This window comes from Psychromicrobium lacuslunae, assembly GCF_000950575.1.
GTDB lineage: Bacteria > Actinomycetota > Actinomycetes > Actinomycetales > Micrococcaceae > Renibacterium > Renibacterium lacuslunae.
In genome coordinates this window covers 401,898-457,823 of record NZ_CP011005.1, presented here as the reverse complement: position 1 = coordinate 457,823, position 55,926 = coordinate 401,898, and the positions used below count along the sequence as shown (strand labels likewise).

57 protein-coding genes (2 of these 57 running past the window's edge) are annotated in these 55,926 nt (G+C 60.7%); 21 read left to right on the top strand and 36 right to left on the bottom strand.

The window, feature by feature from the left end; genetic code table 11:
- The 3 genes from UM93_RS02135 to UM93_RS02125 all read left to right on the top strand — a co-directional run.
- Positions 1-277: the 3' portion of a methylated-DNA--[protein]-cysteine S-methyltransferase gene (locus tag UM93_RS02135; protein ID WP_045073382.1), read on the top strand. The gene continues 266 nt to the left of window position 1, outside the view; 277 of the gene's 543 nt are visible here — the last part of the coding sequence; the start codon falls outside the window, past its left edge; its stop codon occupies positions 275-277.
- Between the two features lie 9 nt (positions 278-286).
- Positions 287-745: a DUF4442 domain-containing protein gene (locus UM93_RS02130; RefSeq protein WP_199921799.1), complete on the top strand. Its 459-nt coding sequence runs from the start codon at positions 287-289 to the stop codon at positions 743-745.
- A gap of 63 nt (positions 746-808) precedes the next feature.
- A complete protein-coding gene (locus UM93_RS02125; protein WP_052663528.1) occupies positions 809-4,045 on the top strand; it encodes an AfsR/SARP family transcriptional regulator in 3,237 nt (1,078 codons plus the stop codon).
- On the opposite strand, the gene UM93_RS02120 is transcribed toward UM93_RS02125, so the two are convergent.
- From UM93_RS02120 to UM93_RS02105, 4 genes are all read right to left on the bottom strand, one after another.
- A complete protein-coding gene (locus tag UM93_RS02120; RefSeq protein WP_045073381.1) occupies positions 4,027-4,851 on the bottom strand; it encodes an ABC transporter permease in 825 nt (274 codons plus the stop codon). The two genes, UM93_RS02125 and UM93_RS02120, sit on opposite strands and share 19 nt — an antisense overlap.
- Positions 4,848-5,873: a daunorubicin resistance protein DrrA family ABC transporter ATP-binding protein gene (locus tag UM93_RS02115; protein WP_045073379.1), complete on the bottom strand. Its 1,026-nt coding sequence runs from the start codon at positions 5,871-5,873 to the stop codon at positions 4,848-4,850. The genes UM93_RS02120 and UM93_RS02115 overlap by 4 nt, the downstream gene beginning before the upstream one ends.
- Before the next feature lie 100 nt (positions 5,874-5,973).
- Entirely contained in the window at positions 5,974-6,732 is a 759-nt protein-coding gene (locus tag UM93_RS02110; RefSeq protein WP_045073377.1) for a maleylpyruvate isomerase family mycothiol-dependent enzyme, read from the bottom strand.
- A gap of 167 nt (positions 6,733-6,899) precedes the next feature.
- Positions 6,900-7,580, bottom strand: coding sequence for a winged helix-turn-helix transcriptional regulator (locus UM93_RS02105; RefSeq protein ID WP_045073375.1), 681 nt, complete (start codon positions 7,578-7,580; stop codon positions 6,900-6,902).
- Positions 7,581-7,654: 74 nt separating this feature from the next.
- Here UM93_RS02105 and UM93_RS02100 point away from each other — a divergent pair, with 74 nt between their 5' ends.
- From UM93_RS02100 to UM93_RS02090, 3 genes are all read left to right on the top strand, one after another.
- Entirely contained in the window at positions 7,655-8,041 is a 387-nt protein-coding gene (locus tag UM93_RS02100; protein ID WP_045073374.1) for a nuclear transport factor 2-like protein, read from the top strand.
- Complete coding sequence (locus tag UM93_RS02095) at positions 8,038-8,418, top strand: TfoX/Sxy family protein (RefSeq protein WP_045073372.1); 381 nt, start codon at positions 8,038-8,040, stop codon at positions 8,416-8,418. The genes UM93_RS02100 and UM93_RS02095 overlap by 4 nt, the downstream gene beginning before the upstream one ends.
- Positions 8,419-8,564: 146 nt before the next feature.
- A complete protein-coding gene (locus UM93_RS02090) occupies positions 8,565-8,975 on the top strand; it encodes a hypothetical protein (RefSeq protein ID WP_045073370.1) in 411 nt (136 codons plus the stop codon).
- A 164-nt stretch (positions 8,976-9,139) separates the two neighbouring features.
- On the opposite strand, the gene argH is transcribed toward UM93_RS02090, so the two are convergent.
- The 8 genes from argH to argC are packed head-to-tail and all read right to left on the bottom strand — an operon-like array spanning position 9,140 to position 17,780.
- Positions 9,140-10,558: an argininosuccinate lyase gene (argH, locus tag UM93_RS02085; protein WP_045073368.1), complete on the bottom strand. Its 1,419-nt coding sequence runs from the start codon at positions 10,556-10,558 to the stop codon at positions 9,140-9,142.
- The gene (locus UM93_RS02080) at positions 10,555-11,772 is read right to left on the bottom strand and encodes an argininosuccinate synthase (protein ID WP_045073366.1); all 1,218 of its coding nucleotides are present in this window, start codon (positions 11,770-11,772) and stop codon (positions 10,555-10,557) included. Before UM93_RS02080 ends, argH begins: the two co-directional genes overlap by 4 nt.
- A 36-nt stretch (positions 11,773-11,808) precedes the next feature.
- A complete protein-coding gene (locus UM93_RS02075; protein WP_045073363.1) occupies positions 11,809-12,366 on the bottom strand; it encodes an arginine repressor in 558 nt (185 codons plus the stop codon).
- Positions 12,363-13,298 carry an ornithine carbamoyltransferase gene (gene argF, locus UM93_RS02070; RefSeq protein WP_045073361.1) on the bottom strand — a complete coding sequence of 312 codons (936 nt, stop codon included), beginning with the start codon at positions 13,296-13,298 and terminating at the stop codon, positions 12,363-12,365. The genes UM93_RS02075 and argF overlap by 4 nt, the downstream gene beginning before the upstream one ends.
- Positions 13,295-14,623, bottom strand: coding sequence for an acetylornithine transaminase (locus UM93_RS02065; RefSeq protein ID WP_045073359.1), 1,329 nt, complete (start codon positions 14,621-14,623; stop codon positions 13,295-13,297). The genes argF and UM93_RS02065 overlap by 4 nt, the downstream gene beginning before the upstream one ends.
- The gene (gene argB / locus UM93_RS02060) at positions 14,620-15,516 is read right to left on the bottom strand and encodes an acetylglutamate kinase (RefSeq protein WP_045073356.1); all 897 of its coding nucleotides are present in this window, start codon (positions 15,514-15,516) and stop codon (positions 14,620-14,622) included. Before argB ends, UM93_RS02065 begins: the two co-directional genes overlap by 4 nt.
- A 45-nt stretch (positions 15,517-15,561) precedes the next feature.
- Positions 15,562-16,737, bottom strand: a complete 1,176-nt coding sequence (argJ, locus tag UM93_RS02055; protein WP_045073354.1) for a bifunctional glutamate N-acetyltransferase/amino-acid acetyltransferase ArgJ — start codon at positions 16,735-16,737, stop codon at positions 15,562-15,564.
- Positions 16,734-17,780 (bottom strand): N-acetyl-gamma-glutamyl-phosphate reductase, encoded by a 1,047-nt coding sequence (gene argC, locus UM93_RS02050; protein WP_045073352.1) that lies wholly within the window; start codon positions 17,778-17,780, stop codon positions 16,734-16,736. Before argC ends, argJ begins: the two co-directional genes overlap by 4 nt.
- A 51-nt stretch (positions 17,781-17,831) precedes the next feature.
- Between argC and UM93_RS16965 the strand changes: the two genes are divergently transcribed.
- From UM93_RS16965 to UM93_RS02030, 4 genes are read left to right on the top strand one after another with little or no spacing between them, the layout of a single operon-like run.
- The gene (locus tag UM93_RS16965; protein WP_052663527.1) at positions 17,832-18,329 is read left to right on the top strand and encodes an SRPBCC family protein; all 498 of its coding nucleotides are present in this window, start codon (positions 17,832-17,834) and stop codon (positions 18,327-18,329) included.
- Between the two features lie 43 nt (positions 18,330-18,372).
- Positions 18,373-19,353, top strand: coding sequence for a quinone oxidoreductase family protein (locus UM93_RS02040; protein WP_045073350.1), 981 nt, complete (start codon positions 18,373-18,375; stop codon positions 19,351-19,353).
- Between the two features lie 10 nt (positions 19,354-19,363).
- Positions 19,364-23,377, top strand: a complete 4,014-nt coding sequence (locus tag UM93_RS02035) for a Pls/PosA family non-ribosomal peptide synthetase (protein WP_082056979.1) — start codon at positions 19,364-19,366, stop codon at positions 23,375-23,377.
- On the top strand, positions 23,377-24,753 hold the full coding sequence (locus UM93_RS02030) for a M1 family metallopeptidase (protein WP_045073348.1): 1,377 nt from the start codon (positions 23,377-23,379) through the stop codon (positions 24,751-24,753). The genes UM93_RS02035 and UM93_RS02030 overlap by 1 nt, the downstream gene beginning before the upstream one ends.
- A gap of 14 nt (positions 24,754-24,767) precedes the next feature.
- On the opposite strand, the gene UM93_RS02025 is transcribed toward UM93_RS02030, so the two are convergent.
- Positions 24,768-25,427: a 4'-phosphopantetheinyl transferase family protein gene (locus UM93_RS02025; protein WP_052663525.1), complete on the bottom strand. Its 660-nt coding sequence runs from the start codon at positions 25,425-25,427 to the stop codon at positions 24,768-24,770.
- Between the two features lie 117 nt (positions 25,428-25,544).
- On the opposite strand from UM93_RS02025, the gene ppk2 reads away from it, so the two are divergent.
- Positions 25,545-26,435: a polyphosphate kinase 2 gene (ppk2, locus tag UM93_RS02020; RefSeq protein WP_045076716.1), complete on the top strand. Its 891-nt coding sequence runs from the start codon at positions 25,545-25,547 to the stop codon at positions 26,433-26,435.
- Positions 26,436-26,573: 138 nt separating this feature from the next.
- Here the strand turns inward: ppk2 and pheT are convergent, their stop codons facing one another.
- Both pheT and pheS read right to left on the bottom strand, forming a co-directional pair.
- A complete protein-coding gene (pheT, locus tag UM93_RS02015; RefSeq protein ID WP_045073346.1) occupies positions 26,574-29,084 on the bottom strand; it encodes a phenylalanine--tRNA ligase subunit beta in 2,511 nt (836 codons plus the stop codon).
- Complete coding sequence (gene pheS, locus UM93_RS02010) at positions 29,084-30,151, bottom strand: phenylalanine--tRNA ligase subunit alpha (protein WP_045073344.1); 1,068 nt, start codon at positions 30,149-30,151, stop codon at positions 29,084-29,086. Before pheS ends, pheT begins: the two co-directional genes overlap by 1 nt.
- A gap of 87 nt (positions 30,152-30,238) precedes the next feature.
- Here pheS and UM93_RS02005 point away from each other — a divergent pair, with 87 nt between their 5' ends.
- Together UM93_RS02005 and UM93_RS02000 are read left to right on the top strand one after the other, a co-directional pair.
- On the top strand, positions 30,239-30,715 hold the full coding sequence (locus UM93_RS02005) for an eCIS core domain-containing protein (protein ID WP_082056977.1): 477 nt from the start codon (positions 30,239-30,241) through the stop codon (positions 30,713-30,715).
- Positions 30,688-31,323 (top strand): SIMPL domain-containing protein, encoded by a 636-nt coding sequence (locus tag UM93_RS02000; protein ID WP_045073342.1) that lies wholly within the window; start codon positions 30,688-30,690, stop codon positions 31,321-31,323. Before UM93_RS02005 ends, UM93_RS02000 begins: the two co-directional genes overlap by 28 nt.
- Positions 31,324-31,394: 71 nt before the next feature.
- Here UM93_RS02000 and UM93_RS01995 read toward each other — a convergent pair whose 3' ends face one another.
- Positions 31,395-32,882: a long-chain-fatty-acid--CoA ligase gene (locus UM93_RS01995; protein ID WP_045073341.1), complete on the bottom strand. Its 1,488-nt coding sequence runs from the start codon at positions 32,880-32,882 to the stop codon at positions 31,395-31,397.
- A gap of 225 nt (positions 32,883-33,107) precedes the next feature.
- Between UM93_RS01995 and UM93_RS01990 the strand changes: the two genes are divergently transcribed.
- On the top strand, positions 33,108-34,265 hold the full coding sequence (locus tag UM93_RS01990; protein WP_157874071.1) for an Rv2578c family radical SAM protein: 1,158 nt from the start codon (positions 33,108-33,110) through the stop codon (positions 34,263-34,265).
- Between the two features lie 64 nt (positions 34,266-34,329).
- On the opposite strand, the gene UM93_RS01985 is transcribed toward UM93_RS01990, so the two are convergent.
- Positions 34,330-34,518, bottom strand: coding sequence for a DUF5302 domain-containing protein (locus UM93_RS01985; RefSeq protein ID WP_045073340.1), 189 nt, complete (start codon positions 34,516-34,518; stop codon positions 34,330-34,332).
- 105 nt (positions 34,519-34,623) lie between these two features.
- Here UM93_RS01985 and UM93_RS01980 point away from each other — a divergent pair, with 105 nt between their 5' ends.
- The gene (locus UM93_RS01980; protein ID WP_045073339.1) at positions 34,624-35,016 is read left to right on the top strand and encodes a VOC family protein; all 393 of its coding nucleotides are present in this window, start codon (positions 34,624-34,626) and stop codon (positions 35,014-35,016) included.
- Positions 35,017-35,085: 69 nt separating this feature from the next.
- On the opposite strand, the gene UM93_RS01975 is transcribed toward UM93_RS01980, so the two are convergent.
- Complete coding sequence (locus UM93_RS01975) at positions 35,086-35,520, bottom strand: (deoxy)nucleoside triphosphate pyrophosphohydrolase (protein WP_045073338.1); 435 nt, start codon at positions 35,518-35,520, stop codon at positions 35,086-35,088.
- Positions 35,521-35,581: 61 nt separating this feature from the next.
- Here UM93_RS01975 and UM93_RS01970 point away from each other — a divergent pair, with 61 nt between their 5' ends.
- Positions 35,582-36,775: an MFS transporter gene (locus UM93_RS01970; RefSeq protein ID WP_045073336.1), complete on the top strand. Its 1,194-nt coding sequence runs from the start codon at positions 35,582-35,584 to the stop codon at positions 36,773-36,775.
- Here UM93_RS01970 and UM93_RS01965 read toward each other — a convergent pair.
- Positions 36,756-37,703 (bottom strand): cation diffusion facilitator family transporter, encoded by a 948-nt coding sequence (locus UM93_RS01965; RefSeq protein ID WP_045073335.1) that lies wholly within the window; start codon positions 37,701-37,703, stop codon positions 36,756-36,758. The genes UM93_RS01970 and UM93_RS01965 overlap by 20 nt on opposite strands.
- 223 nt (positions 37,704-37,926) lie before the next feature.
- Between UM93_RS01965 and UM93_RS01960 the strand changes: the two genes are divergently transcribed.
- Positions 37,927-38,193: a GlsB/YeaQ/YmgE family stress response membrane protein gene (locus tag UM93_RS01960; RefSeq protein ID WP_045073333.1), complete on the top strand. Its 267-nt coding sequence runs from the start codon at positions 37,927-37,929 to the stop codon at positions 38,191-38,193.
- Between the two features lie 132 nt (positions 38,194-38,325).
- Here UM93_RS01960 and UM93_RS01955 read toward each other — a convergent pair whose 3' ends face one another.
- The 4 genes from UM93_RS01955 to infC form a co-directional block, all read right to left on the bottom strand.
- Positions 38,326-39,213, bottom strand: a complete 888-nt coding sequence (locus UM93_RS01955) for a TrmH family RNA methyltransferase (RefSeq protein ID WP_045073331.1) — start codon at positions 39,211-39,213, stop codon at positions 38,326-38,328.
- Positions 39,214-39,270: 57 nt separating this feature from the next.
- The gene (rplT, locus tag UM93_RS01950) at positions 39,271-39,654 is read right to left on the bottom strand and encodes a 50S ribosomal protein L20 (protein WP_045073330.1); all 384 of its coding nucleotides are present in this window, start codon (positions 39,652-39,654) and stop codon (positions 39,271-39,273) included.
- Positions 39,655-39,750: 96 nt separating this feature from the next.
- Complete coding sequence (gene rpmI / locus UM93_RS01945; RefSeq protein ID WP_045073329.1) at positions 39,751-39,945, bottom strand: 50S ribosomal protein L35; 195 nt, start codon at positions 39,943-39,945, stop codon at positions 39,751-39,753.
- Between the two features lie 76 nt (positions 39,946-40,021).
- A complete protein-coding gene (gene infC, locus UM93_RS01940) occupies positions 40,022-41,047 on the bottom strand; it encodes a translation initiation factor IF-3 (protein WP_045073328.1) in 1,026 nt (341 codons plus the stop codon).
- A 314-nt stretch (positions 41,048-41,361) separates the two neighbouring features.
- Here infC and UM93_RS01935 point away from each other — a divergent pair, with 314 nt between their 5' ends.
- Entirely contained in the window at positions 41,362-41,727 is a 366-nt protein-coding gene (locus UM93_RS01935) for a DUF1844 domain-containing protein (protein ID WP_045073327.1), read from the top strand.
- A gap of 7 nt (positions 41,728-41,734) precedes the next feature.
- Here UM93_RS01935 and UM93_RS01930 read toward each other — a convergent pair whose 3' ends face one another.
- Positions 41,735-42,445, bottom strand: coding sequence for a TetR/AcrR family transcriptional regulator (locus UM93_RS01930; RefSeq protein WP_045073325.1), 711 nt, complete (start codon positions 42,443-42,445; stop codon positions 41,735-41,737).
- A gap of 131 nt (positions 42,446-42,576) precedes the next feature.
- Here UM93_RS01930 and UM93_RS01925 point away from each other — a divergent pair, with 131 nt between their 5' ends.
- Positions 42,577-43,497, top strand: a complete 921-nt coding sequence (locus tag UM93_RS01925) for an NAD-dependent epimerase/dehydratase family protein (RefSeq protein ID WP_045076713.1) — start codon at positions 42,577-42,579, stop codon at positions 43,495-43,497.
- Between the two features lie 12 nt (positions 43,498-43,509).
- Here the strand turns inward: UM93_RS01925 and UM93_RS01920 are convergent, their stop codons facing one another.
- The 8 genes from UM93_RS01920 to UM93_RS01890 all read right to left on the bottom strand — a co-directional run bounded on the left by UM93_RS01920 (position 43,510) and on the right by UM93_RS01890 (position 49,706).
- Positions 43,510-44,793, bottom strand: coding sequence for an MFS transporter (locus UM93_RS01920; protein WP_045073324.1), 1,284 nt, complete (start codon positions 44,791-44,793; stop codon positions 43,510-43,512).
- Positions 44,790-45,716 carry an SseB family protein gene (locus UM93_RS01915; protein WP_045073322.1) on the bottom strand — a complete coding sequence of 309 codons (927 nt, stop codon included), beginning with the start codon at positions 45,714-45,716 and terminating at the stop codon, positions 44,790-44,792. The genes UM93_RS01920 and UM93_RS01915 overlap by 4 nt, the downstream gene beginning before the upstream one ends.
- The gene (gene priA, locus UM93_RS01910) at positions 45,713-46,450 is read right to left on the bottom strand and encodes a bifunctional 1-(5-phosphoribosyl)-5-((5-phosphoribosylamino)methylideneamino)imidazole-4-carboxamide isomerase/phosphoribosylanthranilate isomerase PriA (RefSeq protein ID WP_045073321.1); all 738 of its coding nucleotides are present in this window, start codon (positions 46,448-46,450) and stop codon (positions 45,713-45,715) included. The genes UM93_RS01915 and priA overlap by 4 nt, the downstream gene beginning before the upstream one ends.
- 49 nt (positions 46,451-46,499) lie before the next feature.
- The gene (locus UM93_RS17815) at positions 46,500-46,652 is read right to left on the bottom strand and encodes a hypothetical protein (protein ID WP_199921798.1); all 153 of its coding nucleotides are present in this window, start codon (positions 46,650-46,652) and stop codon (positions 46,500-46,502) included.
- Complete coding sequence (gene hisH / locus UM93_RS01905; RefSeq protein WP_199921797.1) at positions 46,652-47,329, bottom strand: imidazole glycerol phosphate synthase subunit HisH; 678 nt, start codon at positions 47,327-47,329, stop codon at positions 46,652-46,654. Before hisH ends, UM93_RS17815 begins: the two co-directional genes overlap by 1 nt.
- Positions 47,326-47,943, bottom strand: a complete 618-nt coding sequence (gene hisB / locus UM93_RS01900; RefSeq protein WP_045073317.1) for an imidazoleglycerol-phosphate dehydratase HisB — start codon at positions 47,941-47,943, stop codon at positions 47,326-47,328. Before hisB ends, hisH begins: the two co-directional genes overlap by 4 nt.
- 71 nt (positions 47,944-48,014) lie before the next feature.
- Positions 48,015-49,139 carry a histidinol-phosphate transaminase gene (locus UM93_RS01895; protein ID WP_045073315.1) on the bottom strand — a complete coding sequence of 375 codons (1,125 nt, stop codon included), beginning with the start codon at positions 49,137-49,139 and terminating at the stop codon, positions 48,015-48,017.
- Positions 49,140-49,322: 183 nt separating this feature from the next.
- Positions 49,323-49,706 carry a LysM peptidoglycan-binding domain-containing protein gene (locus UM93_RS01890; protein ID WP_234399359.1) on the bottom strand — a complete coding sequence of 128 codons (384 nt, stop codon included), beginning with the start codon at positions 49,704-49,706 and terminating at the stop codon, positions 49,323-49,325.
- Between the two features lie 339 nt (positions 49,707-50,045).
- On the opposite strand from UM93_RS01890, the gene lexA reads away from it, so the two are divergent.
- The gene (gene lexA / locus UM93_RS01885) at positions 50,046-50,774 is read left to right on the top strand and encodes a transcriptional repressor LexA (RefSeq protein WP_045076711.1); all 729 of its coding nucleotides are present in this window, start codon (positions 50,046-50,048) and stop codon (positions 50,772-50,774) included.
- A gap of 38 nt (positions 50,775-50,812) precedes the next feature.
- Here lexA and UM93_RS01880 read toward each other — a convergent pair whose 3' ends face one another.
- From UM93_RS01880 to UM93_RS01865, 4 genes are all read right to left on the bottom strand, one after another.
- Positions 50,813-52,858 (bottom strand): ATP-dependent DNA helicase, encoded by a 2,046-nt coding sequence (locus UM93_RS01880; RefSeq protein WP_045073313.1) that lies wholly within the window; start codon positions 52,856-52,858, stop codon positions 50,813-50,815.
- Entirely contained in the window at positions 52,855-54,417 is a 1,563-nt protein-coding gene (hflX, locus tag UM93_RS01875) for a GTPase HflX (protein WP_045076710.1), read from the bottom strand. The genes UM93_RS01880 and hflX overlap by 4 nt, the downstream gene beginning before the upstream one ends.
- A 101-nt stretch (positions 54,418-54,518) precedes the next feature.
- On the bottom strand, positions 54,519-55,103 hold the full coding sequence (locus tag UM93_RS01870) for a GNAT family N-acetyltransferase (protein ID WP_045073312.1): 585 nt from the start codon (positions 55,101-55,103) through the stop codon (positions 54,519-54,521).
- A 167-nt stretch (positions 55,104-55,270) separates the two neighbouring features.
- Positions 55,271-55,756, bottom strand: coding sequence for a GNAT family N-acetyltransferase (locus UM93_RS01865; RefSeq protein ID WP_045073311.1), 486 nt, complete (start codon positions 55,754-55,756; stop codon positions 55,271-55,273).
- Between the two features lie 29 nt (positions 55,757-55,785).
- Here UM93_RS01865 and UM93_RS01860 point away from each other — a divergent pair, with 29 nt between their 5' ends.
- On the top strand, positions 55,786-55,926 hold the start of the coding sequence (locus UM93_RS01860) for a class I SAM-dependent methyltransferase (protein ID WP_045073309.1). The gene runs 477 nt beyond the window's last position; only the first 141 of its 618 coding nucleotides appear in the window; its start codon is at positions 55,786-55,788; its stop codon lies beyond the right edge, outside the window.

Genomic DNA, 55,926 nt, shown 5'->3' with positions numbered 1-55,926 from the left:
CGGGCCGTTCAGAACTCACGCCTGGCAGACGCTGAGGAGTATCAGAGCTGGCCAGCCGGTGACTTACAGCGAGTACGCCAACTTAGCCGGAAATCCTCGGGCAGTGCGCGCGGCGGCAAGCGCCTGCGCCTTCAACGCCGCCGCTCTCTTCGTGCCCTGCCATCGAGTACTCAGATTGGACGGCAGCCTCGGCGGTTTCCGCTGGGGCCTCAAGATCAAACGAAGCCTGCTGGATAGAGAGTCGCCCAACTCGCTACTCGCGAGTAACTTAGCCTAGACTGGGGGCATGCGAATGCTCCAAGCCAAGGCGTCAATGGTTCGCCGTGCGCTCAATATCTGGCCTCCTTTACGCGGGGCCGGCATCACGGTCAAGGAAATCAGCGCCGATTATGACTACGCCCGGGTGCAGATGCGCGCGCTGCCGTGGAATAAGAATGTGGTCGGTGTGCATTTTGGCGGTTCGCTGTTTGCGATGACCGATCCGTTCTGGATGTTGCTCGTGATGAAGCATCTTGGAAAGGATCATGTGGTCTGGGATAAAGCAGCCGAGATCGACTTCCGCAAGCCGGGGCGTGGCACCGTGAGCGTCGAGTTTCGGCTCGACCCAGAACGTGTTCGCCAACTCCGGGCAGCTGCCTCCGACGGCGGAAAGGTGCTGGAGTGGTTCAGCGCCGATATTCTCGACGCTGACGGAGAGGTGGTTGCCACCGTGCGCAAACAGCTCTACCTGCGCAAGAAAGCATAGGACACCTGACTAAAACTACGCGGCGAGCAACCCCAAGCCGCGCCAAGCGGTAGCATCGGAGGAATGAGCCCCGACCACTCCGCACCGCCACGTCTGCGGCTCCTCGGTCCGGTGGAACTTCTCGATCCAGAGGGCGGGCAGACCTCCCCTCCGGGCCCGCGGGCCCGCAGTTTAATGATCGCGGCCGCGCTTGCCGATGGACACGCGGTTAGCCCGGAGCGGCTGATCGACGATATCTGGGGTGCTGATGCCCCCAGCGGAGCCAAAACAGCTTTACACACGCTGATTTCGCGTACCCGCTCCTTGAATAATGAGATTCTGCAATCAACCCCCGGCGGTTACCGGTTGAACGCGAGCGCCGAGCAGGTCGATCTCTGGAGAGCTGAGCAATTACTCCGCGAGGCGGCCAGCAATCTGGACGCTGACCCGAGCTCAGCGATCACCCATTGCCAGCAAGCACTTGAGCTGTGGCAAGGCGAACCCGGGCTTGATGCTGCGATCTCCCCCGCCCGCGACATACTTCTACAGCGCGCTAACCAGCTCCAGACGGAACTCAGTCGAACTCATGCACTGGCCCTGGTTTACGCGCAGCATTGGCAAGCTGCCGTGGAGCTTCTGTCGACTCTACTGCTCACTGACCCCCTCGACGAGCAGCTCAATTTGGCGCTTATTCGCAGCTATCGCGCGCTCGGACGGACTCCAGAGGCGCTGGCTCGGCTGGAGACATTCCGCCGCGCCCTGAAGAACACCCTGGGCAGTTCGCTAAGCGAGCAGGCGGTTGCCTTGCAGCAGGAGCTATTACAAGCAGAAAAGCAGCCAGCACTGCGCGCCGCAACCACCATCGGACTCCGCGCCCCGGTCAATCGATTACTGGGCCGCGAAGCAGATCTAGCAGCCCTTGACGGATTACTCTCCAGCTCTCGGGTGGTCAGCATTCTTGGCCCCGGCGGGCTGGGGAAAACCCGCCTTGCCACCGAACTCGCCCAGCGGGCGGCCGGTTCTGGTACGCCCGCCGTCGCCATGCTTGAGTTGGCCAGCGTCCGCAATGGCGCGGATATCTGGCTGGCCTTGGGGTCGCTACTGGGGATCGCTGAGTTGCGGCAAAAACCGGGGATCGCGGTCATTGGCCTTGAGCAGCGCATCGTGGAACAACTGCATGACCGCCGCACCTTACTGGTGATGGATAACTGCGAACATCTGGTCGAAGCAGCTGCTCTGGTGATTGCTGAGCTAATCCGCGCGGTGCCGTCGCTGACCATCCTGTGTACCAGCAGATCCCCGCTGAACATCGCTGGCGAATTCGTCTACCTCTTGCAGCCTCTTGCCATCACTATCGGCGCGGACCAGCAACTACCTGCGGCCATCGAGCTCTTCCTGGAGCGAGCCCGAGCCGCCCGGCCCTCGGCTCCACTCGACCTTGAAACGGTCACCGAATTGTGCGACCGTCTCGATGGGCTGCCGCTTGCCATTGAGCTGGCCGCCGCACGGATCCGAACCATGAGCGTGGCCGAAATCTTGGACCGGATTAGCCAACGATTCACCCTGCTGCGCAGTAGCGACCGCAGCATCGAAGAACGTCACCGCACTCTGCACGCCGTGATCGACTGGAGTTGGAGCCTGCTCAGCGCGCAAGAGCAAGCTAGCCTTCGAAGACTTTGCAGCTTCCCCAACGGTTTTTCCCGTGAAGCCGCCATCGCGGTGGCCGGTGCGGATCGTGAACAGCCCGACGACGTCGAAGCTGATCTAGAAGCGCTACTCAACCAGTCCTTGCTGCGCGGCCAGGAACATCCGCTCACTGGCCAACTGCGCTACCGGATGCTCGAAACAGTTCGTGAATTCGGCAACCTTGAACAACTCAAAGCCAATGAGCAGGACTGGGTAGCCGAACTGATGCTGGATTGGGCTCGCGAGCTATGCCAGGAACGATTTGCTGAGGCCTACGGTCCGGGGCAGATCCAGACGATCAGGGCGCTGGCGGTTGAACAAGACAATTTAATTTACCTGCTGCGCCGGGCAATGACGGCAAAGAATAGTTCGGTGGTGCTATGGATTTTCGCGCTGCTAGGAAATTACTGGTCAATTCGCTCAGCGCACCAAGACGTGATCAGCTTCGCTCCGGCCGTGATGGAGGCACTCCGCGGCCAGACCATCGCTGATCAGGATGTGCCGGCCGCGGTGATGTGTTTCACGCTGGTCTCGGCAACCCTGGGTACCGTGGACATCCGATTGAGCGCTCGCGCCCGGGCAACGCTCCGACGCCTCCTCAAACGCCCGGTGCTGCTCGATGAGCACTTACGCACGGTGGCTGGACTCTGGCTGAACATCGGCTCGACCGAGCGGTTATTGGCCACCATCGAGACGGCCAAAAGCAGCACGAATCCGATGACCCGGGCCACTGGGGCGATGATCGAAGCCTTCATGATGGAGAACTCCGGCCAATCCGGCGAGGCGATCGCCAGCGCATTGCGGGCCTATCGACTCGGCTCTGAAATTGCTGACACCTGGACAATGGGCACGATGGCCGCTTCGCTCTCCCAGATTTATGCGCAACGTGCCAACCACGAGCAATCGCTTTTGTGGGGGCAGCGTGCTCTACAACATATGGTTGAACTCGATGCGGTACCTGATTTGCGTCAAATGCACGCCATGATCGCGGCAAATCAGCTCGCCACCGGGGACCTGGCGGCGGCGGTCGGAACTCTCAATGGCGCGCTCGCGGAACTGCCCGAAGAAGAGGACGATATTACCGCCAGCGGAATTCTGGCCGCGCTCCGAGCCGAAGTGGAGCTGAGTGCCGGGAACGCCGAGCTCGGCCTGGCCGGTTATCGGCTGATGGCCGAAGATCCGCAACAGTACCGGAATCAACGTGGCCCCTATGGCTCGATTTTGGTTGCCGCTGCGGTTTGTGCTTTTCTCTTACACGATCCACTCACCGGGGCCCCGCTAGATCGGTGGGTACAACGGGTCCGTGTGCATTGCATTGCCTTACGCCGGCTGATTGGCGATACTTTTCTCGACCGGCCGGTGGTGGGAACCGCAGCGCTGACCGTGGGATCTTGGGGTGTGCAGACCGCACCGCCGGGCAGCGAACGCTCGGAACTTGGCCTCCGGTTATTGCTGCTTTCCGATGGACGGCAGGACCTCCCGTCACTACTGCGGGAACGGCATTTGGCAGCAGCAAAGCGGCGCCTCGGTGCTACCACCGTCGACGCCGCCCTGGCTTCCCAGCCGACACCCGGCAGTGATGCTGCGCTGGCTGAAATCTGGCTTTTACTCTCCAATCAGGCTTTCCGCATATAGGCCCGTACAGTCAGCGGAGCGAACACCACCACGATCACCGCGGCGCCCACCAGAGCCCAGAGCGCGTTTGATGTGAAGGCGCCATCGTTACACAAGTCCCTGATCGCACTGATCAGGAAGGAAAGTGGGTTCACGTTCACGAAAGCTTCAAGGAAATCAGGCATCGTCTCCGGCTTGACATAGCCGTTGGAGAGAAAGGTCAACGGGAACAGCACCAGGAAGGAAATCCCCTGCACGCTCGCCGCACTCCGGGCAATTACACCGAAGAAGGCGAAGATCCAGCTCACCGCCCAGGAACAGATGATCACCAATAGTGCCGCGAGCAGTACATTGCCGATCCCGCCAGCAGCGTGGTAACCCATGATCCAACCGGTCAGGAAGGTCAGCGTAGTGGCAATCCCGTAGCGCAGCGTATCGGCCAATAAGGCACCGGCGAGTGGCGCGATTCTGGCGATCGGCAAGGATTTAAATCGGTCAAAAACACCCTTGTCCATGTCTTCCCGAAGCTGCACACCGGTTACCACCGAGGTGGTGATTACCGATTGCACCAAGATGCCGGGCAGCATATAGGGCAGGTACTGCTCAATGCTGCCCGCGATAGCGCCGCCGAAAATCGCGGTGAACATCACGGTGAACAGGATGGGCTGAACTGTAACGTCGATCAGCTGTTCCGGAGTGCGTTTGATTTTGAGTAAGCCTCGCCAGGCCATGGTCAACGAGTTGCGGACGGTTTGGCCAATGCTGACATGGTTTTTCAAGCTTGCGGTGCCGGGGTCGAGTACCCCGGAAAGAGTCGTGGCGCTCATTTCTGTGCCTCCTGGATAACGTCGATACCTGCCAATTCACTGGCGTCGTCGGGAATACTGCTGGTCTCCTCGCCCTCACTGGCGGGGTGCCCGGTGATGGTCATGAAGACCTCATCGAGGCTGGGTTTCTGCACCGAGATCTCGGCGACCCGAATCGAGGCTTCACGCAAGCTGAGCAGCAGATCGGTGACCAGATCCGGGCTTTGCATCGGGGCGGTCAGTCGGCCCTGCTCCGGTGATTCACTCGGCTTCACGCCGAGAGTCTGTTCGATGATGAGCTTCGCCTCGGGCAGTTGAGAAGCGTCGGTCAGGCTGAGCAGCAGAGCCGAGTTCCCGACCGAGGCTTTCAGCTGATCAGCTGTTCCTTCGGCCACCACCTTGCCCCTATCGATCACTGCGATCCGGTCGGCGAGCTGATCCGCCTCATCGAGATACTGGGTGGTCAGCAGCACGGTGGATCCCGAACTGACCAAACGCCTGATGGTCTCCCACATCTGCGCCCGGGTCCGTGGGTCGAGGCCCGTGGTGGGTTCGTCGAGGAAGATCAACGGCGGCTGGGCGATCAAACTGGCCGCCAAGTCGAGGCGTCTGCGCATGCCACCCGAGAAATTTTTCAACGGGCGCTTCGCGGCCTCGGTCAGGCCAAACTCTTCGAGCAGTTCGGCGCTTTTCAGCTTGGCCGCCCGGCCGTTGAGACCCAATAATTTAGAGAACAACCTCAGGTTTTCGGTGGCGCTGAGGTTTTCATCGACCGAGGCATATTGCCCGGTCACGCCAATCAACTGACGGACCACCTGAGCTTCGCGCCGCACGTCATGGCCGAAAATCTTGGCCTCACCGGCGTCGGCTTTGAGCAGGGTGGCCAACATACTGATGGTGGTGGTCTTACCGGCTCCGTTCGGACCGAGGACCCCATAGACGGTGCCGGCTTGTACTGCGAGATCGACGCCGTCGACGGCTCGATTCTCACCAAAGACTTTGACCAGGCCGTGTGCCTCGATCGCTAAGTCTTGAGCATTCATGTGCTGCTCCTCCCACTGGACTGCGCGGCTCTCACCGCTGTTGTCCTTGATACTTCCAGTGGGCGCTTACCGAATGCTTACGGTGCGCTTACCTGTGCTTTCAATGCTGCAATGGCGCTACAGACGGCGAGGGCCAAGGGAGCAATGCTGGCAGCTCGACGGCGTCGGCGGCGGCCCAGGCTTCCAACTGCCCCACCGGTTTCCGACCGGCTAGCCAGGCGGCAATATCGGTGAGCTGACCGGTCACCACATAGCTCTTGCCGGAGGTGTTGCCATTGGCCAGGGTGACCGGTTGTTGGCCGAGGGGTTGCAGTACCAGGCGGGTCTTTTCCGGGATCCTGGCTTCGAGGAAATCGAAGAGGTGTCGACTGAACTCGGTTGACCAGTTTTGTGAACTGAAACCGATTAACAGGTCGGCGTGATGAATCACCAATTCGCGCCAACCAGCTTGTAGCGCATCGACCACGGTGCCGTCCCGGTAGCTGACCCGGGCGGTCAGATCTTGATCTTCCAGCGCCTCAACGGCTGCGGCAAGCTGGCCGAGGGATTTCTCGAGGGCGGCCAACAACTCTAGTTTTTCTAACGCCGCGTGGCGGGCGATATCCGCATTCCGGCCGTCAGTGCCGCCGTCGTACATTTCAATCAGCTCGCCGCGCTTGGCATAGTCAAGTTGGCGGGCAACGGCGCTGCTGACCCCGCGTAAGTGGGCGTAGACCTGGGCCCTGGTCCAGCCCGGCAGGGCCGATGCTTCTCGGATCTCGTCGTCGCTGTGATCCTCCAGCCACTGCCTCAGCGCACAGGCGGAATCATTCATTTCGCTAATCGCAAGCTGCAAAGCAGCACCCTCGCTGAGTGTCATGACCCCAGCCTATCGCCCGAGGGCCCCGAAGTGAGCCTGCGAACTTTGGGAGGGCGATAGGCGCTATCCCGAGGGCCCCGAAGTGAGCCTGCGAACTTTGGGAGGGCGATAGGCGCTATCCCGAGGGCCCCGAAGTGAGCCTGCGGACTTTGGGAGGGCGATAGGCGCTATCGCGAGGGCAATGAGTTGTCTTGATCCGCACTGCTCGGTGTCCCTGTTTGCGGGAGCACCCGAATCAGCGCCGCAGACTCCCCCTGAACTTCCACTCCGCAGGCAATTGCGGCAGCCAGATCGATCGCACCTTGCAGCAGCCCGACCAGGACCTGCCGCGGACCGGACACCACCGCCCGGAGCTGGGCATCGCGAGAACAGGGCCTGACCTCGATGTTGCCGTCCGAGGCGGTGAGGTCGAAACCATCGTCGAAGTTACCGAACCGGATGGTACTTGCCGGTTCTTGCGGTCGGTGGTCTTTGAGTAAGTAACGAGCCGGTTGACTGAGCCAGTGCATTTGAAAAATTGACTCCGCTGGCGCCTCCGAAACCGTCGGCGCACCCCATTTGAGAAGTTCGCGAATCACTCCCTCTAAAGCCTCACCACGCTCGGTCAAGCGATACATGGTCGAGCCGCTGGAGCGCCTGACGGATTCACGCACCAGCACGCCATGTTCCTCAAGCTCCCGTAAACGTTGGGTCAGAAGGTTGGTGGCAACTCCCGGCAGGCCACCTTGCAACTCGCCAAAGCGAAGTGGCCCCTGAATCAGTAATTCGCGAATCACCAGCATGGTCCACCGATCACCAACAATATCGAGAGCCCGCGCTACCGCGCACAGCTGTCCATAAGACTTCACACCATCACCCCTTGACTTTTTCAAGCAACCGCTTTAAATAATAAAGTATCATTGTTTGAGTCGAGGAGGATCTCATGTCCGTTCAACTCTCATCCCGGGCTCCCCAAGTACTCATCGAGTACTACCGGATTCTTGAGGCAGGCGCGGCCGCCTACCAGGACGGTGCGGCAATGCGCGAGTTACTCACCGACCACCTGGACTTCACCGGAGCACTGGCCGGGCACCGGCCCGACGCAACCGAAGGCTTCCTGCATGGTGTGGCCGGTTTCATCGCCACGGTCAAAGAGCTCGAGATCATTCACGACGTGCATGACAACTCCGGCTCTGCGGTGCTCTACTCGGCGACGATGCCCGGCGGCCCGATGACCTTCACCGAATTCTTCGGTTTCGAGAACGGCCGCATCGCGACCTTGAATCTGCAGTACAACGGCCCGGAGTACCTCGAAAAGGGTGGTCGATGACGGCACGAGTAGCCCCGGACCCAGCGCAAGCAGAACTGCTGGACCGGCTAAGGTCGGCTCTCGAGGACCGGCATCCCCGTGAAGTGCGGATGTTCGGCGGGATCTCGTTCATGATCGACGGGCGAATGATCGCTGCGGCGCGACGCCATGGTGAGTTGCTGCTGCGCATAGATCCCGCGAATAGCGAACGACTGCTGGGCGAGCCCTTCGCTCAACCAGCCCGAATGGGCCCAAGCCGGACCATGGAGCGCAGTTGGATCGCGGTGAACCCCGAGGGGCTCACCGGTCAGCGCTTGATCGAGTGGCTCGCCCAGGCGCTTTCTTTTCACGCCGCCCAAGCCTCCCTGCGGGAACAGCATTCCCCGGTGGAGCAGTAGCTATTTAGAAACCACGGCGCCGCCGTTGCCCCCCCGGAGTGCAGCGTCCGTTGAGAATCTGCCAGCCGACGAAGTCTCATCACATTTGGCTAGCTTTGGCCTCGATTGTTTACCTCGATCAGGCATTCCGCGATGATCGAAGGTGAATGTATACCTCAAATGAACTTTCCAAAAGCCAAACCAGCCCGGCTCTTCCCCTCAATCTGGGGAGAAATCACCTCGCAAACGCGAGTCTTACGAAAGCCGCCTCCATTCAAGGCGCATTCGTCGTTCTGGAAGGTGACTATGGCGGCCAGACCTACGCCGTTTTTCTCGCCTCCCGGGTCAAATGCTCAGAGCCCCTACTCCACGAACTCTTGTACGACATCGATGCCCTGCACTGGAACAATCGTGACGGAGCGCAGCTGAGCTACTTTTGCTTTTCAGTCGGAGAAATCATGGGTGGCGGTATGGGAGGCGGAATCGCCCGCAAGTCTGGCTGGACTCACCCAGACTTGCGAAAAGGGGTCGGGCGGCGAATTCGGGCGGTTCTCAATGGAGACCGGCTGTACCTGTAAGTTTCGGCAGTGATCGAACCCGATGAGCTAAAACAAAACACCCCGGTGCACCGTTCACGCTGAACTCTGTGCCCCAGACATCAGGGCACAGAGTTCAGCGGCGAGCCAAGCACCACAGCGCCGGCTAAGCAGCACGACGGCGGGGCCGCCGTAGCGGCGCTCCGTTAGCTAGCGAAATCCCGCACCGGAGCGAGCTGCGCTTCCAAGGCAGCTCGTTGCTCGAGCACGGCCGAGGGCGCGGTCCCGCCCTGAGCGTTCCGGCTTGCCAGCGAGCCCTCGGTGGAAAGCACTGAGCGCACCTCCGGCGTCAGCCGTGGCGAGATTGCCGCATACTCTTCGTCGCTCAAATCCCACAGTTCCACCCCCCGCGACTCCGCCCGCTTCACCGCTGCCCCGGACAGCTCATGGGCCTCCCGGAACGGCACACCCTGGCGGACTAGCCACTCAGCGACATCGGTGGCTAAAGCAAAGCCCAGCGGCGCGAGTTCTTGCATCCGCTCGGTGTTGAACTCCAGCGTGGCGATCATCCCGGAGACCGCGGGGAGCAACACCTCGAGGGTGTCGGCCGCATCGAAAACGGGTTCCTTGTCCTCTTGTAAATCCCGGTTATATGCCAGCGGCAAACCCTTCAGGGTCGCCAGTAGACCGGTCAGATCACCAATCAGCCGGCCGGCCTTACCGCGAGCGAGTTCGGCAACGTCGGGGTTCTTCTTCTGCGGCATGATCGACGAACCGGTGGAGAAGGCATCGTCCAAGGTCACGAAAGAGAACTCCTTGGTGGCCCAGAGAATGATTTCCTCAGAAACCCGGGACAAATCGACGCCGATCATCGCAGCAATCCAGGAGAACTCGGCAAACACATCGCGGGAAGCAGTGCCATCAATAGAATTCCACGCCGCCGAATCAAAACTGAGCTCGGCGGCCACGGCGTTCGGGTCCAATCCCAACGAGGAACCGGCGAGCGCACCCGAACCGTAGGGCGAAACCGCGGCCCGGCGATCCCAGTCCTGCAAACGCTGAACGTCCCGCAGCAATGCCCAGGCGTGCGCCATCAGATGATGGCTCAGCAACACCGGTTGGGCATGTTGCAAATGGGTGCGGCCGGGCATCGCCACGCCGTGATGCGCAGTGGCCTGCGCCAGCAGCGCATCGATGGTCGCCAATACGCCGCGGGCGATCAGTCGGGCGTGATCGCGCAGGAACATCCGGCCCAGGGTGGCGATCTGGTCGTTCCGGGACCGCCCAGCGCGTAGTTTGCCGCCGAGCTCGGTACCAGCCCGCTCGATCAGCCCGCGTTCCAAGGCACCATGCACGTCCTCGTCACTCTCGGCGGCCACAAAAGCACCCGAGGTAACATCGGCGTCGAGCTGGTCCAGCGCGGCCAGCATGCCGTCGAGTTCGACGTCGTTCAGCAGTCCGGCACGCTGCAAGACCCGGGCGTGGGCCCGGGAACCGGCCAGGTCATAACGAGCCAACCGCCAGTCAAAATGCGTTGACTTACTCAGTGCCGCGAGTGCATCCGCGGGAGCCCCAGCAAAACGGGCTCCCCAGAGTGAGCCTTCATTAGTCGCTGACTCGCTCATGAACCCTCGAGCCGCTGATCCCGGCTGGAAGCGGTCTTTGCAGACATCCCCCACAGCTCGATGAAGCCCTTAGCCTGTGACTGGTCGAAGGTATCGCCGGTGTCGTAGGTGGCCAGGTTGAAGTCATAGAGACCGGTCTCGCTGCGCCGGCCATTCACCTGAGCTACACCACCGTGCAGGGTCAGCCGGATATCGCCGGAGACGTACTTCTGGGTATCCTCGATGAACACATCCAGCGAACGCTTGAGCGGCGAGAACCACTGGCCGTCGTAGACCAGCTCGGACCAGCGCTGCCCGACGGTAGCTTTGAAGCGGGCCTGCTCACGCTCAATGGTGACATCCTCAAGGTGCTTATGCGCCGCGATCAGCGTCATCGCCCCCGGCGCTTCGTAGATTTCCCGGCTCTTAATACCGACCAAACGGTCCTCGACAACATCGATCCGGCCCACACCTTGGGCACCAGCACGACGATTGAGTTCCTGAATGATTTGCAGCGGTGAGAGCGCGACACCGTCCACCGCGACCGGTACGCCAGCCTGGAAGGAAATCACCACCTCATCCGGAGCCGGCGGGAATTCCGGCGTCGCGGTGTAGTCGTAAATGTCCTTGGTCGGCGCATTCCAGATGTCTTCCAGGTAACCGGTTTCCACCGCACGTCCCCAGACATTCTGGTCAATCGAGTACGGGTTTTTCTTGGTGGTTTCAATCGGCAGGTTATTGCGTTCCGCGTATTCGATCGCCTTATCCCGGGTGAGCGCCAAATCCCGTACCGGAGCAATGCACTTCAGATCCGGGCCCAGGGTCTGGATACCGACTTCGAAACGGACTTGGTCATTGCCCTTACCGGTGCAGCCGTGTGCCACTGTAGTGGCACCGAATTCCCGAGCGGCCTTCACCAGATGCTTGACGATCACCGGTCGGGAAATAGCCGAGACCAGGGGGTAATGCCCCTGGTACAGCGCATTCGCCTTGAGCGTCGGCACACAGTAATCATTGGCAAATTCATCGCGGGCATCGGCCACATAGGCCTCAACAGCGCCGCAACCCAGCGCACGCTGCCGCACGGTCTCCAAGGACTCGCCGCCCTGGCCGACGTCGACCGCCACCGCGATTACCTCGGCGCCGGTGGCCTCGGCAATCCAGCCAATGGCTACCGAAGTGTCCAGGCCGCCGGAATAGGCCAATACAACTCTGTTGGTGGAGCTGTCAGTCATGAAGGGTCCTTTCAGGTTTGCAGATTTCAAAAGTTATTAAGAGTTTGCCGGGTCTTGGGCGAACTGCAGGAAACGGTCAGCGATGTCGGCTCCGCCGAGTGGATCGCGGGCGATCACCAGAACCGTGTCGTCACCCGCAATGGTGCCCAGAATGTCGGGCAACACAGAGTGGTCAATCGCCATCGCCAAAAAGCTTGCGGCACCTGGCGGGGTGCGTAATACCACGAGGTTTGCTGAGGCTTCCGCGGTGACCAGCAGTTCTCCGCACAGCCTAGTCAGCCGGGCGTCTAAGTATTCCTTGGACACCGCGGCGTGCGGTGTGCGATCAACACCGGCTTGCGGCACTGCGTACACCAGCCCAGCGTCACTGCGCACCCGCACCGCACCGAGTTCAACCAGATCGCGGGACAGCGTGGCCTGGGTGACTTGCACGCCATCGTCGACCAGCAGGGCAGCAAGTTCGGCTTGAGAACGCACTGGCTGCGCGGTGAGCAGAGCGGCGATCCTGGCCTGCCGCGCGGTCTTAGTGGACGGAATCAGCGGCACCGGCTGGGTGTGAGGATTCGACTCCGGGCCTTCGGCGAGTAACGTCATGATCGGTCCATCAGCCAGGCCATCAGCGCCTTTTGCGCATGCAATCGGTTCTCCGCTTCGTCCCAGACCACCGATTGCGGGCCGTCGATCACCTCGGCGGCGATCTCATAGCCTCGGTAAGCCGGTAAGCAATGCAGCACAATGGCGTCCGGCGCTGCCTGAGCAAGTACCGCAGCGTCGAGGGAGTAAGGCTGGAAGATCTGCTCCCGGCTGCTCTTCTCGTCCTCTTGCCCCATCGAAACCCAGGTGTCGGTGGCCAGCACATCGGCACCGGCGGCAGCAAGCTGAACATCATCGGTGACCAGAATCGAAGCGTCAGTTTCCTCCGCCCGGATCTTCGCTGCTTGCAATACTGAGTCAGCTGGTTGGAACCCAGCCGGTGCAGCTATCCGCACGTGCATCCCGGCGGTTACCCCGGCTAGTAAGTAAGAATTAGCAAGATTATTCGCGCCGTCACCGAAGTAGGCCAGGGTGAGCCCAGCCAGTTCGCCCTTATGTTCTTTCACGGTGAGCAGATCGGCGAGCAGCTGGCAGGGGTGGTAATCGTCGGAGAGGGCGTTAATTACCGGCACTCGGGAGTTCGCCGCCATTTCTTCCAAACCGCTCTGCGCGAAGGTGCGCCAGACAATGCTGGAGACCATCCTCTCGAGCACATTTGTGGTGTCAGCAATTGACTCCTTATGCCCAAGCTGCGACTCCCCCGCGTTGATCACCAGCGGCGAGCCACCCATCTCGGCAATCCCGGTGGCGAAGGAAACCCGGGTCCGGGTAGAGGTCTTATCGAAGATCACCGCAACAGTTTTGCGGGCCGCGCCTTCACCCGCAAAAGGTTGGCGAAGATAAGGATTCCGCTTCAGCTGCAGAGCCAGATCGAGAACCTCGGCCTGCTCTTCGGGACTTAGATCGGTATCGACCAAGAAGTGACGGGTCATTTCGTGCTTCTCTCTTCCGAACTCAAGGCGGTCTCAATCATCTTCGGCAGTGCTGTAATAAAGCTATCCGATTGTGCCTCGCTAATAATCAGCGGCGGCGCAAGCCGGATTGTCCTCGGCCCCGGACTATTGATGATGAATCCGACGTCCAACCCTAGCCGCACCAGCTCGGCGGCAATCGGTTGAGCTAGATCGAAGCCAATCAACAGGCCACTGCCGCGGACCTCAGTAACGTGGACGAGTTCGCGCAACTGCTCGCGCAGCTTTTCACCGCGAGCGCGCACCTGGCCCAATAACCTGGTGGATTCGATGGTGTGCACGGTGGCCAGTGCGGCAGCGGTAGCCACCGGGTTGCCGCCAAAGGTGCTGCCATGCGAGCCAGCACCCAACATTCCAGCGACCCCTGAGCCAATGGCGATCAGGGCCCCAATCGGAAAGCCGCTACCCAAGCCCTTAGCCAAGGTAATGGCGTCCGGTAGTTCTTCGGCGGCGAGCGCGCCCCCGGCATCGAGTCCGCTCAGAGCTGGCCAGGCTAGCCATTCGCCGGTCCGCCCGACTCCGGTCTGAACCTCATCAATAATCAGCAAGGCCCCGGCTTCCCGAGTCAGCCTGCGCGCTTCGCGTAGGTAGCCCTCGGGTAGCGGCCGAACACCAATCTCGCCCTGGATAGGCTCAAGGAACAGCGCAGCTACGCCGCCAGCGGCTAGGGCACCTTCCAGCGCACCGAGATCGCCGAACGGTAAGTGTTCAACGCCCGCTGGCAATGGCTCGAAGGGCTGCCGGTAAGCCTCTTTGGCGGTTAGCGCCAGGGCACCCATGGTGCGGCCGTGGAAGGCTCCTTGCAACGCCAGGATGCGAGTCTTTCGTTGTGCTTCGGGAAGGGACGCCCCGCTACCGCCCTGGTTGCCGTAGATCCGGGCCAGCTTGAAGGCCGCCTCGTTGGCTTCAGTGCCGGAGTTAGCGAAGAACACCGCCGAGCCTTGCGGAGCCTGAGCCACCTCGAGAAGTTTCTCGGCCAAGGCTATTTGGGTAGGACTAGTGAAAAAGTTGGAGACGTGCCCGAGCGTCGCCAGTTGGCTGGCGATCACCGAAGTGACAAAGGGGTGCGCGTGACCCAGCGCATTGACGGCAATGCCGCCGAGTAGATCAAGGTATTCCTTACCGTCGGCGTCCCATACCAGGGCACCAGCACCGCGCACTAGTACTCGTTGTGGGGTGCCGAAGACACCGATCAAGGAGCGCTGGTAGCGGGCCAGCCATTGTGCACCACTGGATTCATGAACTAGTTCGGAGAGTTCCGGCGAGGCGACCATTTCTGCGCTCATGCTTGCTGCCCCACTTCCGAGGCGGTGGTTTCCTGTTCGGGGAAGACCTGGGTGCCGTTGCCAGCGGTGGTGAAAATTTCCAGCAGCATGGAGTGCGGGCTGCGACCATCTACCACCGAAGCGCTCTGCACCCCGCCTTCCACCGCGTTAAGGCAAGCCTCCATCTTCGGGATCATCCCGGAGGCCAAGCTGGGCAGCAACTCACGGAGCTCACTCACGCTCAGCGCGCTGATGAGTGACCCTTTGTCTGGCCAGTTGCGGTACAGGCCCTCCACGTCGGTCAGGATCACCAGCCGGGAAGCATGCAGGGCGACCGCGAGCGCTGCGGCAGCGGTATCGGCGTTGACGTTCAAAACGCTTGACGCATCGCCCAGTTCGGGGGCGATGGTGGAGATCACCGGGATCCGCCCGGCGTCGAGCAGGTCAAGAATGGAACCTGGATTCACGCCGACGACTTCGCCGACCTGGCCCAGGTCTTGATCCGTCTTCTGGGCTTGCAGCAACCCACCGTCCTCGCCGGAGAGCCCGACGGCGTAAGGGCCGTGGGCATTGATTAGCCCGACGAGTTCGCGACCCACCTGGCCGGTCAACACCATTCTGACCACGTCCATCGCCTCCGGCGTGGTCACCCGCAAGCCAGCTTTGAAGTCGGATTCAATCCCGAGCCGGTCCAGCATCGAGCTGATCTGCGGACCACCACCGTGCACCACCACGGGTTTAATGCCAACGTGATGCAGGAACACCATGTCTTCGGCGAAGGCGCGGCGCAACTCATCATTGATCATCGCGTTGCCACCATATTTGACCACCATCACGGTGCCGGCAAAGCGTTGGATCCAGGGCAGCGCTTCGATCAGAATGGCGGCTTTGTCCTGGGCCTGCTTGGTGCTCATGAATGTCCTCGCAAGAGTTTGCTGATTATTGACGATTAGGGGCAGCTAGGAAGAGTAAGCGCTGTTTTCATGCACGTAGTCGTGGGTCAGGTCATTGGTCCAGATGGTCGCTTCGGCCTCACCGGCTTTCAAGTCGATGTCCACTCGAACCTCGCGGCCGCTCAGATCCACAAGGTCACGAGAGTCGCCGATGGCCCCGTTGCGGCAGATCTGCACCCCGTTCATGCTGACGTCGAGCTGATCCGGATCAAAGGCGGCCAGAGCTTCCGGCACGGTGCCGACCGCCGCCAGCACTCGGCCCCAGTTGGGGTCCTGGCCGAAGATCGCTGCCTTGAATAGATTGGAACGCGCCACCGTCTTGGCGACCAGCACCGCCTGCTCTTCGTTGGCCGCGTTGAAGGTGCGAATCGCAATATCGTGGCTGGCCCCTTCAGCATCGGCGATCAGTTGCCGGGCCAGATCCTGGCACAGCTCGGTGAGTGCTTGCTGAAATTCCGTCCGCACCGGGCTCTGCCCGCTGGCCCCGGAGGCCAGCAGAATGACTGAGTCGTTAGTGGACATGCAGCCGTCGGAATCCACCCGGTCAAAGCTCAGTCGGCAAGCCTCGCGGAGTGCACCATCCAGTTGGCTAGGTTCAAGCACCGCATCGGTGCTGATCACCACCAACATGGTGGCGAGCGCAGGGGCAAGCATACCGGCGCCCTTCGCCATCCCGCCCACGGTCCAACCGTTGCCGTTACGCACCGCTTCTTTGGCCACCGTATCGGTGGTCATAATGGCATTGGCGGCCTCTGTTCCGCCGTCCACCGTGAGGGCTTGGACGGCGGCCTCGACGCCGGGCAGCAATTTATCCATTGGCAGTTGATCGCCGATCAGCCCGGTGGAGCAGACCAGCACATCGGTGGCCGAGATGCCGAGCAGTTCAGCTGTTCTCTCCGCACTGGCGTGAGTATTTTGAAATCCCTCCGGCCCAGTGCAGGCATTAGCACCACCCGAGTTGACCAGTACCGCATCCGCGCGACCATCGCCAATCACCCGACGGGACCAGTGCACCGGAGCAGCAGCCACCCTATTGCTGGTGAACACCGCGGCCGCATTTTTCAGCGGTCCGTCATTGACCACCACTGCGACATCGCTTTTGCCCGAGGTTTTCAACCCTGCGGCAACACCGGCGGCCCGGAAACCGAGCGCCGCCGTCACACCTGTTGCTGGATTGCTCATGGGGCCACTCCTAATTGCTCCAGGCCCAGGGTTTCATTCAGTCCGAGGGCGATATTCATTGATTGCACAGCACCGCCGGCGGTGCCTTTGGTCAGGTTGTCGATCACCGCACAGACCAGCACCCGTCCGGTCCGCTCGTCATAGGCAACTTGCAGCGCCGCATGGTTGGAGCCGACGACGCTCTTGGTGCTCGGCCACTGGCCTTCGGGCAGCAGATGAATGAAGGCTTCATCCTGGTAGGCATCGGCCCAGATTTGCCTCAGTTCCTCCGCTGGCTTAGCTTGTTTTGCCAGTTGCGGCGCGATCTTCGCGGTCGCGGTGGTCAGAATGCCGCGGCTCATCGGCGCCAGCGTCGGGGTGAACGACACGGTGACCTGCTCGCCCGCCACTTGACTGAGGCCCTGTTCGATTTCCGGAGTGTGCCGGTGCAGCCCGCCGACACCATAAGGCGACATTGAACCCATCACTTCGGAGCCAAGCAAATTCGCTTTGAGCGACTTGCCCGCTCCGGAGGTACCTGAGGCGGAGACGATCACCACATCGTCGGGCAGCAAGGCACCGGCGGCAAACCCCGGAGTCAAAGCCAAAAGTGCACTGGTGGGGTAACAACCGGGCACCGCAATCCTTTTGCTGCCCTGCAGCTTTTCGCGCTGACCAGGCAACTCCGGCAGCCCATAAGGCCAGCTTCCGGCATGTTCTGATTTGTAAAAAGCTTCCCAGGCCGCGGGATCTTCCAAACGATGATCCGCTCCGGCATCGATCACCAGGGTGTGCTCCGGCAACTGCGCCGCAAGCTGGGCTGAAGCACCGTGCGGCAACGCTAGGAAAACCACGTCGTGACCGGAGAGGTTGGCTGCGGTGGTTTCTTCCAGCAGGCGATCGCTGAGGCTATGTAAATGTGGCTGCAGCTCGCCTAGTCTGGAACCAGCGTTGCTGTGGGCGGTGATAGCACCGATACTGACACTCGGGTGATTGGCAAGCAGTCGCAGCAATTCACCGCCGGCATATCCACTGGCACCAGAGACGGCTACAGAAATGGTCATACCATGATCCTACCTCAAATTTCATGTAAATATACATCGAGATAAATATTTATGCATAGCTATCTCTTCCATACGGTTTGGCTGCTACCGGCCACGCCGACACGCTGCTGGCAGGAGCTAGTCACCCTGGGCAGCTGGGAACATTGGTGGCCAGCCCTGGCCAAAGAATCCTGGCCAGCAAGTCCGCTAGATACCGGCTCCGAGCTCTGGCTGGGCGTGCGCAGCCCGCTCGGCTACCGACTTCGAGTACAGCTGACTGTCCAGCGGATCGTCCCGGAAAGCAGCCTGTCGGTGAGCGGCAGTGGCGACCTCAGCGGCAGCGGGGACGCGCAGTTCCTGGAGATCAACGAAGGCAACACAACGGACTCCGGGCCGCACACAGAACTAAGGATTAACTGGAGCGTACAGACAACCAAACCGTGGATGAACTTTTTGGCCCCCTTGGCTGCACCGGGTTTCCGTTGGGCACACAATGCGCTGATGCGCGACGGCGAACGTAGGTTCCGGAAGTGGCTCAGGGAGCATCCGGCAGCGAGCGTAAGTTCGTGACATGGAGCGCGGCGACAGCGACGAGGCCCGCTAGCATTGAGCTATGAGTCAAGCCATTGTTGCGCAGTCCCTCGGTGAACCGGACGTCTTAGAGATCACCGAAGTTGAGCAGCCCGCACCGGGCCCGGGCCAGCTATTGATCAAGGTAGCCGCGGCCGGAGTGAATTTCATTGAGACCTACCAACGCGAAGGCCTGTACCCGGTGGCACTGCCGTTCACCCCAGGTGCTGAGTCCGCCGGAACCGTTGAAGCGGTGGGCGAAGGAGTGAGCGATTTCGCTGTGGGCGACCGGGTAGCCACCGCAGAGGGCGCGAAATCTTACGCCGAATACACCCTGGTTGACGCCGAAAAAGCGCTGCCCGTGCCCCAGGGCCTCGACCTGGAAACCGCTGCTGCACTGCCATTACAAGGCATGACTGCGCATTACTTAATCAATTCATCCTTCAAAGTGGAGCCCGGTCACACCATTCTCACCCACGCCGGGGCCGGTGGCGTTGGTTTGCTGCTCAGCCAGTTGCTGAAAGCAAAGGGTGCCACGGTGATCACCACCGTCTCCAGCGATGAAAAGGAGACCCTGGCCAAGGCCGCCGGCGCCGACCATGTACTTCGCTACCAGGACGAGTCCGGCCGTGGCTTCGCCGAGCAGATTCGTGAGATCACCGAAGGCCACGGCGTTGACGCGGTATTAGACGGCGTCGGCAAGGACACTTTCGACGGTTCGCTGGCCTCGCTGGCGATCCGCGGCACCTTGGTACTTTACGGCGGCGCGAGCGGCCCGGTGCCGCCCTTCGACCTGATGAGGCTAAACGCTGGCGGCTCACTGTTCATCACCCGGCCTACTCTCGCCCATCACACCCTGACCGCCGAAGAGCGACGCTGGCGCTCCACTGAAATCTTTGAGGCAGTCGCCTCGGGCGGCCTCAAGGTGCGTATCGGTGGCCGCTATCCGCTCGCCGAAGCTGCTCAGGCGCACCGAGACCTACAAGCCCGTAAGACCACCGGAAAGCTACTGCTATTGCCATGAGCCACCAGCGATGAATAACTACTCACCGCAGTTCCCCGGCGGCCAACTCACTCCGCCGGAACGGACCTTGATTGACATCTTGGCAGCCACTGCCGCCAGTTTTCCAGACGCTTCGGCGCTCGACGACGGCAGCCGTTCGCTCAGTTACACCGAGCTGCAGCGCGAAGTGAAAAGCTACGCGAAGTCGCTTCACCTCGCAGGCCTGGGCGCCGGAGACAAGATCGGGGTGCGGATCCCTTCCGGAACGGCTGAGCTCTACATCGCCATCCTCGCGGTGCTAACCATCGGGGCTGCCTACGTCCCGGTCGACGCCGACGACCCTGACGAGCGGGCCAAACTGGTGTTCAGCGAAGCCAAGGTCGCCGGGGTCCTGCATGCCGCGAAAGCGGGCGAAGAGCACATCATTGTCGGCAAGGACCGACCACGGCCTTTCGCCGCACCACGCACCCCCACCGTTGACGATGACTGCTGGGTGATCTTCACTTCCGGCTCCACCGGCACCCCTAAGGGCGTCGCGGTAAGCCATCGCTCCTCGGCGGCTTTTGTAGACGCCGAAGCCCGGCTGTTTCTGCAATCCGCGAGCGGGCAGGCCGCTGGCGGGCCGCTTGGCAGCAATGACCGGGTGCTGGCGGGCCTCTCGGTAGCCTTTGACGCCTCCTGCGAAGAAATGTGGCTGGCCTGGCGGCACGGGGCTTGCCTGGTGCCGGCGCCGCGATCGCTGGTACGCACCGGAATGGACCTCGGCCCCTGGCTGATCTCGCAGGGCATCACAGTGGTCTCCACGGTACCGACGCTGGCGGCACTCTGGCCGGTGGAGGCCTTGGAGAACGTCAGGCTACTCATTTTTGGCGGCGAGGCCTGCCCGCCTGAGTTGGCCGAACGGCTCGCGGTACCGGACCGCGAGGTCTGGAACACTTACGGCCCGACCGAGGCCACCGTGGTCGCCTGCGCCGCACCGCTCACCGGTAGGCCGCCGGTACGCATCGGCCTACCGCTTGATGGCTGGGACCTCGCCGTGGTCAGCCCGGACGGCACCCCGGTGGCCGAAGGCGAAGTGGGTGAACTGATCATCGGCGGTGTTGGCTTAGCCCGCTATCTGGATCCTGCCAAGGACGCTGAAAAATATGCCCCGATGCCCTCGCTGGGCTGGCAGCGCGCTTACCGCAGCGGGGACTTGGTGCGTTACGAAACCGCTGGACTGATCTTCATGGGCCGCGCCGATGAGCAAATCAAACTCGGCGGTCGACGCATTGAACTAGGCGAGATTGACGCCGCTCTGCAGCGGCTTCCCGGGATTGCTGGAGCCGCCGCGGCGGTAAAAACCACTGCTGGCGGCAATCAAGTATTGGTTGGCTACTTGGTGCTGACCGATCCCGAAGCAACTACCGATCTCGCCGCCTTCCGAGCCGCGCTGGGCGGTGAGCTACCTGCTCCCTTGATCCCGATGCTCACCCTGACCGACACCTTGCCGACCAAGACCAGCGGTAAGGTGGACCGCAATGCGCTGCCCTGGCCGCTCAGCCAGCCTGGGGCGCAGCAAAACGATTCGGCTGACGGTGTCGAACTAGCACCGGACGCACAATGGGTGCTCGATCAATGGAACGCGGTGCTGGGTGGTTCCACAAGCTCACTAGATGCGGATTTCTTCGCCCAGGGCGGTGGCTCGCTGGCCGCTGCTCAGCTGGTCTCCAGGCTGCGTAATCACTATCCGACCATTACGGTCGCCGATATTTACGCCCAGCCCCGGGTTGGGGCCTTACTGGAATTGGCGCGTCAATCGGTGCCCGAGTACGAGGCTGGCGCACCGGCGATAGTCCGTACTGTGCGTCGGACTGCACGCAAGTCACAGATCTTCCAGACTCTGATGGGCATCCCGCTGCATATTTTGGTCGGTATGCGCTGGCTGACCTATTTGATGTTCCTGAACAATATTCTGGCCTGGTGGCTACCGGCCGGAACGCTGAACCACTTGAACTGGTGGTGGGTTTTCGCCAGCTGGGCGATTTTTGTGAGCCCCTGGGGTCGAATGAGCATCTCAGTGGTATCAGCCCGGATCTTGCTTCGCGGTGTCACGCCCGGAGTCTATCCACGCAGCGGCAAAGTGCATCTGAAACTGTGGTTAGCCGAGCAGATCGCTGACCTCGCCCAAGCAGTTTCGCTCGCCAGCGCGCCCTGGGTGGCACTCTACGCCCGAGCGCTTGGTGCCAAAATCGGCAAGGACGTCAGTCTTCATTCGGTGCCACCAGTGACCGGGCTGCTCAGTTTGGGCGAGGGCTGCTCAATTGAACCCGAAGTCGACCTCTCCGGCTGGTGGATTGATGGCGATAATGTCCAGATCGGCTCCATTTCGGTGGGTGCGCATGCAACGGTAGGAGCCAGAAGCACGCTGATGCCGGGCGCTAAGGTCGGCCAAGGAGCCGAGGTGGCCGCTGGTTCAGCGGTGCTCGGCAAAGTACGAGCCGGTCAACAGTTTTCTGGTTCCCCCGCCGAGCGGGTCGGCAAAGCCCGGCCGGGCTGGCCGCAGGCACCGCAGCGCAGTGCTCGACTCTGGCTTGGCATCTACGCGGTGGCCTCAACAGTACTCGCGCTGATTCCGTTTGCGGCCGCAGCCTTGGCTGGCTTCGTGGCCCTACAGATCGTCGGCCCGGCACCGTTAACTGACATCTACCCGCGACTGCTGCTCGCTGCCCCGCTGACCACCCTGATCTGGTTCCTCAGTCTGATGGTGTTGGTGCTGCTCACCGTGCGGTTACTGAGCATAGGATTGCGCGAGGGCTTCCACCCGGTGCGCGGCCGAATCGGCTGGCAAGTCTGGGCCACCGAACGCGTGCTCGATCTGGCCCGTGATCTGCTCTTTCCGATCTATGCCTCCCTCTTCACCCCGATCTGGCTGCGCCTGCTGGGTGCCAAAATTGGCAAGAACGTTGAGGCTTCAACAGTGCTGCTACTGCCCTCCATGACGACGGTGGGCGATGGCGCGTTTCTCGCCGACGACACCATGGTCGCCTCCTACGAACTCGGCGGCGGTTTTGTGCACATCGCGCCCGCAAAGGTCGGTAAACGAGCATTCCTGGGAAACTCCGGGATGACCGCAGCTGGCCGTTCGGTGCCGAAAAACTCCCTCGTCGCGGTACTTTCAGCAACTCCGGCCAAAGCCAAATCAGGTACCTCCTGGCTGGGTTCTCCGCCGGTCAGGCTGCGCAGAATAGCCCAGGACTCGGATGCCTCTCGCACCTTTGAGCCACCGCTCAAACTCAAGGTAGCTAGAGCCCTCTGGGAGGTGTGTCGTTTCGTGCCTACGGTGCTTACCGTAGTGATCGCGCTCAGCGTGCTAACCCTGTTCTCCTGGCTGGTAGCCAAGCTTGACTTCTTCGGCTGGGGTTACCTGATTGCGGCCCTGCTCAGTGGCATCGTGGTGATGTTGGCCGGGGCCATTGCCGCCGGCAGCGCGGTAGTGGCTAAGTGGTTACTGGTCGGCAAGATCAGAGTTGGTGAGCATCCGCTCTGGAGCTCCTTCATTTGGCGGAACGAAGTTGTCGACACCTTCGTCGAACTGGTTGCCGCGCCCTGGTTCGCCCGCGCCGCGAGCGGCACTCCCGCCCTAGTCTGGTGGTTACGCGCTTTAGGCGCCAAGATTGGGCACGGCGCCTGGTGTGAGTCGTACTGGCTGCCGGAGGCCGATCTGGTCAGCTTGGGCGAAAGCTCAACCGTCAATCGTGGCTGTGTGGTGCAGACTCACCTCTTCCATGATCGAATCATGGCCCTCGACACGGTTACTCTGGAGGACGGGGCTACCATGGGCCCGCACGGGGTGATCTTGCCCGCGGCCAGCATTGGTCGGGGCGGCACCGTCGGACCGGCCTCATTGGTGATGCGCGGTGAGACGGTCCCGGCGGGAAGTTACTGGATGGGCAATCCGGTCTCTCCATGGCAGGGACCCCGACAACTGGGCACCGGTGAAAAACGATCAGCAAAAACTGAGTCAGCGAAGAAGAGCGCTAAGAGGGGATCTGCAGGGAACTGATGAGTGTGGTAGAGAGTCTCGACCCCTACACCCCCGGTCACGGTAGCGCTGATTATCAGGTCGCCCACTACGAGTTGGATTTGGACTGCCGACTGGCGAGCAATCGGCTGATCGCCAAGGCGGTTATCTCGGCGACCTCACGGGTCAAGCTGAAAACACTGCGCTTCAGCCTGGCTGGGCTCAAGGTCGGCAAGGTTTCGGTGAAAAGCGGTGGTAAGAATCTCAAAATCGCCAAATATTCGCATCGCGCCGAGCAATTGCTGATCGAACTGGCCGAACCACTCAGTAAAGACAAGAAGTTCAGCACCGAAATTCGTTACGAAGGAAACCCGGCTCCCACCATCGGTCTCTGGGGCGATGTTGGTTGGGAAGAATTGGCCGATGGCGTGCTGGTCGCCGGCCAGCCCACCGGTGCACCCAGCTGGTTTCCCTGCAACGATCATCCGAGTCAGAAAGCCAGCTACCGAATCACGATCAGCACCGACGCGAATTATCGCCCGGTCTGCAATGGCACCCTGATTTCGCGCACCACCAAAGCCAGTCGGGAAACCTGGGTTTATGAGCAGCCCGAGCCAATGGCGAGCTACCTAGCCACAGTGCAAATCGGGCGCTACGAATTGCTGCCATTGGAGGACCAGCCCCGGGGTAGCCATCGGGCCGAGCAGGCTGCCCAGGCGGAGTCGCCGGTGCCGCTGGCGATCGCCGTGCCAGCCTCGCTGCGGGCCACCGCATTGCGCGGGCTGGCTCAACAGCGCGCCATGATGGACACCTTCGAGTACTGTTTCGGCCGCTATCCCTTCGCCGCTTACACCGTGGTGATCACCGAGGACGAGCTAGACATTCCATTGGAGGCGCAGTCGCTGTCGATCATCGGCCGGAATCACTTGGACCTGAGTTGGGAAGCGCAGCGGCTAGTGGCGCACGAACTCTCTCACCAGTGGTTCGGCAACTCGCTCACGCTGGCGCGCTGGGAAGACATTTGGCTGCACGAGGGCTTCGCTTGTTACGCCGAGTGGATCTGGTCGGAGGCTTCTGGCACCATGCCGATCGAGCGCCGGGCCGGACTGGCCCATCGGATGCTCGCCGGGCAGCCGCAGGACCTGGTGATTGGCGCCCCCGGGCCTGAGCTCATGTTCGATGACCGGGTCTATAAGCGCGGCGCTTTGGCGGTGCACGCGCTACGGCAGGCCGTCGGCGAGCAAAATTTCTTCCCGCTGTTGCGGGAGTGGAACTCGCGCTTCCGGCATGGCTCGGTGCGGACCGCTGATCTGCTGGCCCTGGCCGAGGAAATGGTTCCAGGTTGCCAGGCTGCCTCAGTTTTGCAGCCATGGTTGTACCAGGCTGAGTTGCCCGCCAAGGCACCGCAGGGCGCCTAAGCCAGGCTAGGCAGCTAAGGCAGCACCGCCAGCGCCACCGCGAACCCGGTTGGCAGACTAAGCTGCTCGGCGTCGATATCGAGTAGCCCATTCGAGTCAGAGTCAAGGTCGGCGGGGCGCTGCCGCAAACCGGTCCCCCAGGCCTTCACTAAAGCTTCTTTACGCGCCCAGCAACGGGCCCGGAAGGCGTCCTGTTCGCTGCTTGGCAAGGCGGCCAAGGCGCCACGTTCCTGAGCGTTCAAAACGCTCGCGTCGAAACCTTCAAAGCTCACCGCTGCGATACGTTCCAGATCGACGCCCAACTTCACGATTCTGCGCGAAAGCGCCAGTAGCACCCAATTCTCTCGAGAGCTGCTGCTCAGCGCTAGATGGATTGGCTGGCCTGCCAGCGTGAAGCCAGGCTGACCGTGATCAACCTCGGGGCCTTGGCCGTGATCCGGGCAGCGGTAATTGGGCTCTAGCTCCCTTGGTTCAATACCTAGTTGCGCGCCGACGAACCGGCGCAAGGCGGCGCGTCGAGCGATAAACCGGTGGCGGAGCTGCTTGGTGGCGAACTGATCAGCGCGAGCCCGCTCTGCCGAGCTCAGCCACTCCGCTTGAGGCTCAGCTATTTCGGCATCGCTCTCTGCATCAGTATCAACCGCCAAGATACTGACACCGTCTATCACCAGCACGTTGCCACGAGCCTGTGCTGTCGCCTGGCCTGTGCCCCTGGCCTACTGCGTGGCCTGTTCACCCGGCATTCACCTTCCGTGGCAGCGTGGTTCATGGACTCAGCTTACGGTCAAACAGTGACTGATTTGAAGCTAGCATTGCCCGGTTTCAGCGTGCTGGACACCGATGACGACGATCCGGTGCTGATCGACCAGGACGGCAAAGCCGTCGATACTTGGCGTGAGGGTTACCCCTATGCTGAGCGGCTCTCCCGGGATGTCTACGAGCTAGAGAAACGGCTGCTGCAGATCGAGTTGCTCAAGCTGCAGAACTGGGTGAAAAGCTCTGGGCAGCGAATCATTCTGCTCTTCGAGGGGCGCGATGCCGCAGGCAAGGGCGGCACCATTAAGCGTTTCACCGAGCACCTGAACCCGCGTGGCTGCCGAGTGGTCGCCCTAGAAAAACCGAGCGAACGCGAGCAGAGCCAGTGGTACTTCCAGCGCTATGTCCAGCACTTACCCTCGGCGGGCGAAATAGTGCTCTTCGACCGTTCCTGGTACTCCCGCGCCGGGGTGGAGCGAGTGATGGGTTTTTGCACCGAGGCGCAATACGGCGAGTTCCTCAAACAAGCCCCAGCCTTTGAGAAGATGCTGGTCAATGACGGCATGGAGGTAGTGAAGTTCTGGTTCTCGGTGTCCCGGTCCGAGCAGCTGACCCGCTTCACCATTCGCCAGGTCGATCCGGTGCGGCAGTGGAAGCTCTCTCCGATGGACCTCGCCTCACTGGACAAGTGGGAGGCATACACCGCGGCCAAGGAGGCGATGTTCCGCAAAACCGACACCCGGCACGCACCGTGGACAGTGGTGAAGAGCAACGATAAGAAGCGAGCCCGGTTGGAAGCGATGCGCCATGTGCTGGCCCGCTTCGACTATCCGGAAAAGGACCATGACTTAGTTGGCGTTCCGGATCGGCTGATTGTCGGCGCAGCCGCCGAACTCTTCGACTCCAACGACCCCAACCTGTTCTAAGCCGTCCCACCGCAGCGCCCCACCACCGCCGCCACCCCCTCTACGCTGAGTTCGTGGTTGCCTCTCGGATTCGCTAGTAATTACTGGCGAATCCGAGACTTAACCACGAACTCAGCGCAAGGACGAAAGCCTCGACGGCTAGCGCAGTACGGCACCGAAGGCTTCGGCGGCGGCCGCAACGGCTGCTTCCCGAGCTTCGGAGGCTTCTTCTGCGGTCAGCGTGCGGTCGTCGGCGCGGAAACGCAGCCCGAAAGCGAGCGACTTCTTACCGGCCGGGATGCCGGTGCCCCGGTAATCGTCAAACAAGGCAACGTGCTCAAGCAACTCACCAGCTCCGGAACGCAATACCTCAAGCAAGTCACCAGCTGGCACCTCCGCAGCCACCAAAAGCGCAACATCCTGGGTGGCGACTGGGTAACCGGAGATCGGCTTTGCCACAATCACATCGGCCGCTGCGGCGAATAGCTCATCCGCGTTCAATTCCACCGCGACCGTGCGCACCGGCAGGTCAAGCTCGGCGATCAGCTTGGGATGCAGCTCCCCGGCGACGCCGATCACCGCACCATCGCGCAGGCTGAGCTGTGCGGTGCGTCCGGGGTGGAAAGCCTGATGCTGGCCCTGGCTCACCACCACTTCAACACCCAGTACGTCGCCAGCGAGCCGGGCCAGATCGACGGCGTCGGCCCAGTCCCAGGCCCGGCCCGTGTGATCGTTACCAGCCAGTACTGCGGCAAGCTGGAAGGGCTGCTCAGGCACACCTTCGTACAGCGCGTCGAGTACCTCATCGCTCGGCCGTTCACCCAGCGGTGGGATCGAGCTAGTGCCCATCGTCTCCGAGGGCAGGAAGATCGAGCCGGTTTCGAAAAGTTGCAAGTCCCGGAAGCCCCGCGAAATATTCCGCTTCGCCACCTCGATCAACCCGGGCAGCACCGAGGTACGCAGATACCCGAACTCCTCGCTCAACGGGTTCGCCAGTTTGATCGATCCCTCACTAGTGCCGAAGGTTTGATTGGAGACCAGCGAGACGAAGGGATAGGAGTAAACCTCCACCAATCCGGCGTCAGCAAAGGCTTGCAGCAGCCGACGGCGTTGCTGCTGCACCCGGGTCAAGCCGCGGCCTGGAGGAGCCACCGGCAACACCGAAGGAATTTTGTGGTAGCCGACCAGTCGAGCGATTTCCTCGGTCAGATCGTCCTTGGTCTCCAGATCGGGGCGCCAGCTCGGCGGCGTGACCAGGTAGCCGGTCTCGACGCTCTGCACGCTGCCGCCAATATCCTGTAGCGCTTTGGTGATCTGTTCCTGGCTGAAGTCAATGCCGACTCGAGCAGCCGGGTAGTCGGCCGCTAGCTCGATCAGCGGCGCCGCGGGTTCGGTGCCAATATCGGTGCCGTGCGGATCGACCACACCGCCAGCCAACTCGACCAGCAGGTCGACGGCACGCTGGGCAGCAATGTCAGCGACTCGCCAGTCCACGCCGCGCTCAAAGCGCTTCGAGGCCTCGGACGGCAACTTATGACGGCGTCGGCTACGACCAATCGAAACCTCTTCGAAATGCGCTGCCTCGATCAGCACATTTCGGGTGCTGGAGCTAACCTCGGTGCTGCCACCACCCATCACCCCGGCAATGCCGATCGGGCCGGAGTCATCGGTGATCAACAGATCCTCGGCGCTCAGCGTGCGCTCCTTCTCGTCCAGCGTGGTGATCTTCTCGCCGTCGACGGCGCGACGCACCACGATCGGGCCAGCCAGCTTATCGGCGTCGTAGAAGTGCAGCGGTTGGCCAAGCTCCCACATCACGTAATTGGAAATATCAACCGGCAGCGAGATCGAGCGGATACCGGCCAGCCGCAAGCGCGAAACCATCCACTGCGGCGAGGGCACGCCCGGGTCGATGTCACGCACGATGCGGGCCACGAAGCGATCCGCGCCGGGCTTGCCGTGGATCGGAGCAGCGTCTTCAATCCGCACCGGGTAACCCTGCCCATCGGAACTCGGCACCGCGGGCAGCGTGGCCGGATCGGTGAACTCGGTGCCGGTGGCGTGCGCATATTCACGGGCGATGCCGCGAATCGAGAAGGCGTAGCCGCGGTCCGGGGTGACATTGATTTCCGCTGCCTGATCGCTCAGGCCGAGCAGATCGTACACTGAGGTGCCCAGCTCAGGGTCCAGGCCCAAAGTGGAAAGCACCACGATGCCGTCGTGGTCCTGGCCGATTCCGAGTTCACGCGAGGAGGCGATCATGCCGGCGGAGACATGGCCGTAGGTCTTTCGTGGCGAAATCCTAAAATCGCCGGGTAGCACCGCACCGGGCAGCGTGACGATGACCTTGTCACCTTCCACGAAATTATGCGCACCACAGACAATGCCCTGCACGCCGTCGGGCGAGATCCCTTCGCCCTCGAGGGTCTGAGTGGCGCCTTCGGGCACCACCCGGACCTGGCACCAGTTAATAGTTTTGCCGTTGCTCTGCGGCTCTTTCACCAGCGAGAGCACCTGGCCGACCACGATCGGGCCTGACAGAGCATCGCTGGGCCGGTGCACTGCTTCTTCTTCCAAGCCGACCTTGACCAGCTCGGCCATCACGTCTTCGGCGCTCGCCTCCGCCGGCACTGCGGCAAATTCACGCAGCCATGTCAAAGGAATACGCATTAGATCTCCATCCCGAAATGCTCGCTGAAACGTACATCGCCTTCGATCATGTCGCGCATATCGGAGACTTCATTGCGGAACATCAGGGTCCGCTCAATGCCCATGCCGAAGGCAAAGCCGGAGTATTCCTCCGGGTCAATACCGGCCGCCCGCAGCACATTGGGGTTGACCATGCCGCAGCCACCCCATTCGATCCACTGTGGGCCGCCCTTAGCGCCCGGATGCCAAATATCCAGCTCCGCGGAAGGCTCGGTGAAGGGGAAATAGTTTGGCCGCAAGCGGATCTGGGCTTCCTCGCCAAACATCTGCCGGGCAAAGTGTTCCAGGGTTCCGCGCAAGTTCGCCATCGAAAGGTTCTTATCGATCGCCAGGCCCTCAAATTGGTGGAACACCGGGGTGTGAGTGGCATCGAGTTCGTCGGTCCGGAAGGTCTTACCCGGGCACAGCACGTAGATCGGCAGCTCGCGCTCCAGCATGGACCGCACCTGCACTGGAGAGGTGTGGGTGCGCAGCAGTAGGTGAGCTTCTGGCGGCTCTACGAAGAAGGTGTCCTGCAGTTCTCGCGCCGGGTGGTCCGGCTTGAAATTCAGCGCGTCGAAGTTGAACCACTCCGATTCTAGCTCCGGTCCCTCGGCAATTTCCCAGCCCATTCCGACGAAGATATCGGCGACCCGTTCTTGCAGGGTGGAGAGCGGATGCCGAGCACCGGCCTGACGACGGCGGGGCGCGGCAGTGACGTCAACAGTCTCTTCGACCAAGATCCGCTCGGCAGCCTCCGCTTCGAGCACCTCGGTGCGCTCGGCGAGCGCCTTGTTCACCGCGCCACGGGAGGCACCCATCAGCTTGCCCGCGGTTGCCTTCAACTCATTGGGCAGGCCCTTAATGCCACGGTTGGCCAGGCTGAGCGGAGATTTCTCGCCGGTGTGCGCCAGCCGAGCCGATTTGAGCTGTTCCAAATCAGCGGCGGCGGCGATGTCCGTCAGCGCGCTCTGCACCGCGGCGTCGAGGGCTGCCTGGTCGGTGGGGTCGGGGACATGGGGGATGTTGCCATCCACTTGTTCGGTCATAAAAAGTACCTTGCGAGTTCAAATTGCTTGATTGGGAGCGGGGCTACGAAAGAACGCCTCAACCAGTCTATGCAATAGCATCGTTTTATGACGGCATTCGTCCGGGCCAGACGGCTCGCGAACCTGGTGAATTTGAGCACGCCGCTGGGGCTGTTGATTGCGGCGGTCAGTAAAACACCGCTGCAAAAGGGCGTTCATGGCCTCACCTTTGGCACGAATTACCGTCCGGCGCTGCCGCATGCCCGGGCATTCACGGTGGGCAATGTGGTGTTCTTCCGCTCAGCTGAACCGGACGAAGCACTGATCGGGCATGAAGCTAAACACGCCACCCAATATTCACTTTGTTTAGGATTGCCGTTTTTCCCGCTCTATTTCGCTGGCGCGGCCTGGTCCTGGTGGCGCACCGGCGAGGCGGGCTCACGAAATCCATTCGAACGCTGGGCAGGACTGGCCGAAGGCGGCTACCGTGAGAGGGAAACCATTCAGCGTTTTTCTCGGCTCTTCGAGAAACTTCACCGACAGGACAGGACGCAGCTATGGAGACCAGCAACACCGTCACAGTGACCGGCCGGGGCGCAGCAAGCCAGGCTCCCGATACTTTGACCCTCAACATTGGCGTTGAGGTGGTTCGACGCACTCTCACCGGTGCCTATCAAGACGCCGCGCGCTCGATGCAGGCCGTGCAGCGTGCACTGGACGGCCTCGACGTAGCCCGCAAAGACAGCACCACCAGTGGGCTCTCGCTACGGGCCGAAACCAGCTGGCAGGAGGGCCAGGGCAATCTGGTCACCGGCTACAACTGCTCCTGCACGCTGACCGTGCGGCTGTCCTACGAAGATGGCGCCCAGCAAGCCATCGCGGCGATTGTGGAAGCTGGTGGTAATGACGTGCGGCTCAACGGCCTTGAGCCGAGCATCTCCGATCCCGGTGAAGTCGCCGAGCAGGCTCGCACCCTGGCCTGGGCCGATGCGGCCCGTAACGCCGCACATTTCGCGCAGCTTTCCAACCGCCGTCTAGGCCGCGTCCTCAGCATTGAAGAAAACCAGGGCGCCTCCCCTAACCCGCCCCGGATGGCCCGGATGGAGAAAGCGTCCTTCGCGGTCTCGATGCCGATCGAGGCCGGTGAGAGTTCGGTGGGTGCCAGCATTACGGTGACCTGGGAGCTGGTCTAGAGAAATCGAGTGTGCAGATCTACATCTTTTGACGGTGTTTTAAGGTGTAGATCTGCACACTCGACGGCTACTTAGACGGCGATCTCCCGCTTCAAAATCTTCCCGGTCGGGCCCTTGGGCAGCGCCTCGACAATGTGCACTTCGCGCGGGTACTTATAGGCTGCAATCCGTTCCTTAACGAAGTCCCGGATCTCCTCGGCCAACGTCCCGGTGTCCTCGATGCCGGGCTTGAGCGAAACCACGGCAATCACCTCTTCACCATGCACCTCGTCGGCGCGGCCCTTAACCGCGGCCTCGGCCACGGCCGGGTGCTCGTAGAGAACTTCTTCCACTTCGCGAGGGTAGACGTTGTATCCACCGCGCAAGATCATGTCTTTTTTCCGGTCCACGATGAAGAAAACGCCGTCCTCATCCTGCTTAGCCAGATCCCCGGTGAAGAACCAACCGTCCCGGATCGCCGCCTCGGTGGCTTCCGGATTGCGCCAATAACCCTTCATCACATATGGGCCTGCGACGGCGATCTCGCCAACTTCGCCACGCGGCACTTCCTGACCGGTCTCGTCAGCGACCTTGAGTTGAGCGCCCCGCACCACGGTGCCAATCGAACCGGGCTTGCGAATCCCATCGCGCTGGTTGAAGCTGACCACCGGCGAGGTCTCGGAGAGGCCATAACCTTCAAGCACGGTCGCCGCAAAACTCGCCTCGAACTCCTTGAGCACTTCGAGCGGCAATGGTGCCCCACCAGAGACCGCCACCTTGAGCGAAGATACCTCGTAGTTCTGCCGCTCCGGCACCCGCAGCACGGCAATGTGCATGGTGGGTACGCCCATGAAAATCGTCACCCCATCGCGCTGCACGATCTCCAAGGCTTTCACCGGATCGAACTTCGGCAACAGAGTCACCGTCGCTCCGGAGATGATTGCCGCGTTGAGGGCACAGGTTTGGCCAAAAATATGGAAGAACGGTAGCCCGCCGAAAAGCACTTCACCGGGGGCCATGCTGAATAAATCTCGGGACACTTCAGCGTTGCTCAGCAGGTTGGCATGAGTCAGTTCAGCTCCCTTGGGCCGGCCGGTGGTACCCGAGGTGTAAAGGATCACCGCGGTGTCCGAGTCATTGACTGCGGCGACCTCGGTGACTGGTTCGGTCTCGGCCAAAAGCGGCATCAAAGCAGCGTCAATCGGCACCACTGGCACCCCAGCCGCCTCGGCCCCCGGCTGTACTTGCGCCAGCACACCTTCCCAGGCGAAGACCAAGGAAGCTTCGGAGTTCTGCAGGTGATATTCCACTTCCCGGGCCTTGAGCAGTGGATTCAGCGGCACTACTACTGCACCGAACCGCAGCACCCCGTAATAGAGGGCTGGCATCTGCGGGATATTCGGACTGACAATTGCTACCCGATCGCCAGGCCGCAATCCTCTGGCAGCCAGCAAACCTGCAACCTTGGCACTAAAGCCATCGAGCGCAGCATAGCTCACCGTCACATCGTCCAATTTGATGGCTATTGCCTCGGGTTGCTTCGCTGCACTATTAGTGAGAATTGTTGCCAGGTTTGGCATTGCGGTCCCCTTTGACGACAGGGCGTCCGAGCGGGCAGCATCGAACGCGAGCGATTTTTATAAAAGCAATTTACACGCCTCTGTATTTCTATCGTAACGCCCCCGATTGAAAGTTGGTTCCGAGAGCGATAACTATTTTGCACAAGCTGCTCAACGCCACCTGAAGCTCCCGAAGGGACTCCAGCAGCCTTGCAATGTATTCGAATATATGTTCGAATACATTGCATGAGGTGGGATTCTCAACAACCGGGGAAGCTCGACGCGGATTCGAGCGAGCTAGCCTCGGAGGACACGAGCCAGGGCGGCGCAACACAAAGCCCAGCAGCACAGAGCGATGCCTCCGCATTGCCAGTGCAAGCGGCACTGCTGCCGATCAAAGGATTCCTACGCACGGTCAGGGCACCGGAATTCGCTGGCGTCACTTTTCATGAGGTGCTGTCAAAGTCATTATTGAACAAGGTTCCTCCCACCTCCAGCATGCCTTTTCAGTGGACGATTAACCCCTACCGCGGCTGCTCCCACGCCTGTGTTTACTGTTTCGCAAGGAACACTCACACCTATTTGGACTTCAACCCCGGCCTAGACTTCGATTCTCAAGTGGTGGTCAAGGTCAACGCTGTTGAGGTGCTCAAGGCTGAGCTAGCTAAGCCAAGCTGGCAGCACCCTCCGGTGGCCCTCGGAACCAATACCGACCCCTACCAGCGCGCGGAGGGCCGTTACCAGCTAATGCCCGGGATCATCCGGGCATTAGCGGATTCCGGCACCCCTTTTTCCATTTTGACCAAGGGCACTTTGCTCTCCCGAGACATCCCAGTGCTCAAAGATGCGGTGAAAAGAGTCCCGATTGGGATGGGCATCTCGCTCGCCCTCCTTGACGAAGAGCTGGCAAAAATAGTCGAACCCGGCACACCGGCCCCGAAAGCCAGACTGACCCTAGTTTCCCGGCTGCGCGAGGCTGGTTTGCCCTGCGGCGTGATGGCGATGCCGATCTTGCCCTGGCTCAGCGATAGCGATGAAGCGCTCGACTCGCTCTTTGCCGCCCTCTCCGCTGCCGGCGCCAGCGGAGTAACAGCGGGGGCGCTCTACCTCAGATCCGGCACCAGGGAATGGTTCATGGCCTGGTTAGCCAAGAACCATCCAAAACTAGTGGGCAAATATCGCAGGCTCTATGGCGCTGGCTCCTATGCGCCCAAAGAATATCGACAGTGGCTCGCTGCCAAAGTCAACGCCGCCAAGGCACGGCACGGCTTCGCCAAAACACAGGCCTATATGCACCGCACCGTGCTCGGTCCGAGGGAAGAAGAGGCTGACTATCCGGCGGGCAGCCTGCCTCGAATAAGGGCCTCAGCTAAATCACGGATAGTAGAAGCCACTTTGTTCTAATTCACGGACCCCATGCCTAGGGACGTCCCGCTGGCTTGGGCACGAACCGGTCGCCTAAAAACCGCTAACCACTCTTGCGACGAAATTCTCGCTTAGTAGCTGCCGAACCGTGGGCGTGGTCGATTTTCGCACCCTTCGCTGCCTCAACGGTGGCGTGATGTTGCGAATTCTTCCGCTCCAAAGCCTCCCGGAACTTGCGTTTAGTCTCATCGCTGGCGGCAGCGTTTTCCTGATGTTCTTCAGGCTCTGGCACTGTTCTCTCCTCGCTAGACAACTATTGATCACCCCAGTCTGGCACAGCCGGGACTCACTGTGCAGATGCTAGCGATCCACCATCGGCTCAAGATAGGCTCGCATCATGGTGAATCAGCTCAGTACTGTCCGCTTCGAACAAATCGCTCCAGTCTTTCCCGTGGTGGAGCTGGAACGGTCAATCGCGCACTACTCTGCTCTCGGTTTCGATGTGGTCAGATACCAAGGCGACGAGGACTACGCTTACGCCAAGATCGGCAATATTCGAGTTCACCTCTGGCAAGCTCCTGGCATCGACCCCGAGACAAATTTCTCCTCCGCCTTTGTCGAAGTCGACGACGCCGATGCACTGGCTGCGGACTGGAAGAAAGTCTCGGAAGCCTCTGATTTCAACTGCCCCACCAGCCTGCCGGTGGATACCGAGTACGGTCTGCGCGAAGGCGCCCATGTGGACCCGGACGGCAACCTGTTGCGTTTCGCCCATAAAATCGCTGCCTAGTCAGGCTGCCGTTTCGCACTAGCCACTGACTCGATGGCACAACGCCAGTTTATTGCGCTTGCTCAGGATCTAGTTCTCCGATTCGAAGCCCAGCACCCGCAGCAGCTCGGCAACAATCGGCAGATCGGCCGGAATCCACGGCAACTCCAAGAGCGCCACGCCCTCAGTGAGCGGCATCCAGCGCAGTTCGCTATGATCCTCAAGCGGCCGCGGCACCCCGTCCTGCAAGGCGGTGAACCACACCCGCATCACAGCGTTTCCGAGTAGCGGCCAGCCCGCAGGGTCCGCAGCGGCAAGCTCATCGCCCAAGACGACCCTGACCCCCAGCTCTTCTGCGAGTTCCCGATGAACTGCTTGCTCCGGCTTTTCCCCGGGCTCCACCTTGCCGCCGGGAAACTCCCACAGCCCGGCCAGCGAAGCTGGTGCGCTGCGTCGAGCCACCAAGAGCTTGCTCGGGTGACGCAAATCATCCAGAATGGCGGCACCCACGATCAGTTTCGGCATCACCAACCAAGTCTATGGGCGATGATGGAATAGTCGTTCTCTGCCACCCGAAAGAAGCCACATGCAGCAACAGGAATACTCGCCGCGCCGCGTCGCCGGAGCAATCGTTGCGCTGGCAATCGGTGGCTTCGGCATCGGCACCATCGAGTTCGCCATGATGGGGCTTTTGCCAAACATTGCTGAGGGGGTTCGGGTGAGCATTCCGGAGGCAGGAAACCTCATCTCCGCGTACGCCCTGGGGGTGGTTATTGGTGCACCAGTATTGGCCGCCATCGCCGCCAGGCTCCCCCGCAAACAGGTTGTCCTCGGGCTCATGCTGCTCTTCACCGTCGCTAACCTTTCCTCGTATTTCGCCAATGATTTCGGCACCCTCTTGGTGACTCGTTTCCTCTCCGGCCTGCCGCACGGAGCTTATTTCGGCGTAGCTGCCGTGATCGCCGCCTCTTTGGTCGCGCCGACCAAACGTGGCCGAGCCATTTCGATGGTGATGCTCGGACTCTCAATCGCTAATGTGATTGGCGTCCCATTAGCGACCTGGATAGGGCAACAGTGGGGCTGGCGGCTGCTCTTTATCCTGGTAGCAGTGATCGGTGCCATCACGGTGCTGAGCATCTGGTTCGTGGTGCCACAACAGCCCGCACCCCACGATGCCTCGATCCGCTCCGAACTCGGCGCGCTCAAACGACTCCAGGTCTGGTTAGCACTCTTGATCGGCATTGTCGGTTTCGGCGGCTTCTTCGCGACTTACGCCTACATCGCACCGACCATGACCGAAGTAACCGGCCTGCCCGCCGGTCTGCTGCCGCTCGTGGTCGCGCTCTACGGCGTCGGCATGGTAATCGGCAACGTGGTTGGTGGCCGGCTCGCCGATAGGTCGGTGATGGGCAGCATCTACCTGATGATGGGGGTGATCGCCGCCGTGCTGCTGATCTTCACCCTCGCGGTGCATCAGCCCTGGTCGGCGCTACCGATGGTGCTGTTGATCGGCGCCTCGGGGTCGATGTTGGTACCGGCATTACAAACCCGGCTGCTGGACGTCTCCCCCGACGCGCAGTCCCTGGCCTCCTCGATGAACCACTCGGCCCTCAATATTGCCAATGCGCTGGGCGCTTTCCTCGGCGGCCTGGTGATCAGCTGGGGCTTCGGTTATGTCGCGCCAGCCCTGGTTGGCGCGGGCCTCGCGGTGCTGGGACTCGGCATTGCTCTGCTTAGCGGGTGGGCCGACCGTCGGCTGGCTACGGCGCGACCGGAGTAGTCGACGAAGTTTGTTGTGCGGTATAGATGTCCGGCTCAAGATAGATCACCTTAGCAATCGGCACCGCAGCACGCACTCGCTGTTCCGCGTCGTTGATCGCCTTAGCTATCGCCGTCCCGGTCGCGGAGTCAGCCACCGCGATCTTAGCCGCGACCAGCAGCTCCTCGGGACCGAGGTGGAGGGTTTTCAAGTGGATAATTTTATCCACCCCCGGACCGACTAAGGCACCCTCAATAGCTTTCACATGATCAGCCGTCGCGGACTCCCCAAGCAATAGCGATTTAGTCTCAACGGCAAGCACCACTGCGACAGCAACCAGCAACAGACCAATCAAAGCGGTGCCGATAGCGTCCCACATTCCGTCGCCAGTGAGCAGCGTCAGACTCACACCAAAGAGCGCAAAGAGTAGGCCGAGCAGAGCAGCGGCGTCTTCCAGCAGCACTACCGGCAATTCAGGGGCCTTAGCGGTGCGGACAAAGTTCACCCAGCTGCGCTTACCTCGGGTGTGATTGGATTCCTTGATCGCGGTACGGAAGGAAAAACCTTCAAGCACGATGGCCCCCAATAGCACCACCAAGGGAACCCACCACCACGGACCTTCAAAGCCGTGCGGATCATGGAACTTCTCCCAGGCCTCATAGAGAGCGAACAAACCACCGACGCTGAACAGCACAATGGAAACAATAAAAGCGTAGATATAGCGTTCCCGACCATAGCCAAAGGGGTGCTGGGGGCTGGCCTGCTTAGCGGCCCGTTTGCCACCGACCAGCAGCAATAACTGATTTCCGGAATCAGCCACCGAGTGAATCGACTCGGCGAGCATTGACGAAGAACGGGTCAGCAGAAACGCCAAGAACTTGAGTACCGCAATGGCCAAATTGGCGCTGAGCGCCGCAATAATGGCCCGATTTCCGCCTTCGGTGGACATCGCAATTCCTTTTCTTTCGTTGCTGTTACCAGCTATGTACCTGCTAAATACCCGCTACTGCCCGCCATAACCTAGCCCCGGCCGCTGTGCGCGCTGATGTAACGCTACCTTGCCGCCCCGCTCTTCCCAACTGACTCGTTGGCGAAACTCGCTCTCCACCTACATGTTTCCTGTGCCTCAGAGGAGTAAAATCACAGCTACCAGCTCAACCACAGGAGGAGTTATGGGTTTCATTGGATGGATCGTTCTTGGTCTCGTCGTCGGGGCCATCGTCAAAGCTGTGATGCCGGGAAAGGTCGGCGGTGGCTGGATTACCAGCCTGGTGCTTGGCCTCGTAGGTGGCGTCCTGGGCGGCTGGATTGGCAGCCTGCTCTTCAACTCCGGAAAGATGGAATTCTGGAACCTTGGTTCATGGATTTTGGCAATTGTTGGCGGCTTGGTGGTTGCTGGCATTTGGGGGGCCATTACCGGCCGGAAGTCGAACGCTTAGCTAAGCGTTCGAGACAACACTAACCTCTACCCGAACGCTGCCTCAGCTCCGCGAAAGCGGTCACGCTGGGGCAGCGTTTTGCGTTGAGGCGCCAGCTCAAATAAGCGCTACCTCAAACAGGAAGAATTTTAATCAGGAGCGGCGTTGCGCGCGGGCACTCGCGTAGAGGCAGACCGTGGCCGCAGTGCCCAAGTTCAGGCTTTCGGCGGCACCATAGACCGGCACCGCTACCCGATGATCGGCAAGTTCAAGCTCCTGGGTAGAGAGCCCCTGAGCTTCGTTGCCAAAGAGCCACAATGTCGGTGCCTCCAAGGGATAAGCCGCTTCGGGAGTTTCCTGGTCGAAGCTACGAGCCGCCGACTCGTCCTGGAGTTGATCGAGGTTCAGCGCACCGTAACCATCGGCGGCGAGAATCCCAACTCCGGCCTTCCGGAAAGCCTGCGCAGCCTCAGCTGGTTCGACGCCGAGCACCACCGGAAGATGGAACAGCGAACCCACCGTACTACGCACCGTTTTGGGGTTATAAACGTCAACACTTGAGGCACTAAGAATGACAGCATCGGCTCCAGCCGCATCCGCTGCGCGCAGGGCGGTACCAGCATTCCCCGGATCCTGAACTCGACAAAGCATCGCAATCAGCCGTGGTTTAGCTGCCACGACCTCGGCGAGCGGCACATCAATAAATCGACAGACGGCAATGACGCCTTGCGGATTTACGGTGTCGGCCATCGCGGCTAACACCAGTTCGCTGGCGATCCGCAGCTTTCCACTCCCACCCGGCTGAGCTGCCGAACCGGCTAGTAGCTCTGCTAGCTCCGGATAGCGGTCCAAGCACTCCCGGCTGGCATAGACCTCGTCAACGATCGGCTCGCCACCAGCGTTCAGGCAATCTCGATGAGCTTGCAGTGCTTCACGAACGGCTTGCGGTCCTTCGACCAGGAATTGCCTACGCTTGGTACGCGAAGGGCGCCCGGCCAGCTTCGCCACGTCCTTGACCCGATCTGCTCGGGGGTTGGTCATAGCATCCACTGGGGGCGCCCTTCTCGACTCACTAGCTGTGCAGTTGTTAGCTAGTTACTAGTTAGCAACCGGCGCGGAGGTATCCGCGGGCAGCGCGGCCTTAGCCAGCTTCACCAGGCCAGCGAATGCGGCGGCGTCGTTGACAGCCAGTTCCGCGAGCATCCGGCGATCAACCTCAATCTCAGCAGCCTTCAGACCCTGGATCAGACGGTTGTAAGTTAGGCCATTAGCGCGGGATGCAGCGTTGATGCGCTGGATCCAGAGCCGACGGAAGTCGCCCTTGCGCTTGCGACGGTCGCCATAGCTGTAGACGAACGAGTGCAGCAGCTGCTCTTTCGCCTTACGGTACAAGCGCGAACGCTGACCCCGGTAACCTTTGGCGCGTTCAAGAATAACCCGACGCTTCTTATGGGCGTTGACCGCCCGCTTCACACGTGCCACGTGCGTACTCCTTCATGTCGTGCTCCCGTTCCGCTGCGCTCAATGGGCAACGTCGGGATGGTTGTACACCGCCTGGAGGCGGCAGATTGAATGGTTTTAGACGCCCAGCATCTTTTTGATGTTCTTGGCGTCCGCCGGGGAAACGATCTTGTCCGAAGCCAAGCGACGGGTCAGCGTGCTGGGCTTGTGCTCCAGGTAGTGACGGCGGTTGGCCTGCTGACGCTTTAGCTTGCCGCTACCGGTGAGCTTGAAGCGCTTCTTGGCACCACTGTGGGTCTTCATTTTCGGCATCGGAACCGATCTCCTTTATCTGTGTTCTCAGTACGCGGTGCCATTATCGTCGGCACCGGCGAAGCTTGAGTTCTAACTATTCGGTGGAATCTTTGCTATTCCGGCTGGCTGCCGGCTTGGCGGTGCTGCGCGGGGCAGCTGGCTTGGCGGCAGCAGGTTTCGCTGCTGCACTGGGCTTGGCCGCGCTGGGCTTGGCCGCGCTGGGCTTGGCCGCGCTGGGCTTGGCCGCGCTGGGCTTGGCCGCGCTCGGCTTTGCAGCTGACTTAGCGGCAGCAGGCTTAGCGGCAGCTGGCTTTGCTGCTGCAGGTTTTGCTGCTGCACTGGGCTTAGCGGCTGGTTTCGCCACGGGCTTTGCAGCTGGCTTTTCCTCGACAGGCGCCTCAACGACCGCTTCTGACGGCTCAACCGGCGTTGCGGCGTCGCTGCTTTCCGGCTGGCTGCCTTCCGGCGTCTCGCTTTCCGGCTCGACAGCCGCAGCGGCTTCGGTCTGGGACTTCAGTGCCTCAGGCAGCAAATCGCCTAGGCTCTGCGTCATCGGAGCTGAGCCGTCGACGTCAATCCTGGCCTTTGCCTCATTAGCCGCCTTAGCCTCGGCTCGCTGAGCGGCTCGACGAGCCTCTGCTTTAGCCTCGGCCTTGTTCTTCAAGGGGCCAATCACCATGACCATATTGCGACCGTCAATCCGCGGGGTGGACTCCACCACGCCGACCTCGGCCACGTCTTCGGCGAATCGCTGCAACAGTCGAATGCCCATTTCCGGACGCTGCTGCTCGCGACCACGGAACTGGATCATCGCCTTGACCTTATCGCCCGCACCCAAGAAGCGCAGCGCATGACCGGTCTTCGTCTCGTAATCGTGCTTGTCGATCTTAAGGCGGAAGCGGATTTCCTTCAGAACCGTATTAGTCTGGTTCTTCCGGGCCTCGCGCGCCTTGACGGCGGCTTCGTACTTGTACTTACCAAAATCCATAAGTTTAGCGACCGGTGGCTTGGCCATCGGTGCAACCTCTACAAGATCTAGATCCGACTCAGCGGCTAGACGCAGGGCATCCTCAATACGGACAATGCCGACCTGTTCGCCAGCTGGTCCAACCAACCGCACCTCCGGGACGCGGATTCGATCATTGATTCGTGGCTCGCTAATGTGTTACTCCTGATTATGTCTTTTACGGCTAAGACACCGGACATACAGAGAAGGCCTCCGATTGCCGGTGCAATCGAAGGCCTCAAAGATACGACAGAACCAGTGACCTGGACGGTCGACCTATACCTGGTAACTCCGGCTTCTACAGCTATTCGGGTCGACAGGTGGGAGAGAACTCCGCTTGCTAGCCGGTTATCGCCACTAATGCTCCAACGTTCAGTTGGACGCAAAAAAATAACGACTTCCAGCCGGTCTATGACAAGCTTAGCAGTATGAGTACCTCTGAGGATAATCTGGCCCCCGATCAGCAAGCGGCAGTGATCCGCGATATTGCCGAAGTGCCAGCGATTGAAGTCATTAACACCGCCGCCGTGCACCTCATGAGCGCCGCCGCCGTCAAGGTTGGCCTAGCCGAAGGCCCCGAAGCGGAATCCCTCAAGGATCTCGATGAAGCCCGCAAGCTGATCACCGCCCTGGCCGGTTTCGTCACTGCTGCCGCACCCGAAATTGGCAGCCAACACGCTGGACCCTTGCGGGACGGTCTGCGCTCCCTGCAACTCGCCTTCCGTGAAGCGTCCACCCTGCCGGATGCACCCGGCCAAGGGCCCGGGGAGAAATTCACCGGACCAGTCAACTAAACTCTTGCTAGGCTAGGCCTAGCTGTTTGGCCCAATGTCGCATCACGGCATCAAAGTAACTGCGATTGTCCTTGACCGAGCCGACGAAGTGCCCGAATAACTCGAAACTCAGTAAGCCGAAAAGATGGCTCCAGCCAGCGACTCCAATGGCAATTTGATCTCCATCGAGTTCAGCGTCAAAGAGTTCCGAGAGCCTACTCTGCAGGCTATCCCGCTCAGCTGGCCACTGCGCTGCAGCAGAAAACGACGGCGCACTTCGGTCCATCTCAGCCACCGAAATCAATAGTCGGCCGACCTTGGTGGCCGGTTCAACAGTGTCCCTGGGGGCGGCATAGCCAGGCACTGGAGAGCCATAAATCAGCGCATAGCGATGAGGATTTGCCAGCGCCCAGTCCCGACAGCCGTGACAGATCGCCAGGTACTGTTCCAGCGCCGGCTGATCAGTTGCCGCCCGAAGAGCTTGCTCAGCGGCATCGCCGATGTCCTGGTACGCCCTGATGATCAGGGCGGTCAAGAGGGCTTCCGCGCTAGGAAAATATCGATAGATCGCTGACGAAACCATACCTAATTCGCGAGCGATCGCCCGAAGCGAGAGCTCCGAGGCTCCCCGGTCCCGCAGTTGCACCTCGGCCAGTTGCACGATATCGGCAAGCACCTGCTCCCTAGCGCGCGCCCTGGTACCCCGTACCGAGATCTGCTGATTCCGCTGCTCTTCCATCACTCCATTTTGACAGAAAGAGAGCGCTGGTGACAAATGTGAGCGGTGCTCTTGCTTTTCACAATGAAGCAGTCTATTCTCAATTCGAGAGCACTGCTCTCTCAAACCTTTTCATCGCTAACGGAGGCATCATGGCACAACAATTCATACTCGGAGCTGGACTGATCGGCGCTGAACTGGCGCGCCAACTCAGCAGCGCTGGAGATCAGGTCACGGTCGGTAGCCGACGGGGCACTCAGCTCGCGGGCAGCAAAGCGGTGGTCGTCGATGGTTCGGACGGGCAAGCCCTGAGCGAGGCAGTCAAAGGCGCTGAAACTCTTTTCATCTGCACCAACCCGCCGTATCACACCTGGGCCGCGGAATGGCCGCCAATTGGCCGGGCAGCTATTGCCGCCGCCCGCTCAACCGGGGCCCGCTTGGTGTTGATGGGCAACCTCTACCCACATGGCATTCCGAGTGGTCCAATGACTGCGCAGACTCCTTTCCACCCCGAGGACACTAAGGGGCAAATCCGCGCCGATCTCTGGTTGGAGATGTTACATGCTCACGAGCGCGGCGAGATTCAGGCTGCAGAGGTCAGAGCCAGCGACTACTTCGGCCCGGGCGCTGGTGAGAACGCACATTTGGGCGATCGTTTCTTCGGCCCGCTGCTCGCCGGTAAAACAGCGCAGGTAGTGGGGAACCCGGCACTGAAGCACAGCTGGGCTTTTCTTCCGGATATCGCCAGGACTCTGGTGGCCGTGGCTCGGGATGAGGACGCCTTCGGTCGCGCCTGGGTGACCCCGCACGCCAGCCATGACAGCCGCAATAGCATCGCCGATCAGGTCGCCGAGATCTCAGGTCGACGCGGAAAGCTAAGCCCCATCCCAGGCTGGCTGCTCCGTGGCCTGGGTCTCTTCAACCCCAGAATGCGGGAGGTGGCGGCCAGCAGCTATCAGTTCACCCACGAATTCATTGCGGACTCAACTGAAACCGAATCCCGATTCGACCTACCGGCAACACCCTTCGAGCAAGCCTTAGTAACCACGCTTGACTCGATTCGGAGCAACTGAGTCTCGACCCTTTCAGTATGCTTCGACGCTCCCCCGGCGACGCCGCAGCCACTGCGCGCTGAGCCCCACCACAGCGAGCAATGTCGAGATCACCCCGACCGCGGCAAAACCACCCCAGGGACCGACAGCGTCTATCGCCGCCCCGGCGAGCGGCGCCCCAATGGCGCTGCCCAGGGTGATCGCCGAGCCGTACCAGCCCATTGCCTCACCGCGTCGTGCCTCCGGTACTAAATTGGCCACCCACTCAGAACTAGCGGAGAGCACCGGGGCGCACAACAGGCCGGCCGGAATGCTCAGCAGGGCAAGCGCCCAGGTTTCGGTGGCGAAGCCCATTGGCACCGTCAGAAGTGCCATCACGGCCAGCAGCCAGAGCGGGTTCACCTTGCGATGCAGCGAACCGTAAATCAGTCCACCCACGATTGAGGCGGCACACCAGAAGATGAAGACAATGCCGATCTGGGACTGCTGATCATGCTCACGCAGCACCGCAACAATACCGACATCGGTGCCAGTGAGAGTCATCCCCACCCCGACCGAGGCGGCCAGCACCGCCAGCACCGCGATGGTGATCCAGCTCAGTTGTCCTCGAAGTCGTCCCGATAACCGGCTCAGCGGGCTGGTGCCGGTGGAAGAGGTGCTGCTGGCTGCCTCGTTCGGGGCGAGTTCTTCGAAGGACTCCAGCGCATCTTCGACATCGCCCTGGTAACTCCCCGGCTGGCCGCTCCGAGTCGGCGGATTGAACCAAAACAGAAGTAACCCAGCAAGCGAGGACGCTGCCCCGATAATGATCATCGCGGCTACGGTATTCACCGTGGCCAGCGCGACACCCGCGGCGGGGCCGATCATGAAGGTAAGTTCCGCACCGATTGAGTCCAAGGCATAGGCGGTGCGCCGATGCTTGGTAGAAACCATCACGCCGAGTGCTTGGCGCACCACGCTGAAAATCGGCACCGCCAGCGCCCCGCCGATAATGGCCGCAATCAGTAATAATTGGTAGTTCAGGAAAGGCGCAACCGTCCAGACCGTGACCTCACCAATAATTGAGGGCACCATCGCTCGCCGTAGGCCTTTGATATCAACCAACCGGCCACGCCATGGTCCGCCGAAGGCGATGCCCACGGTCACCGCGGCACCAACTCCGCCCGCAGCCGCATAACCCAAGCCCAAGGTATTCACCACGTGCAAGGTAAGTACCACAGCCGAAGCTGAGTGCGGGATTCGGGCCAGCATGGCCACCAAGAGCAACTTACGCAGCGCAGGTACTCTCAGCAGGTGCCCGTACTGTCGAAAATTCACTCCGACCCATCCTCACTTTCAATGCTCTGGATACTTATTTCTAATGAGTCGACCCGCTCGGCGAAGACTTCGTCCGCCGCTAGGCTGCCCTGCACACGACTCAGCAGCTGATTCAGCTGCTGCTCACTCAAGCCGGCTTCGAGCAGGAAGACTAATCGCAATTCCGGTCCGCCACCGCCGCCATTCACTATTGCTCCCCCGGCCGCACCAGCGTTTAGCCTGCTGCGAATGCCGCTGCCGGGCATCATCTCTACACCATGCAAGCGCACCGCAGCTCCGGGTACTGTCGAGTGCTGACCGAACTGTGCCGCCTCGGTAGTCACAATGCCTCGGATTCGCTCGGCTAGTTCAGCATCCTGATAGCTCGGCAACCACTGACGCTGCTGAGCAAGTGCCCACATCGCGGGCCGGCGTACCACGAACGTCAGCTCGGCCGCCGGATCGATCACTAGCAGTTGGGCCTCCTCGGCGACCGCTGAGAGCGCGAGCCGTGGCGCAAAAACCGCCACCGGACGGGCCTGCGGGTGCCAGTTCTGCAAGCGTTCAATGCTGCTGAAGGCCGGCAGCGCGCGACGCCCGTCGGGTGCTGCCAAGCTCACTAACGCCATCTCAGACTCTTTATCGGCGGCGACCCCGTGCGAGCCTGTGGCGGCGGCAGTCAATTCGGCAATAACCGGCACGAATAGACGAGCCTGACTCAGACTCGCAATCACCGCTGATTCATCCCCCAAGCCGTCAGCAAGGGCAGTCAGGGCTGCGCTGAGCATCGGGTCCGCAACACCGTCATCGCCGTCGAACTGGTGATATTCACCGCTTAAATCTCTGCCCTGCCAAGCCCGACCTGCACTATCAGCTGCACCGCCCGCACCCTGCAGTGCGGCTGCGATGTGGGCTGGCAGATCTCGCGAAGGTGAGCCACTCATAGCGGTTGGCGGCGGCCAGCCACCTCAAGCGCTTCGGGCAGCGTGAAGGCGCCAGCGTAAAGCGCCTTACCAACAATCGCACCTTCCAAGCCGAGCGGCACCAGGGTGCGCAGTTGACGCAGATCTTCCAAGCTGGAAATGCCACCGGAAGCCACCACCGGCTTATTGGTTCGTTGCAGCATCTCCCCGAGCAATTCCAGGTTCGGCCCGCGCAGCGTGCCATCCTTGGTCACATCGGTCACCACATAACGTGCGCAGCCCGCGTCTTCGAGCCTGGCCAGCACCTCCCAGAGGTCACCGCCCTCACGGGTCCAGCCACGAGCCGCCAAGGTGGTACCGCGAACGTCAAGACCAACGGCGATTTTGTCACCGAATCGCGCGATTGCACGAGCGGTCCACTCCGGGTCTTCAAGCGCCGCAGTGCCTAAGTTGACCCGCTCAGCCCCCAGCTCCAGGGCGCCTTCCAAGGAGGCGTCGTCACGGATGCCACCGGAGAGCTCGACTTTCACCTGCAAAGCTGAAACCACTTCACGCAGCAACGGCAAGTTCGAGCCACGACCAAAAGCAGCGTCCAGATCCACCAGATGCACCCATTCGGCGCCATCTTGCTGCCAGGCCAGCGCGGCGTCGAGCGGCGCACCGTAAGCAGTCTCACTGCCTGCTTCGCCCTGCACCAGGCGTACTGCCTGGCCATCGGCGACATCTACGGCGGGCAGTAGCTCAAGAATGCTCATCTAGTCAGTCCTTAGTTGGTGAAACGATTAGTAGTCGACGGGCGCCGGTCTAGGAAAGGGTGAAAAGGTAGGCGCCAAGTAGCGCCAAAACGGCCAGCACGCCAAAGGCAATGGGAATCCAACGCGGCGTCTTCTGTTGCCAGAAGGCTATCGCGCCACCGATCAGCAAGCCACCGAGGCCCATCAGCAGAATGGAAACCATTAGCTTGCCTCCGTTCCGTTGGTTGAGCGCTGGGGGCGGCTCTTGGGCAGGGAGTTCACCCAGTTGCGCAATAACCTGGCTCCGGCATCGCCAGACTTTTCGGGGTGGAACTGGGTAGCGCTCAGAGGTCCGTTCTCGACCGCGGCAATGAACTTGCTGCCGTGTTCACTCCAGGTCACCAGCGGCGGCCGCATTTTTGGTTGGCTGACATCGAAATCCCAGTTCTGCACCGCGTAGGAATGCACAAAGTAAAACCGTTCCTGGGCGACGCCTTCAAAGAGCACGCTACCGCTCGGCACCTGGACGGTGTTCCAGCCCATATGGGGCAGCACCTCCGCCGGAAGCTGTTCGACGACGCCAGGCCACTCGGCCATTCCTTCGGTGCGCACCCCGTGCTCCACACCGGCCTCAAAGAGGATCTGCAGGCCCACGCAAATAGCGAGCACCGGACGTCCGCCCGCCACCCGCCTGCCGATCATCCTGATCGCATCGACTTGTTTCAGTTCATCCATTACGGTCTGGAAAGCACCTACTCCGGGTACCACTAAACCATCGGCTTCCAGCACATCGACGGCTTGAGCGCTGAGTTTGACCTCGGCCCCGGCCCGCTCAAGCGATCGCACCGCAGAACGCACGTTCCCCGAGCCGTAGTCCAGAACAGTGACTGTCGGCTTCACAGCAGCCCCTTGGTGGAAGGAACGCCTTCCACCCGAGGGTCTGATTCCACCGCAGCCCGCAAGGCCCGAGCGAAAGCCTTGAACTGTGCCTCAACGATATGATGCGGATCCCGGCCAGCCAGTACCCTCATATGCAAGCAGATCTGGGCATGCAGCGTGATCGCCTCAAAGACATGCCTGGTCAATGAGCCGGTGAAATGACCACCGATCAGGTGATACTCCTGCCCTTCCGGCTCACCGCCGTGCACCAAGTACGGGCGGCCCGAAACGTCAACCACGGCCTGCGCGAGTGCCTCATCCAAAGGCACGGTGGCCTCACCGAAACGGCGGATACCGGCCTTATTGCCCAGCGCGGTGCGCAGAACCTCGCCGAAAGTGATGGCGACGTCCTCAACGGTGTGGTGGACGTCAATATGGGTATCACCGGTGGCCTGCACGGTGAGATCAATCAGCGAATGCTTAGCCAGTGCGGTCAGCATGTGATCGTAAAAGGGCACGCTGGTGCTGATCTGGGAGGCTCCGGTGCCATCGAGGTTCACCTCGACCAGCACCGAAGATTCGGAGGTGCTCCGCTCCAGTCGTGCGGTGCGCGCGGCCAGGGGTTTGCTACTCATCAATGTCCTTTGTTTGCTGATACGTCGCACTGACTATGTCAAGTCTAGGGAATCCGGTCGGCTGATGGGGCTCAGCGTCCTTCCGCTGCGAGTAAGCGCTCCATATTCTCTAGAAAAGCGGTGGTCTCCTGCTCTGTTCCGGCGGTCACTCGCAAACTGCCCGGAATACCGACATCGCGGATAAGCACACCGGCGTCAAGCAGTCCTTGCCATATTTTCCCGGGGTTCTGGACGCCGCTGAAAAAAACGAAATTCGCATCCGAAGGGGCTGGCTGCAGGCCCAGGGCGCGCAGCCCGTCAACAATGCGGTCTCGTTGCCGCTTAATGTCTTCGACATTAGCTTGCAAGGATTCGGAGTGCTCTAATGCGGCTACCGCGGTGGCCTGGGTCAGTGCGGAGAGGTGGTAGGGCAGTCTCACCAAGCGGAGTGCATCGGTGACTTCCGGGGCAGCCGCCAAGTACCCTAGCCTGGCCCCGGCCAAGGCGAAAGCCTTCGACATGGTGCGCGAAACAATCAGCCGTTCACGCCCAGGCAGTAGAGTCAGTGCACTGGGCGTGCCCGGATGGGCGAACTCGGCATAAGCTTCGTCAACTATCACGATGCTTTGCGCGGCTTCGCTCGCCTGATAGACCGCGCGAACCACTTCCAGGTCAAGAGCGGTGCCAGTGGGATTATTGGGTGAGCAAAGAATGACTAGCTGAGGAGCGGCAGCCGCCACTTGCTCAGCGGCAGAGACCGCGCTCAGCGAGAAGTCCGACGCTCGTTCGCCACTGAGATATTCGGTGTTCGTACCACTAGCCAGCAGGGGGTACATCGAATAGGTTGGTGGAAAACTCAGCACCGTGCGAGCTGGGCCGCCGAAAGCTTGCAGAATTTGTTGCAGAACTTCATTGGAGCCATTGGCAGCCCAAATGTTATCGGCGCTCAGGCCATGACCCAGGTAACGGGCCAAGGACTCACGTAACTCGGTGAATTCTCGATCTGGATATCGGTTTAGCTCGGTGAGCGAGCGTTCCACCGCTCGCATAATGGCCCTTCGAGCATCACTCGGCACCCCATGGGTGTTCTCATTGACATTTAGTAGCACCGGAGCGTCGAGCTGGGGGGCTCCATAGGGTTTGAGGCCGCGCAGGTTATCTCGTAACGGCAGGCGCGCTAGCCGTTCAAGACGTGCTGCTTGGGTTTCTTGACTCACTTCTCGATTTTAAGCCCAGTGCGCCAGGAAGCTAATCGAGACCGTCACAGAAGTGTCAGAACTCACTTTCGCAGTGCTTCGTCATTGCGGGTCTCGTCATTGTGGGCCGGACCGATCTACCAATGCCGGGAGGATCCAGATGACAGCGCAATTAGCGAGCTGACGAATTAGTGAATCAATGAATTAGTGAGTCGGCACGAAGATTTGCTGGCCTGGCTGTAGCACTGAGGTCTTCAAGTCATTGAGCTGCACGATCTCGGCGACCACATCACGAGGGTCGCGGTTGCTGCTATTAGCGGCAGCGATTGACCAGATGGACTCCCCGGCCTGCACGGTGACCTGAGTCGCACCGGCGCCAGTTGTACCAGTTGCAGCCTGCGCCGAGGAAGTGACGATTCCCACCAGTACCAAGGCGGCCACCGCAAGTAACATCAACGGCAGGCCGAGCAATAAAAACCGACCGCGTCGAGTCAGCTTTAGGCCCGAGGAGGTAACTCGAGCTGCTTTACGGTGGGACTTAAGAGTGATTGTTGACATTGCACTGCCAGCTACGATTCCGCTTGCCATTGCCCTGCCCTTTCTTTCGTTGTTTCGAAAACCTTCTACTCTTTGAGCCAAACCAGCTTCGAGTAGAACATGTTTTCGAATTTGCTTCTTCATTTTTAGCACGAATGATCGATGGTTGCCAAGACTCGCTAGAACATATGTTTGAAATATCTCGGCCACTCGCCTAGCCTTGAGCCAGATTCAAGTGGTGTTTCGCGTTCGATGCTGTTCATGAATTGAGTCCATCATCGAGCACCGACAGTATTGCTGGATTGCTGGCAGACCCCGGGAAAACCCGGCCAAACAGCGATGCTGCAAGCGTGAAAGGACTTACCGATGACAGATCACTCAGCGGATGCAATGGAGCAGCCGGACCGTGGGCTGGTTCGCCGTAGCGGGTTGAAAGGCCTTTCAATGCGGCAGAAGAAGATTCTGGAATGTATCCAGCGTTCCATCACCAGCAATGGCTACCCGCCGTCGATGCGTGAGATCGGTGATGTGGTTGGCTTGGCGAGTCTCTCTAGCGTCACGCATCAGCTCTCCCAATTGGAGAAGCAGGGGTATTTGCGTCGCGATCCGAAGCGACCGCGCGCCATGGAGGTACTGATTCCCCTCACCCTGGGCGATGAAGACACCGAAATCGAGGGTGTTGCGGACACCGCGAAGCTGCGTAGCGCCAGCGGTCTCAACGTTGCTCAGCTGGCTAGCGCGCAAGACACCGCGATGGTTCCGTTGGTCGGTCGGATCGCCGCGGGTGGCCCGATCCTGGCCGACCAGGTAGTCGAGGACGTGATGCCACTGCCTCGACAGTTGGTCGGACACGGCGAATTGTTCATGCTCAAAGTGGTCGGCGACTCGATGATCGATGCAGCTATTTGCGATGGCGACTGGGTAGTGGTGCGCCGGCAGAATGACGCGGTGAACGGCGATATCGTGGCCGCGCTACTTGATGATGAATCGACCGTAAAAACTTTCCGGCAGCGCGACGGTCACACTTGGCTGCTACCGCAAAACACCCAGTATGAGCCTATTCTCGGCGATCACGCCACCATTATGGGCAAGGTCGTCACCGTGCTGCGGGCACTCTAAAGCTTCGATTTGTCACGCCTAGACTGAACCAGGTTGGCTTAAGCTTTCGAAGCCAGCCGTTGCAAAGCGGCTATTGCGACCTTCCGATCAGTTGTCGCCCAAAAAGGAGGCAAGGCGGCGCGCAGAAAACCGCCATAGCGGGCGGTGGCAAGTCGTGAATCTAGCACGGCCACCACACCCCGGTCCGCTGAAGAGCGAATCAACCGCCCCGCCCCTTGCGCCAGCTTGATCGCCGCCTGGGTTGCGGAAACGCTCATAAATCCATTGCCGCCAGACCGAGCCACCGCGCGAGTTCGCGCTGTCATGAGCGGATCATCGGGACGCGGGAACGGGATCCGGTCAATCACCACCATACGACAAGATGAGCCCTGCACATCAACACCTTGCCACAGTGACATAGTCCCGAAGAGGCAGGTATCTGGCTCAGCTTCGAACTGTTTAATGAGCGCCGCCATTGATGATTCGCCCTGACACAAAATGCTCAAATCCAAGCGGGAACGCAGCTCGTCCGCCGCGTCTTCGGCGGCTCGTCGCGAGGAGAAGAGACAAAGCGCACCACCGCCAGAAGCTTTGAGGAGCGCTTCGAGTTCGTTGAGTTGCTCTGGTGAATTACCACGACCGGGTTTCTCAAGATGTGCTGCCACGTAAAGCATGCCCTGTTTGGTGTAGTCGAAAGGACTGCCGACATCGGCTCCGGTCCAGCTGGGCGCCCCAGCGCCCAGCAAGCCCAATCCAGCGGCGGTAGGCTCAAACGCAGCCCCGATAGCCAACGTGGCCGAGGTCAGAATAGCTGTGTGCTCGGCGAAAAGGCCGTCCCGCAATTTCATTGCTACGCTCAGCGGAGCGATATTCAAGACAGCAGGGGCGGTGGGATCAGCCGCAGCATAGCCTTTTTGCGGGTCAAAAACTCCCGGCCTGGACAGCCAAACCACCTCACCGGACTCGGCCGAGGCAAGCAAACGCTCGGACAATTCCAAGATGACCAGCAAACGTGATCTGGCCATCTGACGGCCACCGTCGGCCACTTGCGAGGAATCACCTTTTGAATCGGAAAGCGCCACTCGCGCGGCTTCGCGGACCATGGAAACTGCCTCGGCCTGCTGCTCATTAATTCCCTCCGGCAACCAGCCTTCAGCGACGCCGCTCAACACCGCTTCCAGCGCGGCGGCGGCAGCATTCAGGTCATCGACACTAATTGCGGTGTGCTTACGGGCCGCACTCGCCGCAATGTTGACCATCGTCGCCGAGAGTTGACCGGTCACTGCCCCGGTGACCCGATCAGCTAACTCGTGTGCTTCGTCCACCACCACAACGTCGTACTCTGGCAGCACCGCCAGCCCCTCAAAGGCACTAATCGCCAGCATCGCATGATTGGTTACCACCAGATCGGCGGTTGCGCCGCGCGCCCGGGCCAGCTCGCTAAAGCATTCGGTGGCCACCGGGCACTTCTGCGAGCCCAAGCACTCCACCGCGGTGACCGAAACCTGCCGCCAGGCCCGATCAGTCACCCCCGGATTCAGCTCGTCCCGATCGCCGGTGCTAGTTTCCTCGGCCCAATCACGAAGCCGCACTACCTCTCGGCCCAGAGCCGTGCTGGGTCCGGTACCGGGTAGGTGCATGACCGCGGTGTCCTCACCGAGCGCAAAGAGCTGCCCCTCTTGCGGTTCATCGGTGGGAAAACCACCCGAAACCTTGTGCTTGCAAAGATAGTTGCCACGCCCTTTGACCAGCGCCACATCAATCTTGCGACCCAGCTCAGGCTCAATCGCGGCCAGCAGCCTGGGCAGATCACGGCCAACGATTTGCGCCTGCAAGGCCAAGGTGGCGGTAGCCACCAACGATGGCCGGTCGCTTTCCAGAGCATGCACGATCAACGGAATCAGATAAGCCAACGACTTTCCGGTTCCAGTCCCGGCCTGGACCAGCAAATGGTCGCCCGATTCAATCGAGCGAACCACTTGCCGGACCATCTCGTGTTGCCCAGGACGTTGCTGCCCGCCCATCGCGGCCACTGCGGCATCGAGCAAGCTGAGCGCTAGCTCTTCTTTGCTGGTCGTTGAGGCTGCCTCTAGCTGTTCAGTCATGCGGCAGGCTGTGGTCCTTCCCGGAATGGTGCGAGTTCGGCGGCGAGGCCCTCGCGAACCTTGACCCGCAACCAGGTCCCAGTCTCCCGATGCTCCTGCGAAAGAATATCCGCGTCCGATTGGTGCAGCTTATTCACCAGATCACCACGATCGTAAGGAATCAACAGCTCCAGCTGCACATTCGGCCGTGGAATAGAGCTACTGATCTGCTCCATCAACTCGGTCATTCCAGCGCCGGTGCGCGCTGACACCAAAACGGAACGAGGTTCCCGCAGCCGGAGCCGTTCGATCACTTCCGGATCGGCCGCATCGGCCTTGTTCAGCACAATGATCTCCGGGATATTTCTGGCATCGACCTCGGAGAAGACGGCCCGCACCGCAGCGATCTGGCCTTCCGGATCCGGGTGCGAAACATCAACCACATGCAGGATGAGATCAGCGTCGGCCACTTCCTCAAGGGTGGATCGGAATGCCTCGACCAACTGAGTTGGCAACGACCTGACGAAACCGACGGTATCGGCTAGCGTGAAGCCAATGCCGTCCGGCGTGCTCGCCTTACGCACGGTCGGGTCAAGGGTGGCGAACAACGCGTTTTCCACCAGCACCCCGGCCTGGGTGAGACGATTCAGAATCGAGGACTTACCGGCGTTGGTGTACCCGGCGATGGCAACCGAAGGAATCTCGGTACGACGACGGTTGGCTCGCTTGGTCTCCCGGGCGGGCTTCATCGCCGCAATTTCACGGCGCAGCTTGGCCATTCTGGTGCGAATCCGGCGTCGATCAAGTTCGATCTTCGTTTCGCCCGGTCCGCGAGATCCCATTCCGGCACCCGCGCCACCCACCTGACCGCCAGCCTGCCGGGACATCGACTCACCCCAGCCGCGCAGGCGCGGCAGCAGGTACTCCAACTGCGCTAGTTCAACTTGAGCCTTGCCTTCACGAGATTTCGCATGCTGCGCGAAGATATCCAGGATCAAGGCAGTTCGGTCAATCACCTTGACCTTGACAATGTCTTCCAGTCCACGCCGCTGCGACGGGGCCAGCTCGGCATCGACCACGACGGTATCGGCTCCGGTTGCCATCACCACATCTTTGAGTTCGAGAGCCTTTCCGGAACCCAGGAATGTCCCAGGGTCTGGCTTCATCCGACGTTGCACCAGACCGTCGAGCACTTCGGAACCAGCGGTCTCGGCAAGTGCGGCAAGCTCACGCAAGGAGTTCTCGGCATCGGCCAAGGTACCCTCACTCCACAGCCCAGCGAGCACCACCCGCTCCAGCCGGAGCTGACGGTATTCCACCTCGGTGACGTCCTCGAGTTCGGTGGAAAGCCCCGCTACTCGGCGCAAGGCACGGCGTTCTTGCAGGTCTTCCTGCTCGCCGTCGTACTCGCCGTGCTCTCGGCCAGAATCGCTCAGCGCCTGAGCGCGGCTAGCTAATACACCGTGCTCAGCGGGTTCGACGCCTGAGTCCTTGGCCAGGATTCTATCGATCACGGCTTGAATCTCGGCCGGTGACATATCCGCTCCGGCTTGATGATCGGCATTATTCTGAGTGGTCATTTTCTCCTTTGTGGAACTGAGGCTTCTATCGTAGTCTGGGCTGCTGACAGCCTGCTGATTGGCATTGTTTTTCCGCGCCGTGGCGGAGTGCTGCTGATCGGTCAAAAGGACCTCCTCAGGTAACGGCGGCAATGATGCACGCGATTGAATTCTTCTCGTAGCTGGGGTTCGTGATGGAGTTCGGCATGCAAGAAACCCGCTCGCAGGCGAAGCCCTGGCGGAGTGCTGATTCGTTCACCAGCAGCTTCACCCTGGTAGTAAACATGCAGGTATTCGGTGTCCACTTCGAATCCTTGCTGCCGGTACCAGCGATTGGCAGGTTCATCCTCGCGAGTCCAGGCGTCAATCTCTTGTACCGAGTCCGGAAGCAGCTCAATGGCACGCTGCCAGAGAGCTGTGGCGATACCGTGACGGGCGTAATCCGGATGGACCGCGATGGTGTCAATGGTCGCCAACTCAGTAAAGATTTCCAGATCCAGTAAGCCGAGAACTTGGCTGCCTGTCTGAGTGTCGACGGCGACTAATTCGAGGGCCGGATTGACGAAACTGGTCTTAGCGGTTTTGACGTCATCGAAGTAGCTGCTGCCGAGAAAGCTCAGCACTCGGCAGCGCAGCCAACTTGGCTCATCGCTGGGCGAATAATGACGAATGGAGATATTTGTATTGGTTTTAGATGAAAAAGACATGCATTCCTCAAAGGGTGAAGACGAGTACGCAACAGCGTCAGGACTCGAATCTATGGCTCAACCGCGCAATAACGCGGGAGCTACCTTTAAAGAAAAATCTTCACCGTATAACTATAGCAGATCTATTTGGGATTCCTTACTCCTCGGCAATCCGCTGAGGGCGCGGCTCAGTCGCTCAGCGCGAGGTACATCACGTGCAGCCCGACATAGCCGAGTTCAGGATGTCGGAAGGCCGCAGGCACGGTGCCGATCACCTCGAAGCCCAGCGAAGTCCACAACCTGACCGCCACGGTATTGCTCTCCACCACCGCATTGAACTGGATACCTCGAAAACCGGAATCCCGGGCCCATTGCACCACATGCTCACCAAGTGCCCGCCCCACCCCGCGGCCACTATGCTGCGGGTCGACCATGAAACTCCCGGTGGCCAGGTGGTCGCCACGGCCCGCCCGATTTGCTCCCATGATGGCACTGCCAAGCACCGTCTCACCGTCCACCGCCACCACGGTGCGGCCTTGCCCCATCCAGAGTTGCTTAGCTTCCTCTGAACTGAGATTTTCCGGATAGACGTAGCTCTGCCCCGCTGCGACGATGTCGCGGAAGAACGGATAGATCTGATCCCAGTCTTGATCAGTGGCCTGGCGAATAATCACCCAGCTAGTCTAAGCAGCTATTCTTATCGGTGATGTCTTCTCATTACTTCAGCTCCGAACCCACCGCCGCGCATCAGCCCCGAGAATTGCGCGTCACACTGCTCGGTGAGGAGCGCTTACTCGGCACTGATTCGGGGATTTTCAGCCCTGACGGCATCGATAAGGGCACC

Excerpts from the sequence above, each read along its gene's own strand:
- UM93_RS02130 (WP_199921799.1), top strand. The coding sequence starts at position 287 with ATGCGAATGCTCCAAGCCAAGGCGTCAATGGTTCGCCGTGCGCTCAAT.
- UM93_RS02125 (WP_052663528.1), top strand. The coding sequence starts at position 809 with ATGAGCCCCGACCACTCCGCACCGCCACGTCTGCGGCTCCTCGGTCCG.
- UM93_RS02120 (WP_045073381.1), bottom strand. The coding sequence starts at position 4,851 with ATGAGCGCCACGACTCTTTCCGGGGTACTCGACCCCGGCACCGCAAGC.
- UM93_RS02115 (WP_045073379.1), bottom strand. The coding sequence starts at position 5,873 with ATGAATGCTCAAGACTTAGCGATCGAGGCACACGGCCTGGTCAAAGTC.
- UM93_RS02110 (WP_045073377.1), bottom strand. The coding sequence starts at position 6,732 with ATGACACTCAGCGAGGGTGCTGCTTTGCAGCTTGCGATTAGCGAAATG.
- UM93_RS02100 (WP_045073374.1), top strand. The coding sequence starts at position 7,655 with ATGTCCGTTCAACTCTCATCCCGGGCTCCCCAAGTACTCATCGAGTAC.
- UM93_RS02095 (WP_045073372.1), top strand. The coding sequence starts at position 8,038 with ATGACGGCACGAGTAGCCCCGGACCCAGCGCAAGCAGAACTGCTGGAC.
- UM93_RS02090 (WP_045073370.1), top strand. The coding sequence starts at position 8,565 with ATGTATACCTCAAATGAACTTTCCAAAAGCCAAACCAGCCCGGCTCTT.
- argH (WP_045073368.1), bottom strand. The coding sequence starts at position 10,558 with ATGAGCGAGTCAGCGACTAATGAAGGCTCACTCTGGGGAGCCCGTTTT.
- UM93_RS02080 (WP_045073366.1), bottom strand. The coding sequence starts at position 11,772 with ATGACTGACAGCTCCACCAACAGAGTTGTATTGGCCTATTCCGGCGGC.
- UM93_RS02075 (WP_045073363.1), bottom strand. The coding sequence starts at position 12,366 with ATGACGTTACTCGCCGAAGGCCCGGAGTCGAATCCTCACACCCAGCCG.
- argF (WP_045073361.1), bottom strand. The coding sequence starts at position 13,298 with ATGACCCGTCACTTCTTGGTCGATACCGATCTAAGTCCCGAAGAGCAG.
- UM93_RS02065 (WP_045073359.1), bottom strand. The coding sequence starts at position 14,623 with ATGAGCGCAGAAATGGTCGCCTCGCCGGAACTCTCCGAACTAGTTCAT.
- argB (WP_045073356.1), bottom strand. The coding sequence starts at position 15,516 with ATGAGCACCAAGCAGGCCCAGGACAAAGCCGCCATTCTGATCGAAGCG.
- argJ (WP_045073354.1), bottom strand. The coding sequence starts at position 16,737 with ATGAGCAATCCAGCAACAGGTGTGACGGCGGCGCTCGGTTTCCGGGCC.
- argC (WP_045073352.1), bottom strand. The coding sequence starts at position 17,780 with ATGACCATTTCTGTAGCCGTCTCTGGTGCCAGTGGATATGCCGGCGGT.
- UM93_RS16965 (WP_052663527.1), top strand. The coding sequence starts at position 17,832 with ATGCATAGCTATCTCTTCCATACGGTTTGGCTGCTACCGGCCACGCCG.
- UM93_RS02040 (WP_045073350.1), top strand. The coding sequence starts at position 18,373 with ATGAGTCAAGCCATTGTTGCGCAGTCCCTCGGTGAACCGGACGTCTTA.
- UM93_RS02035 (WP_082056979.1), top strand. The coding sequence starts at position 19,364 with ATGAATAACTACTCACCGCAGTTCCCCGGCGGCCAACTCACTCCGCCG.
- UM93_RS02030 (WP_045073348.1), top strand. The coding sequence starts at position 23,377 with ATGAGTGTGGTAGAGAGTCTCGACCCCTACACCCCCGGTCACGGTAGC.
- pheT (WP_045073346.1), bottom strand. The coding sequence starts at position 29,084 with ATGCGTATTCCTTTGACATGGCTGCGTGAATTTGCCGCAGTGCCGGCG.
- pheS (WP_045073344.1), bottom strand. The coding sequence starts at position 30,151 with ATGACCGAACAAGTGGATGGCAACATCCCCCATGTCCCCGACCCCACC.
- UM93_RS02005 (WP_082056977.1), top strand. The coding sequence starts at position 30,239 with ATGACGGCATTCGTCCGGGCCAGACGGCTCGCGAACCTGGTGAATTTG.
- UM93_RS02000 (WP_045073342.1), top strand. The coding sequence starts at position 30,688 with ATGGAGACCAGCAACACCGTCACAGTGACCGGCCGGGGCGCAGCAAGC.
- UM93_RS01995 (WP_045073341.1), bottom strand. The coding sequence starts at position 32,882 with ATGCCAAACCTGGCAACAATTCTCACTAATAGTGCAGCGAAGCAACCC.
- UM93_RS01990 (WP_157874071.1), top strand. The coding sequence starts at position 33,108 with ATGAGGTGGGATTCTCAACAACCGGGGAAGCTCGACGCGGATTCGAGC.
- UM93_RS01980 (WP_045073339.1), top strand. The coding sequence starts at position 34,624 with ATGGTGAATCAGCTCAGTACTGTCCGCTTCGAACAAATCGCTCCAGTC.
- UM93_RS01975 (WP_045073338.1), bottom strand. The coding sequence starts at position 35,520 with ATGCCGAAACTGATCGTGGGTGCCGCCATTCTGGATGATTTGCGTCAC.
- UM93_RS01970 (WP_045073336.1), top strand. The coding sequence starts at position 35,582 with ATGCAGCAACAGGAATACTCGCCGCGCCGCGTCGCCGGAGCAATCGTT.
- UM93_RS01965 (WP_045073335.1), bottom strand. The coding sequence starts at position 37,703 with ATGTCCACCGAAGGCGGAAATCGGGCCATTATTGCGGCGCTCAGCGCC.
- UM93_RS01960 (WP_045073333.1), top strand. The coding sequence starts at position 37,927 with ATGGGTTTCATTGGATGGATCGTTCTTGGTCTCGTCGTCGGGGCCATC.
- UM93_RS01955 (WP_045073331.1), bottom strand. The coding sequence starts at position 39,213 with ATGACCAACCCCCGAGCAGATCGGGTCAAGGACGTGGCGAAGCTGGCC.
- rpmI (WP_045073329.1), bottom strand. The coding sequence starts at position 39,945 with ATGCCGAAAATGAAGACCCACAGTGGTGCCAAGAAGCGCTTCAAGCTC.
- UM93_RS01935 (WP_045073327.1), top strand. The coding sequence starts at position 41,362 with ATGAGTACCTCTGAGGATAATCTGGCCCCCGATCAGCAAGCGGCAGTG.
- UM93_RS01930 (WP_045073325.1), bottom strand. The coding sequence starts at position 42,445 with ATGGAAGAGCAGCGGAATCAGCAGATCTCGGTACGGGGTACCAGGGCG.
- UM93_RS01925 (WP_045076713.1), top strand. The coding sequence starts at position 42,577 with ATGGCACAACAATTCATACTCGGAGCTGGACTGATCGGCGCTGAACTG.
- UM93_RS01915 (WP_045073322.1), bottom strand. The coding sequence starts at position 45,716 with ATGAGTGGCTCACCTTCGCGAGATCTGCCAGCCCACATCGCAGCCGCA.
- priA (WP_045073321.1), bottom strand. The coding sequence starts at position 46,450 with ATGAGCATTCTTGAGCTACTGCCCGCCGTAGATGTCGCCGATGGCCAG.
- UM93_RS17815 (WP_199921798.1), bottom strand. The coding sequence starts at position 46,652 with ATGGTTTCCATTCTGCTGATGGGCCTCGGTGGCTTGCTGATCGGTGGC.
- hisB (WP_045073317.1), bottom strand. The coding sequence starts at position 47,943 with ATGAGTAGCAAACCCCTGGCCGCGCGCACCGCACGACTGGAGCGGAGC.
- UM93_RS01890 (WP_234399359.1), bottom strand. The coding sequence starts at position 49,706 with ATGGCAAGCGGAATCGTAGCTGGCAGTGCAATGTCAACAATCACTCTT.
- lexA (WP_045076711.1), top strand. The coding sequence starts at position 50,046 with ATGGAGCAGCCGGACCGTGGGCTGGTTCGCCGTAGCGGGTTGAAAGGC.
- UM93_RS01880 (WP_045073313.1), bottom strand. The coding sequence starts at position 52,858 with ATGACTGAACAGCTAGAGGCAGCCTCAACGACCAGCAAAGAAGAGCTA.
- hflX (WP_045076710.1), bottom strand. The coding sequence starts at position 54,417 with ATGACCACTCAGAATAATGCCGATCATCAAGCCGGAGCGGATATGTCA.
- UM93_RS01870 (WP_045073312.1), bottom strand. The coding sequence starts at position 55,103 with ATGTCTTTTTCATCTAAAACCAATACAAATATCTCCATTCGTCATTAT.